The following is a 56,079-nucleotide window of genomic DNA, read 5'->3' on the forward strand; positions in this document are numbered from 1 at the left end:
CGTCGGGGCCGATCGTCACGCCGTGCGGCGCGGCGCCCTGGCCGAGGCTGACTGTCTTGAAACTGCCATCCCGGGGGTCGAGCCTGCCCAGCATGCCCTTGCCCTGCGCCGTGAACCAGACCGTGCCGTCGCGAGCGGGGGCGAGGTCGTGCAGGCCGATGCCGGCGTTGATGGGGAAATATTTTGTCTGGAACAGGCCATCCTGCGCAAAACTTGGGCGGACGGCGAGGAGGGCGGCGCTCGAGGCAAGAAACTGGCGGCGGTTCATGGCGTTACCCCGACTGTTTCAGATTGAGGCTGGACGCGCAGAGCAGGCGACTTCAAGGATAGTCCGAGCCCGCTCACGCGTCAGTCGAAGCGCGCCGTCCAAGCGTTCACATTTGCTTGCGGCCCGTGTAAGACCCCCGGCACCGATCAGCCCTAACGAACGGAAGTGCACATCATGACCGCCATCATCGACATCATCGGCCGCGAAATTCTCGACAGCCGTGGCAATCCCACCGTCGAGGTCGACGTCGTGCTGGAAGATGGTGCGCTCGGCCGTGCCGCGGTGCCGTCCGGCGCCTCCACCGGCGCCCATGAGGCGGTGGAACTGCGCGATGGCGACAAGGCCCGCTATCTCGGCAAAGGCGTCACCAAGGCCGTCGGCGCCGTCAATGGCGAGATCTTCGAGGCTCTGAGCGGCCTTGATGTCGAGCAGCAGGCCCAGATCGACCAGATCATGATCGACCTCGACGGTACGCCGAACAAGAGCCGGCTGGGCGCCAATGCCATCCTCGGCGTCTCGCTCGCCTGCGCCAAGGCAGCCGCGAACTCGCTCGACATGCCGCTCTATCGTTACGTCGGCGGCACCTCGGCGCGTCTCTTGCCGGTGCCGATGATGAACATCATCAATGGTGGCGTGCATGCCGACAATCCGATCGACTTCCAGGAGTTCATGATCCTCCCCGTGGGCGCGTCGTCCTTCGCCGAGGGCCTGCGCTACGGCGCGGAGGTCTTCCATACCCTGAAGTCGGAATTGAAGAAGGCCGGCCACAACACCAATGTCGGCGACGAGGGCGGTTTCGCGCCGAACCTGCCGTCGGCGGACGCCGCGCTCGAATTCGTCATGAACGCGATCGGCAAGGCCGGCTACAAGGCCGGCACCGACATCGTGATCGGCCTCGACTGCGCCTCGACCGAGTTCTTCAAGGACGGCAAGTACGTCTATGAAGGCGAGGGCAAGACCCGCTCGATCTCCGAGCAGGCCAAGTACCTCGCAGACCTGGTGTCGCGCTATCCGATCGTGACCATTGAGGACGGCATGTCGGAAGACGACATGGACGGCTGGAAGGAGCTCACCGACCTCATCGGCAAGAAGTGCCAGCTGGTCGGCGACGATCTCTTCGTCACCAACGTCAAGCGCCTTGCCGAAGGCATCAAGGCCGGCCGCGCCAATTCGATCCTGATCAAGGTCAACCAGATCGGTACGCTGACCGAGACGCTCGCTGCCGTCGAGATGGCGCACAAGGCCGGCTATACCTCGGTGATGTCGCACCGCTCCGGCGAGACCGAGGATTCCACCATCGCCGACCTCGCGGTCGCCACCAATTGCGGGCAGATCAAGACCGGCTCCCTTGCGCGTTCCGACCGCACCGCCAAATACAATCAGCTCCTGCGCATCGAGCAACAGCTCGGCAAGCAGGCACTCTACGGCGGCAAGGCGGCACTGAAGGCGCTGGCATAAGCCAGCGTTCTGGCAAGGACAGGGGAGGATCGACATGAGCGACGGCAAGACCGGACTGCAACTGCGTTCGCTGATCAAGGCCAGCGGAGAGCTCGAAATCTCGCTCGTCGACGTGCCGACCCCCGAGCCCGCCGCGGACGAGGTCGTCGTCCGCGTCGAGGCGGCGCCGATCAACCCGTCCGACCTCGGCCTCCTCGTCGGCGCGGCCGATATGAGCACGGCGAAGGCGTCCGGCACCAAGGACGCTCCCGTCATCACCGCGAAGGTGCCGGAGGGCGCGATGCGGGCGATGGCCGGCCGGCTCGACGAATCCATGCCGGTCGGTAACGAAGGCGCGGGCGTCGTCATCAAGACCGGCTCGTCCGATGCCGCGAAGGCATTGATGGGCAAGACCGTCGCCATGATCGGCGGCGCGATGTACGCGCAGTACCGCACGCTGAAAGTGCGCGAGTGCCTGCCGCTGCCGGCGGGCACCACGCCGGCCGAAGGCGCCTCCTGCTTCGTCAATCCGCTCACGGCGCTCGGCATGACCGAGACCATGCGGCGCGAGGGGCACAAGGCGCTGGTGCACACCGCAGCCGCCTCCAATCTCGGCCAGATGCTGAACAAGATCTGCATCAAGGACGGCATTCCGCTGGTCAATATCGTGCGCAGCAAGGAGCAGGCCGACATCCTGCACAAGATCGGCGCCAAATACGTCGTCGATTCCACCGCACCGAGCTTCCTCGGCGATCTCACCAATGCGCTGGTCGAGACCGGCGCCACCATCGCCTTCGATGCCATCGGCGGCGGCAAGCTGGCCGGCGACATCCTCAACTGCATGGAAGCCGCGATCAACAAGACCGCCAAGGAATACAGCCGCTACGGCTCCAACGTGCACAAGCAGGTCTACGTCTACGGCGCACTCGACATCCGCCCGATCGAGCTGCCGCGCGGCTTCGGCATGGCCTGGGGCGTCGGAGGCTGGCTGCTGTTTCCGTTCCTGATGAAGATCGGGCAGGCGGACGGAGCCAGGCTGCGCCAGCGCGTCGTCGACGAATTGAAGACGACCTTCGCCAGCCACTACACCAAGGTGGTGTCGCTTCAGGAGGCGCTCGATCCCGCCAACATCGCGGTCTACGCCAAACGGGCCACCGGCGAAAAATTCCTCATCAACCCAAATAAATCTTCGTGATGTGCCACGGCACACCATCCAAAGAAGGACTTGCCTTCTGAGCGAAGCGGGAGAACATTCGCGCCGCAATTGAAAGCGGGGCAACCGCAAGCATAGAAGGGGACACTTCCATGACTGATCTGACTCGCCGCGACCTGCTCGCGGGCGCGGCCGCTATTGGCGCGGCGGCCGTAACCGGACTTGGACCGACCACTGCCAGTGCCTCGGTGCCGCAAAGCGGGGCGCAGGCGCCCGGCTTCTATCGCTACAAGGTCGGCAGCTACGAGTGCACCTCGATCAACGACGGCGCGCGAACCTTCCCGATGCCGGACAAGTTCGTGGTCAACCTGCCGAAGGAGGAAGCGCTGGCCGCAGGTGAGGCGGCGTACATGCCGAAGGGCATGGTCACGGTGCCGTTCAATCCGCAGCTCATCAACACCGGCTCGAAGCTGGTCCTGATCGACACCGGCAACGGCGTTGCCAATCTGGAGCCGAGCAAGGGCGCGGTCGGCCGTACGCTGCAGAACCTCGCCGCTGCCGGCGTCGACCCGAAGAACATCGACATCGTGCTGCTGTCGCATCTCCACCCCGATCACACCAACGGCATTCGTCTCGCCGACGGCGCGCTCGCGTTCCCAAATGCGGAGATCATGGTGCCGGCGAAGGATTGGGAGTTCTGGGCGAGCGACGAGAACGCGGCCAAGGCTCCGAACGACATGACGAAGAACTACTTCGCCAACGTGAAGAAGACCTTTGCCGGCCTCGAATCCAAGGTCACGAAATACGAGTGGGGCAAGGAGGTCGCGCCGGGCATCACCTCGATCGCGACGCCCGGCCATACGCCGGGGCACACCTCGTTCGCGGTGGCCTCTGGCGACAAGAAGGTGCTGATCCAATCTGACGTCACTAACATTCCGGAGTTCTTCCTGCGCAATCCGGATTGGCACGTGGCGTTCGACAATGATGCCGCGCTGGCGCAGGCGACGCGCCACAAATTCTACGACATGGCGGCGGCCGAGAAGGCGACGGTGATCGGCTTCCACTTCACCTTCCCCTCGGTGGGGCATGTCGAGAAGGACGGCGCGAAATACCGCCTGATCCCGTCAGCCTGGAATCCGACGATCTGAACCGGGCCAGGGGTTTGCGAGAAACGTCAGGCCGCCTTCGGGCGGCCTGATTGTTTTTGGATCGTAGCAACCATCTGCTTTCGAGAAACTCAGCGTTTCCAAACGGGACCGGTTCATGCACTTGCATCCATCGACCGGGATCGCTTAAGTGCCGCCCCGGAACTTCCGCTCAAGCCCCCAAGGACAATCCATGGCCTACAACATCGTCGTGATCGCCGGCAGCCTGCGCAAGGACAGCTTTTCGCTGAAGATCGCCAATGCGCTCGCAAAGCTCGCGCCGGCCTCGCTCAAGCTCGAGGTCGTCACGCTGGCAGGCATCTCGTTCTTCAACCAGGACCTCGAGGGCGCGCCGCCTGCGGACTGGCTGGCCTTCCGCGAGAAGCTGCAGAAGTCGGACGGCGTCATTTTCGTCACCCCCGAATACAACCGCGCCATCCCGGGCGTGCTGAAGAACGCCATCGACGTCGCTTCGCGCCCCTATGGCAAGAGCTCGTTCAATGGCAAGCCGGTCGGCATCATCTCGAACTCGCCGGGCCCGCTCGGCGGCGTCAGCGCCGCCAAGACGCTGCAGAACATCCTGCCGGGCATTGCCGGCCCGATCCTGCAGCAGCCGGAGACCTATCTGAACGCGGTCGGCGATGCCTTCGATGCGGAGGGGAACCTGACCAAGGAATCTCTGAAGCCCGTCCTCCAGGCCTATATCGACGCGTTTGCCGCGCACGTGGCCAAGCACCACGGCTGAGGTTTTCTTCGTGATGGCCGAGCAAAAGCGCGAAGCGCGTCTTCGCGCTAGATGTCCCGGCCATCCACGTCTTAGCTCGTGGTGACGAAGAACGTGGATGCCCGGCACAATGCCGGGCATGACGGCTGGGGTCGGGATTGGAACGCGAAGGGGGAAGCGATTAGCACTCCCTTAACCAACCTGCCGCATCTTCCCAAGATGGTCTCCCGCGCGCGCCTGAAATCGATCCTGACCGGCCTTGCCCTCTACGTGATGGCGGCCGCTATCGTCGGCTATTTCGGCGTCAACGCCTACACCGGCAAATACGGTCTCAACGCCCGCCAGGAACTCGACCAGGAGATCATCGCGCTGACGAGCGAGCTCGCCCAGCTCAAGCGCGAGCGCGCGAAGAGCGAGCAGCGCGTGTCGCTGCTGCGGACATCGCGGATCGATCCTGACATGCTGGACGAGCGGGCGCGCTATCAGCTCGACTATGTCAATCCGCACGATCTCGTTCGGATGATCCCGGCGAAGTAGCGCTTTCCACAGCATTCGAAACCGGCATCGAAAGCCGCTGCCAAAATCCGACAACTGTGTAGCAATTCTACCGAAAGTCTTAGGCTGGGAACCGGGCTGCCGCCTTGACGGCAACGCAGCAACGGCGCCATGGCTTCTGCCGCCGTCGGCCCGAGTTGACGCAGATCAACCGGGCCATGGCGGCGCAGCCTAGACTGCCACCCGGAGGAAACAGTGATGAATGGGCCAATGTCCCGGCATCACGCGGCCCGCGTCGAGGCCGCCATTGCGTCAGGCCAGGCCGCGCGCTCCGCGCTGGTGGCCTCATGGCGCCGTTCGTCCCGATTGCATCATCTCGATCCCGCCGGCCGTAGCGCGCCGATGCGGCTGAGTGATGTCGAGTTGCGACAGGCGCGCGAGCGCGTCGCGCCGCTGCTCGCCGCCGCGCAAGGCGTGATGGACCGGCTCTATCAGGCGGTCGGCGCGAGCGGCTGCTGCGTGCTGCTCGCCGATGGAGCGGGCGTGCCGGTCGACCGCCGCGGCGCGGCGGTGGACGATGCGACGTTCCAATCCTGGGGCCTGTGGACCGGCGCGCTCTGGAGCGAGGAGCATGAAGGCACCAACGGCATCGGCACCTGCGTCGTCGAGCAGCGCCCGCTGACGATCGACCGCGACCAGCATTTCTTCACCCGCAACACGCTTCTGAGCTGCACCGCCGTTCCGATCTACGACCACGAGGCGGCGTTTGCGGGCGTTCTCGATGTCTCCTCCTGCCGCGCCGACCGGACCGATGCGTTTTCGAATCTGATCGCGCTCGCGGCAGGTGAGGCGGCGAGGCGCATCGAGGCTGATCTGTTTCGCCGCGCCTTCGCCCATGCCCGCATCGTGCTGACGCAAGGCGCCGACGGCCAGGCCGGCGGCCTCGTCGCGGTCGATGCGGATGATCTCGTGATCGGCGCGACCCGGTCCGCGCGCGTGGGACTCGGGATTGCGCCCGGCCGTCCCTTGCGGCCGGTGCCCGCGGCTGACCTCCTCGGCGGCGATACCGCGCATGACCATCTTGCGGACGGCCAGCGCGCGGTGCTGCAGCGGGCGCTGCTGCGGGCCGGCGGCAATGTGTCGGCCGCCGCAAAAGCGCTCGGCGTCAGTCGCGCCACGCTGCACCGGAAGCTGAAGCGGTTCGAGCTGAAGCACTGAGGGCGCTTGCCTCGCCCATGACTGTCGCAGAACTGCGACAGGTTACCCCGGCCATCGCTCCCGCCCGGGCTGACAGGAAAACGCTCCCGCGACATCGTCGGCGCAAGTCGTGAACACGCGACGAATTGCGCAAACAGCAAACATCGGGAGTGATCAATGAACAAGGTGGAATTCCTCGGCGTCACCCAGGTTCCCTTTGCCGAACGCTATGACAATTTCATCGGCGGCAAATTCATCGCGCCAATCTCCGGCAAGTACTTTGACAACGCCTCGCCGGTGAACGGCCAGATCGTCTGCAAGATCGCGCGTTCCGATGCGCAGGACGTCGAGGCCGCCCTCGATGCGGCGCACGCCGCCAAGGGCGCCTGGGGACGCACCAGCGTCGCCGAGCGCGCCGCGATCCTGAACCGGATCGCCGACCGGATGGAAGAGAATCTGGAGCGCCTTGCGATTGCCGAAACCTGGGACAACGGCAAGCCGATCCGCGAGACCCGCGCCGCCGACCTGCCACTCGCGATCGATCATTTCCGCTATTTCGCCGGCGTGGTGCGCGCACAGGAGGGCTCGATCGGCGAGATCGACCACGACACCATCGCCTATCATTTCCACGAACCGCTCGGCGTGGTCGGCCAGATCATCCCCTGGAACTTCCCGCTGCTGATGGCGTGCTGGAAGCTCGCGCCGGCGCTCGCCGCCGGCAATTGCGTCGTGCTCAAGCCCGCTGAGCAGACGCCGGCCTCGATCATGGTCTGGGCCGAGATCATCGGCGATCTCCTGCCGCCCGGCGTCCTCAACATCGTCAACGGCTTTGGCCTCGAAGCCGGCAAGCCGCTCGCGTCCAGCCCGCGGATCGCGAAAATCGCCTTCACCGGCGAGACCACGACGGGCCGGCTGATAATGCAATATGCCAGCCAGAACCTGATCCCGGTCACGCTCGAGCTCGGCGGCAAGTCGCCGAACATCTTCTTCAACGACGTCACCGCCGAGGACGACGACTTCTTCGACAAGGCGATCGAAGGTTTTGTGATGTTCGCGCTGAACCAGGGCGAGGTCTGCACCTGTCCGAGCCGGGCGCTGGTCCACGCCGACATCTATGACCGCTTCATGGAGCGTGCGCTGAAGCGCGTCGCCGCGATCAAGCAGGGCGACCCGCGCGCGGCCGACACCATGATCGGCGCGCAGGCATCCAGCGAGCAGCTCGCCAAGATCCTCTCCTATATCGACATCGGCAAGCAGGAGGGCGCCAAGGTGCTGGCCGGCGGCGGTCGTGCCGAGCTCGGCGGCGATCTGTCCGGCGGCTTCTATGTCCAGCCGACGGTGTTCGAGGGCCACAACAAGATGCGAATCTTCCAGGAGGAGATCTTTGGTCCGGTCGTCTCGGTCACGACCTTCAAGACCGATGACGAAGCGCTCGCGATCGCCAACGACACGCTCTACGGCCTGGGAGCCGGCGTCTGGAGTCGCGATGCCAACCGCTGCTACCGCTTCGGCCGGGCCATCCAGGCCGGCCGGGTCTGGACCAACTGCTATCATGCGTATCCTGCGCATGCCGCGTTCGGCGGTTACAAGCAGTCGGGCGTCGGTCGCGAGACCCACAAGATGATGCTCGATCATTACCAGCAGACCAAGAATCTCCTGGTCAGCTACAGCCCGAAGAAGCTTGGCTTCTTCTGATCGGGCAAGATCTGATCGGGCAAGATCTGATTGAGCAGGAGAGGGCGGAGCAACCTTGCGCCGCCCTCTCCGTCGTCATCCGTCTGTCAGAGTCTTGAGACAATACGACAGCGCCGACCGTATTCGGTTCGGCGCCTGCGGCATTCGAAGCGATGCCTGGCAACGACGGAGGCTTGATGATGCGGAACAGTCGTTCAGGACGGACAATGGGTGTCGCGGCGGTGCTGTTCGGCGCGGCGGTGCTGCCGCTGTCGATGGCCTTTGCGCAGTCCGGCCCGGCGCCAGCTGGCGCCAAGCCCTTCCTGACCGTCGATGGACAGGCGCCACTGGTCCTTGGCCATCGCGGCCTGCCGGGCCTGGTACCTGAAGAGACCGAGGCGTCGTACGACCTCGCCGCGGCGCTCGGGACCGATGCGCTCGAAGAGGATTTGCACCTGACCAAAGATTGCGTTCTGGTCGTGCGTCATAACCCCTGGCTGAGCGACAACACCAACATTGCCGAGGTGGCGAAGACCAATGCGGCCGTCGCCGCCCGCAAGCGGACCGTGCCTGGTGTGCGCGTCAAGGCCCCGTCGGCCACCGGCGTGCCTGCCGACTACCTGACGGATCTCAGCGACCCGGCCGATCCCAGATCGGTGCTGAAGTCGCTGATCGTGGACGGCGAGGATCATACCAACGATTGGTCGATCAGCGACTTCACCATGGCCGAGCTGAAGCAATGGATCGGCGGCACCACCTATGACGCGGCCAACGAGCGGCCGAAAGTCTTCAACGGCAAGCTCCCGATCATCAGCTTCCAGGACGTCATCGACATCGCCAAGGTCAAGAGCAAGGAGACCGGGCGGTCCATCCTCGTCTATCCCGAAACCAAGAACCCGACCTGGAACAATGCCCAGGCGATCGCCAATGGCTGCGGCGTGGCCGGCAGCCGGCCGCTCGAAGATGCCCTGATCAAGATCATTGGCGATAACGGCCTCAACACCAAGGACGCTCCCATCCTGGTCCAGAGCTTCGAACCCGGCAGCCTGAAATATATGCGCAGCCACGGCCTCCAGACGCGGCAGGTCCAGCTCGTCGACGGCAACGGAATCGACTTCAAAACCGGCAAGGTTCTCCTCAACAACATCACGAATTCGCGTCCGTTCGACTGGACGGTTGCGGGCGATGCGCGCTTGTACGATGCGATGCTCACGCCCGAGGGGCTTGCCGAGATCAAGACCTATGCCGAGGGCATCGGTCCGTGGAAGGCCTATATCGTTCCGCTCAAGATCGCGCCGTGGAAGGACAGCAACGCCGATGGCACGCCCTACAAGGGATCGACGCCGGAGGCTTCGACGCAGGACGCGACCAGCCTCGTCGCGGATGCGCACAAGCTCGGTCTTTTCGTCCATGTCTTCACGTTTCGGAACGAGAAGAAATATCTCGCCGCCGACTATCGCGGTGACCCGAGCCTTGAATATCTCAAATTCTACCGGCTCGGCGTCGATGGGGTCTTCAGCGACTTCACGCATACCGGCGTTGCCGCCCGCTCAGCGTATTTGCGCGAGTTGGGCTGGTAAGGCTGGCACGGCGAATCGGACGCGCTTGGGATTTCGGATACAAAACGCCGCGTCCGATTTCTCTGCGTTGGCGGCTCACGTTCCCTTCGCTGACCGGTGAGCTAAAGTTGCCCGATCGGCGCCAAAGGTTTTGCAAAGTTTCGGCCACGTTGCAGTGCGGCATAATGAAAGTCGAGCCATGCCGCCGCGGTCCTTTCCAAGGGCGTTTGACTTGGGTTAGAGAGGGCTGAAGTTTTCTCTGACCCGGAATTCCCATGGCCGCACCCAAGAAAGCCGCCGCAAGCACTCCACAAGACAAGACCGACGGCGGTTCGCCCCCGGAATTCACCAGAGAGCAGGAGCTCAAAGCGCTCCGCGACATGCTCCTGATCCGGCGGTTCGAGGAAAAGGCCGGCCAGCTCTACGGCATGGGCGCGATCGGCGGCTTCTGCCACCTCTATATCGGCCAGGAAGCCGTGGTGGTCGGCATGCAGATGGCCCTGAAGCAGGGCGATCAAGTGATCACTGGCTATCGCGATCACGGTCATATGCTTGCCACCGGCATGGAGGCCAACGGCGTCATGGCCGAGCTCACCGGCCGGCGCGGCGGCTATTCCAAGGGCAAGGGCGGCTCCATGCACATGTTCAGCAAGGAGAAGCACTTCTACGGCGGCCACGGCATCGTCGGAGCCCAGGTCTCGCTCGGCACGGGTCTGGCCTTCGCGAACCACTATCGTGGTAACGACAATGTCAGCGTCACCTATTTCGGCGACGGCGCGGCCAACCAGGGCCAGGTCTATGAGAGCTTCAACATGGCGGAGCTCTGGAAGCTGCCGGTGATCTACGTCATCGAGAACAACCGCTACGCCATGGGCACCGCGGTGTCGCGCGCTTCGGCGCAGCAGGATTTCTCCAAGCGCGGTGCGTCCTTCAACATCCCCGGCATGCAGGTCGACGGCATGGACGTCCGCGCCGTGAAGGCCGCGGGCGAGGAGGCGGCGGCCTGGTGCCGCGCCGGCAAGGGCCCCTTCATCCTGGAGATGCAGACCTACCGCTATCGCGGCCATTCGATGTCCGACCCCGCCAAGTACAGAACGCGCGAAGAGGTCGAAAAAGTCCGCCACGACCAGGACCCGATCGAGCAGGTGCGCAACCGCCTGCTCGCGGCCAAGGTGAGCGAGGCCGATCTCAAGGCGATCGACGCCGAGGTCCGCGACATCGTCAACGCGTCCGCCGACTTCGCCCAGCATGATCCCGAGCCGGATGCCGCCGAGCTCTGGACCGACATTTACCGCTGAACGCGCGCAAGCTTTCTTTTGGAGTCGATATGCCAATTCAAGTGCTGATGCCCGCGTTGTCGCCCACGATGGAGAAGGGCAACCTTGCCAAGTGGCTGAAGAAAGAGGGCGAGACGATCAAGTCCGGCGACGTGATCGCCGAGATCGAGACCGACAAGGCGACCATGGAAGTCGAGGCGACCGACGAGGGGACGCTCGGCAAGATCCTGATCCCCGAGGGCACCGCCGACGTTGCCGTGAACACGCCGATCGCGACCATCCTCGCCGATGGCGAGAGCGCCGCCGATCTCGCCAAGGCGCCCGCGCCGGCGAAGCCGGCAGCCGAGGCTGCTCCGCCCACGTCCGCGAAGGCCGAGGCACCCGCGCCCAAGGCTGCGCCCGCACCGCAGGCCGTTGCCGAACCCGATCCCGAAGTGCCCGCCGGCACCGAGATGGTGACGCAGACCATCCGCGAAGCGCTGCGCGACGCGATGGCCGAAGAGATGCGCCGCGACGCCGACGTCTTCGTGATGGGCGAAGAGGTCGCCGAATATCAGGGCGCCTACAAGGTGACCCAGGGCCTGCTCCAGGAATTCGGCGCCAGGCGCGTGATCGACACGCCGATCACCGAGCACGGCTTCGCCGGCATCGGCGTCGGTGCCGCCATGACCGGGCTGAAGCCGATCGTCGAGTTCATGACCTTCAACTTCGCCATGCAGGCGATCGACCAGATTATCAACTCGGCGGCCAAGACGCTCTACATGTCCGGCGGACAGATGGGCTGCTCGATCGTGTTCCGCGGCCCGAACGGCGCCGCCGCACGTGTCGCCGCCCAGCACAGCCAGGACTACTCGTCCTGGTATTCCAACGTCCCGGGTCTCAAGGTGGTCGCGCCGTTCTCCGCAGCGGACTACAAGGGCCTGCTCAAGGCTGCGATCCGCGATCCCAATCCGGTGATCTTCCTCGAGAACGAGGTGCTCTACGGCCATACCGGCGAAGTGCCGAAGCTTGATGACTTCGTGATCCCGATCGGTAAGGCGCGCATCGTGCGTTCGGGCAGCCACGTCACCATCATCTCCTGGTCGAACGGCATGACCTACGCGCTGAAAGCCGCCGACGAACTCGCCAAGGACGGTATCGAGGCCGAGGTGATCGACCTGCGCACGCTGCGGCCGATGGACACCGAGACCATCGTCAACTCGGTCAAGAAGACCGGTCGTGCGGTCACGGTGGAAGAGGGCTGGGCGCAGAGCGGCGTCGGCGCCGAGATCGCCGCGCGCATCATGGAGAACGCCTTCGACTATCTCGATGCGCCGGTCGCGCGCGTCTCCGGCAAGGACGTCCCGATGCCCTATGCCGCGAACCTGGAGAAACTCGCGCTGCCGTCGGCAGCCGAAGTGGTCGAGGCCGCCAAAGCCGTCTGCTACAGGTAGATCATGGCGGGTCCGAAGGAGCAGCCATTGCCACCCGACGTCCTCGCCCGCGACGATGCGGTCGAGATCCTGCGCGTGTTCGTGCTGGACGGCGGGCTGTCGATGGCGTTCCAGCGCGCCTTCGAGGAGCCCGACATGTGGGGCCTCCTGCTCGTCGATCTCGCCCGCCACGCGGCGCGCGCCTATGCGCGCGAGAGCGAATACACCGAGGAGGACGCGCTGAGCCGGATCCTCGAGATGTTCCAGGCGGAGATTGAACGGCCAACCGATACGGGCACGACGACGCCGCGCGGGAAGGGGCACTGATCGTGGCGATCGAAGCCCATCATTTCGATTTCATGCTGGAGGCGATCCGTGAGGCGGAGGCCTCGATCGCGCAGGGCGGCCTGCCGATCGGCGCCGTGCTGACGCGCGGCAATGAGATCATCGCCCGCGGCCACAACAATCGTGTGCAGGAAAAGAACGTCATCCTGCACGGCGAGATGAGCTGCCTGCGCGAGGCCGGCGTGATCTCGTTCCACGACACCGTCATGTACACCACGCTGTCGCCATGCTCGATGTGCGCCGGCGCACTCGCTCTGTTCAAGGTGAAGCTGGTGGTGATCGGGGAATCCGTCACCTTCCCGGGCTCCAAGGACATCCTCGACAAGTTCGGCATCCCCTGGATCGACCTTGCCGACGACCGCTCCATCACCATGATGAAGAATTGGCGTTCCATCCCTGCCAACGAGCGCCTGTGGCAGGGCGACATCGGCAACTAAACCTGGTCGTCTTCGCTGTCGGAGACGACGTATTGAAAAGTTCTTCTTGAGGTCAGCATGCCCATCAACATCCTGATGCCCGCTCTCTCGCCGACAATGGAGAAGGGCAACCTCGCCAAGTGGCTGAAGAAGGAAGGCGACAAGGTCAAATCCGGCGACGTCATCGCCGAGATCGAGACCGACAAGGCGACCATGGAGGTCGAGGCGATCGATGAAGGCACGATCGCCAAGATCCTCGTGCCCGAGGGCACGCAGGACGTCCCGGTCAACGACGTGATCGCGGTGCTGGCCGGCGAGGGCGAGGACGTGAAGGCGGCTGGTGCCGCCAAGCCCAGCGCCTCGGCCGCACCTCCGAAAGCTGCTGAAGCGCCCGCCGCCGCGCCGGCTCCCGCCGCCGCGCCGGCTCCCGCAGCTGCGCCTGCCGCGCCCAAGGCTGCGCCGCCGCCTGCCGCTGCACCGGCGCCGCAGGCCGCAGCTCCGGCCGCGCAGAGCAACGGCCATGGCGGCCGCGTGTTCTCATCGCCGCTCGCGCGCCGTCTTGCCAAGGACGCCGGCATCGACGTGTCGATGGTGACCGGTACCGGTCCGCACGGCCGCGTGGTCGCGCGCGACGTCGAGCAGGCCAAGTCCGGCAAGGGCCTGAAGGCGCCTGCCGCTGCGCCGTCCGGGGCGCCCTCGATCGCGCCGACCATGTCGGACAAGCAGATCCTGTCGCTGTTCGAGCCCGGCTCCTACGAGATCGTCCCGCATGACGGCATGCGCCGCACGATCGCGCAGCGCCTGACTGCGTCGATCCAGAACGTCCCGCACTTCTACCTCACCATCGACTGCGACATCGGCAAGCTGCTCGCCGCGCGCGAGGAGATCAACGCGGCTGCTCCCAAGGACAAGGAGAAGAAGCCGCTCTACAAGATCTCGGTCAACGACTTCGTCATCAAGGCGATGGCCGTTGCGCTCCAGAGAATCCCGAACTGCAATGTCAGCTGGACCGAAAGCGGCATGGTCAAGCACCACCATTCCGACGTCGGTGTCGCCGTGGCGATGCCCGGTGGCCTGATCACGCCGATCATCCGCAAGGCAGAGACCAAGACGCTCTCCACCATCTCCAACGAGATGAAGGATTTTGCCGCGCGCGCCCGCTCGCGCAAGCTGAAGCCCGAGGAATACCAGGGCGGCACCACCGCGGTCTCCAACCTCGGCATGTTCGGCATCAGCCACTTCACCGCCGTGATCAACCCGCCGCATGCGACGATCCTCGCGGTCGGCACCAGCGAAGAGCGGCCGGTCGTGCGTGGCGGCAAGATCGAGATCGCGCACATGATGAGCGTGACCTTGTCCTGCGATCACCGCGCCATCGACGGCGCGCTTGGCGCCGAGCTGATCGGCGCGTTCAAGCAGCTGATCGAAAATCCCGTCATGATGATGGTCTGAGATGGCGCATGACGACGCGCTGGCCCTGGATCTCGATGCTGGTCTCGCTGATCCTCACGCTCAGCCCGCTCGGCCGCGACATCGTTGACTCCGCCTTCTTCGCCGGCGAGGCGCTGTCGCGCAACATCTGGGCGCCGATCGCGCTCACCATCTTCGCCGTCATGGCCGCCGCCATTCTCTCGGAATGGCTGATCAGAACCTACATCCGCAATCGCCGCGCCCGCGGCGCAACGACCGCTTGAGTTGAACGGGAGCCGCCATGGCCGATACATCCTTCGACGTCATCATCATCGGCTCTGGCCCCGGCGGCTATGTCACCGCGATCCGCGCCGCCCAGCTCGGTTTCAAGGTCGCGATCGTCGAGAAGTCCTATCTCGGCGGCATCTGCCTGAACTGGGGCTGCATCCCGACCAAGGCGCTGCTGCGCTCCGCCGAGATCTACCACTACATGCAGCACGCCAAGGATTACGGCCTGTCGGCGGAAAAGGTCTCGTTCGACCCGAAGGCGGTGGTGCAGCGTTCGCGCGGCGTCTCGAAGCGGCTGAACGACGGCGTCGGCTTCCTGATGAAGAAGAACAAGGTCAGCGTGATCTGGGGCGCGGCCTCGATCGACGCGCCCGGCAAGGTCACCGTGAAGAAGTCCGACGTCGAGGGCCCGAAGGGTGCGCTGGGCGAGGGGAGCTACCAGGCCAAGCACATCATCATTGCAACCGGTGCGCGGCCGCGCGTGCTGCCCGGGCTCGAGCCCGACAAGAAGCTTATCTGGACCTATTTCGAAGCGATGGTCCCGGAGAAGATGCCGAAGTCGCTGCTGGTCGTCGGCTCAGGCGCGATCGGCATCGAGTTCGCCTCGTTCTTCCACACCATGGGCTCCGAGGTCACCGTGGTCGAGGTGCTGCCGCAAATCCTGCCCGTCGAGGACGCCGAGATTGCAGGCCTCGCCCGCAAGCGCCTCGAGAAGCAGGGCATCAAGATCATGTCCTCGACCAAGGTCACGAAGCTGGAGAAGAAGGCCGACAGCGTCGTCGCCACCATCGACGACGGCAAGGGCAAACCCGTCACCACCGAGTTCGAGCGCGTGATCTCGGCGGTCGGCGTCGTCGGCAATATCGAGAATCTCGGCCTCGAAAAGCTCGGTGTCAAAACGGATCGCGGCTGTATCGTCATCGACGGCTACGGCAAGACCAACGTCCCCGGCATCTACGCCATCGGCGACGTCGCCGGTCCCCCCATGCTGGCGCACAAGGCCGAGCATGAAGGCGTGATCTGCGTCGAGGCCATCAAGGGCCTGCATCCGCATCCCATGGACAAGAACCTGATCCCGGGCTGCACCTATTGCCAGCCGCAGGTCGCCTCCGTCGGCCTCACCGAAGCCAAGGCCAAGGAGAGTGGCCGAGAGATCCGCGTCGGCCGTTTCCCGTTCGTCGGCAACGGCAAGGCGATTGCGCTCGGCGAAGACCAGGGTCTCGTCAAGGTGATCTTCGACAAGAAGACCGGCCAGCTCCTCGGCGCCCACATGGTCGGTGCCGAAGTCACCGAGCTGATCCAGGGCTACGTCGTCGCGATGAACCTGGAGACGACCGAAGAAGAGCTGATGCACACGGTGTTCCCGCATCCGACCCTGTCGGAGATGATGAAGGAAGCCGTGCTCGATGCGTATGGAAGGGTGTTGAATATTTGAGGATTGGACGGTGGCGCCGTGCCCGATCCGTCATCCTGAGGTGCGAGCCTTGCGGCGCAATTGCGCCGCTGGGCGAGCCTCGAAGGGTGAACGGCCGAAATGCAGCCGGGCTCGTCGCCCTTCGAGGCCTCCGCTTCGCTCCGGCACCTCAGGGTGACGGGTTCAATAGCAACCAAGCAGAACAACAAGAGGGGTCAACCCATGCACGATAACGACAATCTCACCATCGAACGCCCGACCTTCGTTACGCACCTCGAATGCGCGATGGAGGGCGATCATTACGCCGCCGACCAGGTCCACAATCTTTCCAAGGCCGGCAAGCCGCTATTGGTGCGCTACGACCTCGCGGGCGTGAAGAAGGCGCTGACCAAGGATGCGCTTGCCCAGCGTCCCGGCGACATGTGGCGCTACCGCGAGCTCTTGCCCGTGCGCAAATGCAAGGACATCGTCTCGCTCGGCGAGGTCACGACGCCGCTGATCCGGCTACCGAAGCTCGGCGCCAAGCTTGGCGGCGGCGAGATCATCGTCAAGGACGAGGGACGCCTGCCGACCGGCTCGTTCAAGGCGCGGGGCCTCGTGATGGCGGTGTCGATGGGCAAGGCGCTCGGCATCAAGCACATGGCGATGCCGACCAACGGCAATGCCGGCGCGGCGCTCGCGGCCTACGCGACCTCCTGCGGCATCAAGACCACGATCTTCTGCCCGGCCGACACGCCGGAAGTGAACGTGAGCGAGATCGAGCTTCAGGGCGCGACCGTCTATCGCGTCAACGGCTATATCGACGATTGCGGCAAGATCGTCGGCGAAGGCAAGGCAAAAGTCGGCTGGTTCGACACGTCCACGCTCAAGGAGCCGTACCGTATCGAGGGCAAGAAGACGATGGGCCTGGAGCTCGCCGAGCAGCTCGGCTGGGACGTGCCCGACGTGATCTTCTATCCGACCGGCGGCGGCACTGGCCTGATCGGAATGTGGAAGGCTTTCGACGAGCTGGAGAAGATCGGGTTCATCGGCTCCAAGCGCCCGCGCATGGTCGCGGTGCAGGCGTCGGGCTGCGCGCCGATGGTGCGGGCCTATGACGCCGGCACCGAGCATGCGACGCGCTGGGAAGACGCCCACACGATTGCGTCGGGCATCCGCGTGCCGCAGGCGATCGGCGATTTCCTGATCCTGCGTGCCGTGCGTCAGAGCAAGGGTTTTGCCATCGCGGTCGACGACGACAAGATCTCGGCGGCGCTGAACGAGGTCGCACGCGAGGAGGGGCTGCTGCTCTGTCCCGAGGGCGCCGCGACCTACGCCGCCTACAAGGACAGCCTTGCCGACGGCCGCGTCAGCAAGACCGACCGCGTGATGCTGTTCAACTGCGCGACGGGCCTGAAGTACCCGCTGCCGCCGGTGACCCGCACGCTCGATCGCCACAAGCCGATCGACTACACGCAGTTCTAGGCACGACCAGACCGCCGGAGCGCGATGATCGCGCTCCGGCGCGTCATTTCGTCTCTTCACGACCGATCCCTCTTCCCGTACGCGGGAGGGCACAAAAAGCAACAAAGACATCGCTGGGGAGAAGACAATGAAGAAGGCCATCTTAGCCGGGCTGATCGGTGTTCTCGCTGTGGCCGGCGCCGCGCGCGCCGACGACTATCCCTCACATCCCATCACCGTCATCGTTCCCTTCGCCGCCGGCGGCCCGTCGGATGCGATGGCGCGCGTGCTCGCCGAGCGCATGCGGGTGACGCTCGGCCAGCCGCTGGTGATCGAGAATGTCACCGGCGCGGGCGGCTCGATCGGCGTCGGTCGCGCCGTGCAGTCGGCGCCGGACGGCTACACCGTCTCCTTCGGCCATCTCGGCACCCATGTTGCCAACGGCGCCGTCTACAAGCTCAAATACGACCTCGTCGCCGATCTCGAGCCGGTGGTGCTGCTGCCGAGCAATCCGATGATCGTGGTGAGCAAGAATGCAGTGCCCGCGACCTCGCTGAAGGAGCTCATCGAGTGGCTGAAGTCGCGGCCGTCGCCGCCGACCGCCGGCACCGCCGGCGCAGGCTCCGGCAGCCATATCGCCGGTGTCTATTTCGAGAGCGTCAGCGGCATCAAGCTGCAATATGTGCCGTATCGCGGCACGGCGCCCGCGCTGAACGATCTCATCGCCGGCCAGATCGACGTCATCATCGATCAGACCTCCAACTCCATCAACCAGGTCCGCGCCGGCACGATCCGCGCCTATGCCATCACCGACGACAAGCGGCTCTCGTCGGCGCCGGACATCCCGACGGCAGCCGAGGCGGGGCTGAAAGGCTTCAACATGACGTTGTGGTCGGGCCTGTGGGTGCCGAAAGGCACGCCGAAGGAGATCGTCACCAAGCTCAATGCGGCCGCCGTGGAAGCGCTGAACGATCCGGCCGTGAAGAAGCAGCTCGAGAGCCAGGGCCTCGAGATGACGCCCAAGGATCAGCTCACGCCCGAAGCGCTCGGCGCCCGCCAGAAGGCGGAAATCGCAAAATGGTGGCCGATTATCAAGGCCGCCAACATCAAGGTGGATTGATGCGGCTTGCCTCTTCGGATGCGGCCACAACGTCAAGTCGCCGCACCCTGTGGAGCAATCAGGTTCACGCGGCGCGGCGTTACGCCTTAGCTTCGCTCTGCTTCGACAGGGCCTTCTCCAGGCAATTGATCAGGGTCGGCGTTGAAAACGGCTTCGCGAGAAAGCAGATGGCGCCAGCTTTCAGCGCGCGGTCGCGCACGGCATCGTCGGGAAAGGCAGTCATGAAGATGAACGGTGTGCGGTGACCAAGGCCGCGCATATGCATCAAAAGATCAACCCCGCCCATGACCGACATCTGCACATCCGCGATCACGCAGGATGTCGTCTTCAGTTCGGCCGACTGGAGAAATTCGAGAGCGGAGCCAAAGATGTAGACCGTGTATCCCCGCGACGTCAGGAGATTGTTGGTCGCAAGGCGGACGGAGGGATCATCGTCAATGACGGAAATGACCGAAGGGTCTGACAAGATGATCGCTCCTGATCGGGGAGCCGCCGCCCGCGACGCAGCCGCCCATCGGAAAATGGGCCCCTGGAGCGACCTTGGAAAGCATACTTAGGTTTGCACTTTTCCCCCCGGGCGTGGGATTCCGAGCGTCTCGGTCATTCTGACGAGATCGGCCAATGACTTCGCGCCCATTTTCCGCATGATCTGCCCGCGATAGATCTTGACGGTAATCTCAGCCAATCCGAGCTCGGCAGCGACTTGCTTATTCATCAGGCCCGACGCAACCAGGACGAGAATGTCGCGCTGACGCGCCGTCAGGCCTTCGAAGCGAGCGCGCACGCTTGACACCGACTTCTCGGCATCGCGCCGCCTGCGATCCCGTTCGATCGCAGCCTGGACTGCATCCAGCATGTCCTGGTCGCGCACCGGCTTGGTCAGAAAATCGATGGCGCCACTCTTCATGGCCCTGACGGTCATCGGGATATCGCCATGACCGGTGATGAAGATGATGGGCGTGCGAATGTCGGCCTTCACGAGGTCCGCCTGGAGGTCGAAGCCGCTCGAGCCGGGCAGGCGGATGTCGAGCACGAGGCAGCTGGGGACCCCCGGCGGCTTGGCTTCCAAGACCTCCGCCGCCGAGCCGAAGGCCTCCACCCTGAGGCCGACCGATTGGAAGAGATTGGTGAGCGCACGCCGCATCGACGGATCGTCATCGACGATCAGGACGATCGGATCGTCGGCCCCCGCCTGTGCCTGCGCCTGTGTTGGCTTGGCCTGGTCGGTCACGACGCGGCCTCGTGCGGGACGGGCAGGGCAATCTGGAATGTTGCACCGCTCCCCTCGTTTGGAAATGCCGACAGCCGGCCCGCGTGAGCCTCGATGATCGATCGGCAGATCGATAGTCCCATCCCCAGGCCGCTCGACTTTGTGGTGAAGAACGGCATGAAGATGCGGTCCGTCACGTCGCTGTCAAGGCCGACACCGCGATCTGTCACGGTAAGGAGCAGGTGCCCGTCGCCGTCCCGACTGGAGCGGATCGCCAGCTCGCGCGGGAGCTCGACATTGGCTTGCATCGCCTCGATCCCGTTCATGACGAGGTTGATCAGCACCTGCTGGAGCTGGATCCGATCGCCACAAATGTTGGGCAGGCCGGACGCCAACTCCATTCGCACCGACACGGCATGGGTGGCGAGCTCGCGCCGCACGAGGGCCATCACCTCCCTCACGACCTGATTGATATCGAGTGGAACCATCTCGATCTCGGTCTTTTTCGCGAGCGCCCGGATTCGGCGGATCACCTCGCTGGCCCGATTGGCGTCCTCGACGATCCATTCGACGGACCGGCGCGCAGCATCGAGATCGGCCGGGGCGCGGCCGAGCCAGCCGATGCAGGCGTCCGCATTGGAAATGACGGCGGCGAGAGGCTGGTTGATTTCGTGGGCAATCGAGGTGGTGAGCTCGCCGAGCGTCGTGATGCGCGTCACGTGAGCGAGCTCGGCTTGCGCTTTGCGCAGGGCATCTTCGGCCTGCTCGGTGCGGATCGCCGCTGTCACATCGCTGCTGACGCCCCTATAGCCAAGGAAGCTACCATTCTCGTCATGGAAGGGCTTGCCGCTGGTGCGCACGTAAATCGGAGATCCGTTACGATCCCTGCCGCGGTAAACCAGGTCGCGGAACGGAAGGTGGGCATCGAGCGCCGCGCGATGCTGCTCCCATTTCTCGGGCTCGAACTCGGCATCGGGCGGAAGGTCCCAACGTGTCAGCCCGATCAAGCCGGTCGGCACCGGACTGGCCGTATCGGCGTGTTCCGATATCCGGGTGATGCGGTGATCCGGCCCGGTCTCCCAAAACCAGTCCGACGCGGTTTCGGCATAGTCGCGGAAGCGCTGCTCGGATTGCTTGAGCTCGTCAAAGGCCTTTTGCAGTGCTTCTTTTGCGGCGAACTGCTCGGTGACGTCCACGTGCGTGCCGATGATCTCCATCACATCGCCATCGCCGCCTTTGACAGGATGTCCCTCCGTATGGACACGTCGTATCGAACCGTCCGGGCGCGCAATCCGAAAGTCGATTTCGAAGGGCTCCCCCTGGTGGATTGCGCGACGTTCCGCGTCGGCAATTCGTTGAAAGTCATCGGCGAGGATCCGTTGCTGGAAAGCCCGCGCCGGGACATCGGTCTGGTCCGGCTCAAATCCGAACAGGCGGTAGAGTTCAGCCGATCGGTAGGCAAACTCCTGACGACGTACGTCCCAGGCCCAGCTGCTCGTATGGCTGAGGCGTTGGGCCTCGGCCAGATAGGCCTCACTGCGGCGCAGCCTCTGCTCTGTTTCCTTTGCAATCGTGACATCGGTGACAGCGCCGGCGAACTCGACGCAGCCGGATGCACGTCTCACCGCGCGTGCCACGGAATGGAGATATTTGATGGATCCATCCGGCATCAACAGGCGATATTCATGGTCGAAATCCTCCGCTTCGCGGAAGGCTCGATCGAGGGTCTTGCGGACCGCATCGCGGTCCTCCGGATGGATGCGCTGAAAAACGAAGCCCAGGTTCGGCTGCGTTGCCGGGTCACATTGGAAAATGCGAAAGGTTTCCCTCGACCAGAAGATCTCGCCGGTCGCGGGGCTCAAGCCGAAGCTGCCCGTGCGGCTCAGTTCCTGAGCCTGGGCGAGGTAGGCCTCGCTCTGCCGCAGCGCATCCTCCGCCTCCTTGCGCTGGGTGATGTTTTCACAGGCGACCAGCACGACCGGCGTGCCGTCGCCGCGCAGCATCGCCTTGGCGTTTTCACGGACCCAGAGAACCGAGCCGTCTTTGCGGATCTTGCGAATCTCCCAGGTGTGCGACTGGTCCACGGTTTCCAGGCACAGACCTACGCATTGACGGACGAAGTTGCGGTCTTCCTCGAAAAAGACGTTCAGCACGGATTGGCCGGTCAACTCGGCCGCCGTGTAGCCCAATTGTGCGGCGCCAAACGTGTTCACGTTGAGCACCGTCCCGGCCGGATCGACCATGAAGTACATGACCGGATTGTGCTCGAATACCTCGCGCCACTGCTTCACGGCGTCGCGTAGATCGCGGATGTCCTGTCGCGAGTCATCACCGACCGCGGGTCTGTCCTTCTCGCCGGTGCCGAAAGATCGAAGCGCCGCGAGGCCGCCGAGCAGCAATTGTGCGGCCGAATTCCCAAATTTCGCGATTTGGCCAGGCATCATCGCGGGCGTCCCGGCTCGCAGGGTCGAAGCAAGTAGAGCACTTTGCAACCAGGGGAGCAATTCCCTCCGACCGAGGTAGAGCTCCGCGCCGAAACTCGCGGCAGCCGTGCAGCCTGCCGGCCTTGCGCCGTCTCGTTGCGAAGGTGCGGCGAAGGCCCGAAAAACTACGGGACAAACCTACGTATAGCTCGCGCATCCCAAGTCATAGCGCACATTTACCTCCGTACAATTGAGTCGTCCGTTGCATGCGGATTAGTCTCACAACCATCGAGGGGACGCGATGTACGAGGCCACAAGCCGGCGATTAGCCCGATGTGCTGCCGATAGCTCTGCGTCCATTGCCCGACCTGCCGCACGATTGGCGGGTCGCGATTGAGAGGCCGCATTTCACTAACGAGCGTGGATGGCCGTACGTCAGCGTACGCGCGAAGCCGCGACCATGAGAGCCGGAAGGAGAGCATGATGTGCGATACGCCTGAACACTCCGAGCGCGGTCCTGCTGTAAAAGCCTGCGCTGTCTGTAGCGGCAAGTTTGGCCTGATCCGATATTATTCCTGGCGAACGCCGCTCTGCTCCAGAAAATGTCTCGATCGCTTCAGGGCGCGCCGCGAACGCGACCGCCGATGGTTGTTTCGATTCCATGCGGCATGAGGATTAGCCCTTCGATCGGCTCCATTCGGCAATTCTGAACCGGAGGCTGCGTGCTGAACCGTGCTTGCAAGCTCCTCTTGATGATCGCGCTGCCGCTTCCGTTGGTAACGGGAGTGAAGGCCGACGAGCTCGGACAGGATGGTGCACATCGTCATCATCCGCTCCAGGATCAGCTCCTGCACGAGAAGTTCTATTCCAGCTGGCACATGCCCGACAATCCCGTGCTCAGTTGCTGCAACAGCGCGGATTGCTACCCGACCGAGGTGCGATACGTCGACGGCCGGATTTACGCGCGGCGCCGGGAAGACGGGAAGTACATCCTCATTCCATCCCAGAAGGTCGAGCGAAACAGGGACAATCCCGACGGCCGCAACCATCTTTGCGCGCCGCCACCGTCCGCCTCTCTGGTCGACACGGTCTACTGCTTCGCGTTGGGAGGTGCCACGTGAGATTCATATTGGTGAACGGCAGGACCCCTTTCCGCAAGACATTCTGTCTATGGTGCTGCGAGGAGATCAGCGGCGGCTATCTGCGCGACGCGAAGACGCTGCTGCCCTATTGCGGCTACGAGTGTTACGCGCTCCATCACGAAGCGGCGCCGTTGATCGAGAGGCGAGCGCAAGCGGCGTCTTGAGCTGACGGGTGGGCGAGGCGCATGGGCCGATGAGGCTGCTGGCAGGGGAGGACAGGACGTTGAAATTCATGCTCGTCAACCAGGACCAACCGCGCCATGGCGTCACCTGCAGCGCGTGCGCCCGGCCGCTGGGCTCGAGCTACGTCCGGCATGTGTCCACGCAACGGCGGTACTGCAAGTATGATTGCTACCGCCGGTATCAGCAGACGAGCATGGAAGCGCTCTGGCCTTACCGCAGTTCGCTCGAGATGGTCACGGTCTTAGCGGCCATTTCGAGCTGGAGCTGGATGATGCAATTCGGCGCGCTCTCGGGCGCGCTGACGGAAGCATTTCTGCGTGCGCACGAACCTTCTGACCACGGAAGGAGGTGACGGGTAGCCTGACGATGCGGGCGGCGCAGAGTGGTCGGCCGCAGTCACTGCATCCAGCTTCGCGCCGCGTCCAGCCCCGGCGTTGCGAAGCTAGGGCGCGGCGGCTGCGGCCGCTGCCGTGGGTGCCGCGCTGACTTCGTGCGTCGTGACGCGTTGCTCGGACTTCGCCGTGGCTGTGCCGCTGCCCTCGAACCGGGCGCGGTAGACCAGCACGTTCTCAATCACGCGCTGGACGTAGTTGCGTGTCTCCGACAGCGGGATGCGCTCGACCCAGTCGACCGGATCGACCTTGGAGTCGCGCGGGTCGCCGCGCGCCTGTACCCATTCGCGCACCCGGCCGCGGCCGGCATTATAGCCGGCGAAGGTCATGATCTGGTCGCCGCGATATTCCGACAGCAGCGCGCTGAGCTCGGCCGCGCCCATCTGCGTGTTGTAGACGGGATCGGACACCATCCTGTCCCAGTCATAGGTCAGGCCAAAGCGTCTTGCGGTATCGCGGCCCGCCTCCGGGGTCACTTGCATCAGCCCGACCGCGTTGGCGGGTGACTTGTCGCGCTGGTCGAACGAGCTTTCGGTGCGTGCCACCGAATAGATCACGCTGGTCTCGATCGCGGGCGCGACCTGCTTGTGCTCGGGAATGCCGATGGTCGGGAAGGCGTAATGGTCGAGCGCAAGCCCGCGCGCCAGCGCCGACTTGCCGACCTCCAGCATCACGCGCGCATCGTTGCGCCGGCCGGCGAGTTCGCCGAGCGCTTCCAGCGCTGCGACGTCGGTGCTCTCCTTGGCGAAATCTTCGGCGTAATAGAACACCATGTCGCGCTCGCCGATGCCGTAGAGCATCTCGGCGGCGCGGACGCGCTCGTCCGCGGGCGGTGTGTCGGCCGCGGCCAGCACGGGCGAGGGCGGGCGCAGCTCGATCCCGTCGAGGCCGAGCCTGGCGCGTGCGAGCTGGCCGTAATAGGCGGTCGGATAGCGCGCAGCGGCCTGATAGCTCATGCGCGCATCCGCCGTCGCCCCCATCGCCTCGGCCGCGCGGCCGCGCCAGTAATGCGCCCGCGACAGCGCGATCGGATTGGCCGAGCCTTCGTCGATCGCGGCGAAGTGCACCATGGCCGCCTTGGGATCGTCGAGATAGCGCAGTGCGATCCAGCCGCACATGAAGTGGTAGTCGACGCGATAGACTTCCATCGCGGGCACCGCCGCCGCGCGCACCACGTCGTAGGCGGTCTTGAACTTGCCCTGGTCGAGCAGCTTTCGCGCGAGCAGGCGGCGCTCGCGCCACCAGGCATCGGTGTCCTGGGCCGCCATCGTGTCGGGCGCGGCTGCCAGGATCACCTCGGCGGCGTCGTCGATGCGGTCGTTCTGAAGATGCCACTGCGCGCGGCACAGGACATAGCCGAGATCGCGGCGGGCTTCGGTCGAGACGTCCTCGAGATAATCCTTGGCCTTGTTGGCCTTGCCGGTGACCGCCGCGCAGGCCTTGACGATCGCGAGCGCATCTTCGCCAAGCCGTTTTGCGGCGCGCCTTGCACCGGCGTAGTCCTTGGCGCCGAGGCGCTTGTCCATGCGGGCGCGATGATCGTCCGCGGTCAGGAGATCGCGGAACGCCTCGTAGGAATCCTCCTCGCTGCGCTCGGATAGTTCGTCCGTGCGCCAGGCCTCGCGCACCAGGCGCGTAGCCCTGTCATTGTCGCCTTCACCCAGGAGCACGCGGGCGAGCGCGAACTTGCCCTTGGCGCTGGTCGGCCGGTCCATCGTGAACTTGTGCACGGTTGCCGCGTCGCTCTTCTCCTGCCACAGCCGTGCTTCGGCGCGGCGGCGGAGCAGGGCGCTGCTCGGCCAGCCCGGGTTGGCGGCGAGGAAGGCGGCGTAGCGCTTGAAAGGTGCCGTGCTCTCGGAATGGCGCAGCATGAACCAGTCGGCGAGCTTCTGTCCGGCCGGATCGGCAATACGGTCGCGCGCCGCACTGGCGTCGTCGGTCTTGCCCTTGCGCGCGAGATCGATGGCGTCCTTCAGCGCGGCGAGGTCGCCGGTGAGCGGCGGCGGCGCCGGCTTGTCCGAGGGCTCGTCGTTCTTCTTCGACTTGCGTTTGGCCTCGGCGTGCTTGCCATGGCGCGACTTGACCGCAGCATGGCGCGGCTTGCCGGCTTTCGCCTCATGCGTCTTCTTCGACGCGGACGATTTGTGACTGCTCTTCGCTGCCAGCTCGGTTGGGATCAAGGCCAAAGCGGCCACGACAATGACACACGCGAGCGAGCGTAGGCACTGGTTCATTCGATGGTCCCCCTGCGAAACCACTACAAACCAAGGTCCGCGACGACATGCGGCTTGAGAATCAAAGACGACACCCAAAACGATGCCACGACATCGTTTCGCAATCCTCACGCTCCTTCAACAATGCGGCAAAATACCGATGGGAACTCGGGAACTTCCGAAATGGCGGAAAGGGTATCGTCTTTAGCCTTTGTTAACGAATGGGGTTCGCGCGACGGTTGCGCGCGGTCAGGGGCGACGCAAGGGCCAGATTGCGCGTGTTCCCGCCGCCAAAACCGGTGTATTGAGTTCCCAACCGGTCCTCTCAGCTCTTGACCCCACCGCTCATGCCACTTTTCAACCAGTCGATCAGGCGCAAGATCGTCGGGATCGCCCTCGGATTGATCGTCCTGATGCTCGTCACCTCGATTCTTTCGATGGTGATGTCGAGCCAGGTCGGGGTCCTCCTGGACGAGCTGACCAACCGCTACATCCCGGCCTATGGCGATCTGGCGCGCGCCAATATCCGCTCGCTGGAGCGGTCGGTGGCGCTGCGGCGCATGGTCATGATGAAGATGCAGGAAGCCCCGGACGAGGAGGCGTACGCTGCACGGCTGAAAGAGTTCGAGGAGGCCGACCGCAAGATCGAGGCGGAGACCTCGGACGCGCGCAGCCACATCAACGCGATCATCGACGATTCCAGGACGCCGTCGGACAATGCCGCGCTGGCGCGGATCGACACCCGCATCGAGACCGCCGTCACAGAGCTGCGCCAGGGCATGAACGAGGCGCACGCTAAGCTCCTCAAGCAGATCGATGCCAAGCAGATGCCGGAGGCGCGCGGCACGCTGGAGCATCTCGACGCGCTGCGCGACCAGTTCAACCAGAGGGTTGACGGCATTCGTGCCGACATGCTCAAGCAGGTCTATGCCTCGACGTCGACCGTGGTCGGCCAACAGCGGAAGGCTATCATCATCTCCGGCATCGTCACCATCCTCGCAGCGGTGGTCGGATTTGCCTTTGCGTTGCTGGTCTCGAGCGGCATCACGCGGCCGGTGCGCCTGCTGCTCGCCGGTACCCGCGAGGTCGAGGCCGGTCGCTTCGACAGGCCGATCACGGTCTCGACCCAGGACGAGATCGGCGAGCTCGCCGCCGCCTTCAATCGCATGGTCGAGCAACTCAGGCACAATGAGCGCATCCGCGAGACCTTTGGCCGCTACATCGATCCCAAGGTGGTGCAGGGGCTGATCGACCGACCGGAGGTCGCCATCGACGGCCAGCGCCGGGTGATGACCATCATGTTTTGCGACATGAGCGGCTTCACCTCGATGAGCGAGGGCATGACCCCGCGCGGCCTCGTCAAGGTGATGAACCACTATTTCACGGTGATGTCCGGTCCCATCAGGAACAATCGCGGTGTCATCGATAAATATATCGGCGATGCCATCATGGCCTATTGGGGGCCTCCGTTCATCGAGGAGGACGAGCCGGCGCTGCTCGCCTGCTTCGCCGCCATCGACATGGCCGACCAGGTGCCCGCGCTCCAGAAGCAGTTGCCGGACCTGCTCGGCATCCGCGCCATGCCGGCGCCGTGCGATCTGCGGATCGGCATCGCCACCGGCGAGGTCCTGACCGGCAGCATCGGCTCCGAACTGATGATGAGCTTCACCGTGATGGGCGACGCTGTGAACCTGGCTTCACGGTTGGAGGCCGTCAACAAGACCTACGGCACCCGCATCCTGATCTCGCAGGCCAGTGCGGACGTGATCGGCTCGAGCTGCGAGCTGCGCGAGATCGATCGTCTCGCGGTGGCCGGGCAGAGTGCGCCACAAGCCATTTTCGAGGTGATGAGCAAGGCGCACGGGCTCAGCGTCCCGCAGCAGAGCCTGCGCACGCATTATGCCGAAGGCCTCGCCGCCTATCGCGACCGGCGCTTCGACGAGGCTCGCGCCGCGTTCAACACGGCGCTCGAAGCCGTGCCCGGCGACGGTCCCTCGCGCACGCTGCTCGGCCGCATCGCGCAGTTCGAGGCCAATCCGCCGGACGCCAATTGGGACGGCGCTTGGCGGCTCGAGCAGAAATAGCCGTCCTTGCCGGGCCGGCACCGCCCTTGCCGGAAAAAACGCTTCTACTCGATAACGATGTTCGCAGTGACCTAATTCCCGGGCTTAGGTTAGTCGTCCCTTGAGGCGTTTGATGGGGACACGCCGATGACAGAACTTCAGGACAGGCTGGAACGGTTCGAGACGCTCACCGCCGAATGCGAGCTGATCGCCAAGCTCGCAACCGACAGCACCAAGCGCGAGTTCTATCTGAAACTCTCGGAGCAGTACCGTCAGCTGGCGGTTGATATGCGGAAGGTGATCGCGACCAAGGCCGCGGCCTGACGCCGACTGCAAGCCGTTCTTAATGTTTGGCGCGCATCCTCCGGGATGCGGGCGGCGCGATCCATGATTGCTCGCGGTGGGAATGCCGAGATCCGTTGCTGCGCAGCGTACCTCGCCGATGTCGCTTTGCCGCTCCCTACCAGGGCAATCCCATGCGCCTTGTTGCAGTCCTCATCTTCGCGCTCATGACGGCCGCCTGCAATCAGGAGCAGGACATCACCGGCTCGACCCCGGTCTGTGCGATGCGGAACTACAGCTCCTACAATCCCCGCGACATGAACCAGTGCGTTGCCGCCTGCAAGGCGTGCGACCACGGCAACACCGTCACCTGCACCACGTCATGCACCCTCAAGGGCGCCCACTGAGCGGCGTCGCTGCCTGGAGCTAGGGGTGACGGTGCTCGGGCACCGGAACGATTCACATGGGTCAGTCATTGAAGGAGCAGGCAGGACGCGGAGTCCTATGGAATGGGTATGCTCGATCCCGGTCGGTTTCTGGTGTCGTGCTCGCATTGCGATGCATGGCCGATGGCGGCCAACGTCAAACGTTCGAGCTGGTCGGCGTCGCCGCACGAGGTCCGCTTCGTATGCCCGCGCTGTCGCCGCGAGGAGACCGCCATCATCTCGGCCTCCGGTGAGCTGACCCCGATCCGGCGCAGCGACGCCCCGCTGCGCGACGTCACCGCGGCCTGGGCTCCGGCCCAGCGGCCAAGAGGGCGGGCGTAGCCCGCCTGTCACAGGACCGAGAGATCGGGCGCAGTCAGCTCTGCGCAACACCTTGCGCGGTCCGTTTTTGGAACCCGGCCTGCGCCGACGCGTTTCCGCTCCGACATCAACGCATCGAGGCCCTGCGAATGATCAGCGAGCATTTCGATACCCGCACCCGGATCAACATGAAGCTGGCGCTGGATCGGGTCTGCCGCAATCGCCCGGTCGGCGAGGACCATCGCTTTCGCAGGTCCGTTGCCGAGAACATCATCCGCTGCGCGCTCACGGGCCGCACCGGCATCGGCCAGCTCGTCGATGCCGGCGAGCGGGCGGTGATCAGGACGCGTTCGGAGCGGGAGCCGGCCTGATTGCGCCGGCTCAATCTCCGGTGCGGTGCTTTGACCGTGATGCAACCGGCCGATTGACTCTCCGCTTGCCCGCCCCCTAGATTGGCCGGTGACGGTTCTCCTCACGGAGATCAAAAGGGAACGTGGTGCGAGGTTTTCCCGATACCGGGATATTCTCAACGCCGCGGCTGCCCCCGCAACTGTAAGCGGTGAATCTTTCGTCATATGCCACTGGGAATCTCGGTCCTGGGAAGGCGACGCAAGGTAACGACCCGCGAGCCAGGAGACCTGCCGTCAACCGTGGTCACACGCGAAGATGTCGGTCGGGGAGTACAGACATTAGCTTCACCGGAGCAATCGAACGCTCCGCCGTGAAACCTCGTTCGCTGTGACGTGCCACTGACGTCATACCGAGGTTACAAGAGTGTCCCGTATTGTCTTTGCCGCCAGGCGCTTCCGCACCGGCTTGGTCTTGCTCGTTTCCCTGTCTTCACTTGATCTGTCCATTGCCCAGGCCCAGCAATCGGCATCGCCCGATCTGCTGCCGGCGGTCGAGGTCGCGGCGACCGAGCGTGCGGCCAAGCCGCAAGTCGTGCGGCGTGCGCCCGACCAGCCCGCGCAGCGGCGCGTCGCTCGCGTGCCGAAGCCCGAGTGGGTGCCGGCGTCGTCCCCGGTTGCCGGGGTATCCGCGGCCAACCTGTTTCCGACGGTCGTCGTCAGTCCGACGGATATTGTCACTCCGACCAATCTGGTTGCGAGCTCGGTGACGGTTCTGACCGCCAGAGACATCGAGCGCGATCAGCGCCGGACCGCATCCGATGCGCTGAGCGCGGTTCCTGGCCTGAACCTCGTGCAGACCGGCGGTCCGGGCGGACAGACGTCGATCTTCATGCGCGGAACGAATTCCAACCACACCAAGGTCCTGATCGACGGCATCGACGTCAGCGATCCCGGCAACCCGAACCGTTCGTTTGATTTCGGCCAGTTGCTCACCTCCGACATTCAGCAGATCGAAGTCCTGCGCGGTCCGCAGGGCGGTCTCTACGGCGCAGACGCGCTGGGGGCGTGATCTCCATCGTGACGAAGAAGGGCGACGGTCCCGCCCGCGCGACCGGCTCGGTCGAGGGAGGCTCGTTCGGAACGTTCAATCAAACCGCAGGCCTGAGCGGTTCACAGGACCACTTCAACTATGCCTTCAACGTTGCGCATTTCCACGCGAACGACGTGCCGGTGACGCCGGTCGAATTGCTGCCGCCGGGGCAGAAGGCGATCGGCAACAACTACGACAATATGACCTATTCGACGAAGCTTGGCGCCGAACTGAGCGAACACCTGACGCTCAACGGCGTCGCGCGGTACACTGACGCAACCCTGCGCTTTACCGGAGATACCTTCGATCCCGTCACATTCGCGAGCTTTCCCGCGGCTGCGCAAAGCACGCAGACGGTGCACCAGCTCTTCACGCGCGGGGAGGCGGTCTGGTCTGCTCTCGACGACCGGATGAAGAGCTATTTCGGCGTCAACTACACCAATCACTGGAACTACAACATCTCGCCCGGCAACGCGATGGCCACGATCACGACAGGCGACCGCGTCAAGTATGATTGGCACACCACGACCCAGCTCGCGCCCAACAACAATGTCATCATTGGCGCGGAGCATGAGACCGAAACACTGCAAACGGCGACAGTCTCGGCGCAAAACGTCAACACGGCCGGATATATGGAGCTGCAGTCCCAGTTGCGGGATCGCGTCTTCTTCACGGCCAACGTCCGGCAGGATGACAACGAGCGGTTTGGAGAGCATCCGACCTTTCGTCTGGCGTCTGCCGCGATCGTGCCGGTCACGGATACGAAGTTCAAGGGAAGCTACGGCACGGGGTTCAAGGCGCCGACGCTCAACCAGCTCTACGTGAGCTTTCCCGCGTTCTTCTTCTTTGCAAATCCCAACCTCAGGCCCGAGGAAAGCGTCGGATACGACGCCGGCTTCGAGCAACCCTTGTTTGGCGATCGCGTTCGCTTCGGGTCGACCTACTTCCGCAACAACATCACGGACCTGATCCAGAGCACGTTCGATCCCGTGACATTCACGAGCACCAACACCAATATCGGCAAGGCGATCACGGAGGGCACGGAGAGCTTCGTCGCGGCGGCGATCACTGACCGGCTTCGCGTTCGTGCCGACTACACTTTTACCCGCGCGGTCGATGTGACGGCGGGACTGGAGCTGTTGAGGCGTCCGAAGGAGAAGTGGAGCGCGAATGTCATCTGGAATCCGGTCGACCCGATCACATTGTCCGCAACAGTGCTGCACGTCGGGAGTTTCGTCGATGGCAGCCGCGACTTCAGCATTCCGCGTCTGCTGGCTCCGGCCTACACCGTCGTCAACGTCGCAGCCGAATATCTGGTCACCGACCAGGTGAAGGTGTTTGGCCGGGTCGATAATCTCGCCAATGTGCACTATCAAAATCCGACCGGCTTTCTGCAGCCGGCACTGGGCGTCTATGGCGGCATTCGCCTGGCGAATTACGACGTCAGATAGCGAGGGAGAGAAGCCTCATGACGACGGCCGATCCGCTCATGGACCTGATCGCAAGCCAGCTTGCCGACGCTGAGGCCGGCTGGAGCGTCGGCACGTTCGGTGCCATTGCCGAGTTCACACGCGAGCCCGGCGAGGCCTTCGATATCGAGCAGTCGCGCAACGGGATCAGCGTCGTGACGCAGAAGGGTGGGATACGCATTGTCTCCCACCCGGATCTGCGCCTGATCGCGTCGGAATCGCCGACCACGGAGAGCTGGAGCCACCGCATCGCGCTGTGTCTTCCGCATGAAGCCAGTGTCATGAGCGGTCGTACCGTGCTGACCGAACTCGGCCCGGATATCGAGGCGCTCCTGAGGAGGGATCGCAGCGGCATCCTGTTCGATCTTGGCCTCGGAACGTTGCAGATCGACGCCTGCATCCGCGTCAGCGATGCCGACGCCATTGCCGCACTCAGGAGCCGCACGGGCCAATCCGTGTTCGCGTCCGAAAGCGATGCCATGCGGATCATTCTGGCCGCCAATCCGCACCGCGTCTTCGTTAGCCGCATCGGGCGCGCCGAGGTATTCCAGCCGATCCCGCCGCCGGGCGAGCGAAGCCCTGACGGCCCGCACACCCACGTCCTGCCAAAGCTGCTCGCGCATGGCCGTTCCCATGCCGCCACCGAGCCGCTGCCCGAGGGATGGATCCCCTGCGCCCATCTCTATCCGGCCCATCCGCTGCGCGATCAGCTCGGCCGCAAGCGCGCTTTCCGGCCGGATCATCACGCAGCCTTCCAGACGCTGCTCGAACTCTATGGGCTGCCGGAGCTAACGGCGTGCAAGACGGCCGTGGTCGAGGCGGTCGCGGAGGGGCGGGGACCTGAGACGGTGACGCTTCCATCCGATCGCACGGCGCGCGCCACCGTTCGCGTGGCCTTGCGCCAGTTGGCGGCCACGGAGCCGCACACCGTGACACTCGCCGCCTGGCTTGCCGCCTACGACCGGCGCGATCCAGCCGAGACTGAAGATCCCATGGAGGCTCTTCACTGAGTCAGACGTGATGCCGCGTTCCAGCAAAAATGTGCTACAAATCCTATAAGGAGATCGTTCCATGACTGTCACCATCCTGCCGCCCCACGCCGACCGTTTCCGCCTTCATCCGGTCGCCTCGCGCCTTGCGCCGATGTTCTGCTTTGCGCTGCTGACTGTGTCATGCGCGCTCGCGAGCTTCGCGCTTGCATGCGCGACGCCGTTTGCGGCGTTCGCCGTCGTCGCCGCCGCGATGCTGCCGATGCGTCCGGCGCTGCTCGTCGTCACCGGCGCCTGGCTCGTGAACCAGACCATCGGCTTCGGCGTGCTGCATTATCCCATTGATGGCAGCACCATCGCCTGGGGCTTTGTCATCGGTGCTGCCGCGTTGCTGTCGACCGCGGCGGCATCGACCGTTCTCCGCTGGCTGCCGCAGGGCCGCACGCCGCTGATGCTGGCCATCGCGCTCGTCGCCGCCTACGCCGCCTACGAGCTCGCGCTGCTTGCCGCGACGCCGTTCCTTGGCGGAGAGGGCGCGTTCACTGCGGCCATCGTGACGCGCATCGGGGTGACCAGCGCCGTCTGGCTCGCTGGCCTCGTCGCCGCCTGCGAGATCGTCCGCCTGGTCGATCCGTTCGGGCGCAAGGGCGCAATGTCGGCCTGAGTGGCTGACTGGTCGCCCGGATGGAGCGAAGCGAAATCCGGGGCCGCCCGCCCGGCGCAGCTTTCCCGGATTGCGCTGCGCTTCATCCGGGCTGCGAGACGAGAGTCCGGCCATGTTTATGACCGGACCTTCGCCCACCGCCGCAAGGCGACCGCCGTCCACACCGTCTCGACAAACCCGAACGGCCAGGCCCCTGGAGAAAGCCGTAGGCGCTGCTGAGCGCGCACGCCGCCGCGAAGGCCAGCACATAGTGAGGCCCGCGCGCTGCAGTCGGGATGCGGACCTCGTAGCGCGCCAAGTTGAGGCGCGCTCCAGGATTAAATCGGACTCGCATCCGCTTTCGCCGAGGTGTCGAGAATCCATTTCCGTGGATGTCCCGAGGCAATGGATCTGAAGAAAGAGAAGAACTTCTTCGAGACCCGCGTCATCGAATACCAGAACGGCGGTGCGCTCGCTTGGGAAGAGCATCGATCATGGCTATGCCGCGGGCGTGCCACCTGTGCTTAAACGGTGGCACGCGTACGACTGCAGGGGGATGAGGTGGAGATCCGACGAGCGATCCGACGGCGCCCTATGTCGCCGACTTGTTGGCACATCATCTCGAGGAGCTGCGCAGCGTCATGGCCGAGCGTGCGTTCGCTCTCGATGCCGCCGGCCTTTCGGCTGCCAATGTGACCTTCTGGACGGCTTGGCAGGACGATGTCCTGCTCGGGTTCGGTGCGCTGAAGGAGCTGGATCATACGCATGGCGAAGTGAAGTCGATGCGTGCCGCGCCGGCTGCGCGGGGCACGGGGGTAGGGCGCGCACTGCTGAGCCATATCATCGCTGAAGCCCGCAGGCGGGGTTACGTGCACCTCAGCCTGGAGACCGGTACGGCAGCCCTGCACGCGCCCGCCATCGCGCTCTACCGCAGCGCCGGTTTCGTCTCCTGCGCGCCGTTCGCCGACTATGAGGCAAGCCCGCACAACCAGTTCATGCGGCTCGACCTGACGGATTGAGCTGCCTTCGCCCGCGGCGCATTTGCGGGTGGTCTATTGTGACGGGTCCGCTCGGCCCTTGGTTGCCCGACGCGCAAAATACCCGAGAGGGTAGGAGGGCGGCACCGACTCACCCAAGTGCGCCTCGTCATCGAGCTGAACGCGCCACGCCTGCGGAACGATCTTGAGTTGTGAATTGTCATCTTGACGAGGTATCTCAGTAGTCCAACCCGTGTCCTTCGAGCCACGATTGTGCCGTCTCTGCAACACTCATCTTGGATTAAGCCCTTATCTCCGTCCGTTCGCATCGGCGCCGCTTTTTAGCCACACCCGAACATGAATAAAATCGCTCTAAAGTTTGAAGGGCATCGGCGGTCTTCGAAGGTCGGGAAATCCCAAGGTCGATTCAAATCTTGGCTCTGATTTTTCGGGTCTGAAAGGGTTGGCCGGGGAAACTGGTTTGCGATGGACGCAAAGACCGACATCAAGCAGAGGCTGCCGAGCCGTCACGTGACGGAAGGCCCTGCGCGCGCGCCGCATCGGTCCTACTTCTACGCCATGGGTCTGACCACCGAGCAGATCCACCAGCCCTTCGTCGGCGTCGCCTCCTGCTGGAACGAGGCCGCTCCCTGCAACATCGCCCTGATGCGCCAGGCGCAGGCGGTGAAGAAGGGCGTCGCGTCGGCCGGCGGCACCCCCCGTGAATTCTGCACCATCACCGTTACCGACGGCATCGCCATGGGCCATGACGGCATGCGCTCGTCGCTGCCGTCGCGCGAGTGCATCGCCGATTCCGTCGAGCTGACCGTGCGTGGCCATGCCTATGATGCGCTCGTGGGCCTTGCCGGTTGCGACAAGTCGCTGCCGGGCATGATGATGGCGATGGTCCGCCTCAACGTGCCCTCGATCTTCATCTACGGCGGCTCGATCCTGCCCGGCAATTTCCGCGGACAGCAGGTCACCGTGCAGGACATGTTCGAGGCGGTCGGCAAACACTCGGTCGGCGCCATGTCGGACGAGGACCTCGACGAGATCGAGCGCGTGGCGTGCCCCTCGGCGGGCGCCTGCGGCGCGCAGTTCACCGCCAACACCATGGCGACCGTCTCCGAGGCGATCGGCTTGGCGCTGCCGTACTCGGCCGGCGCCCCGGCACCGTATGAAATCCGCGACGCTTTCTGCATGACCGCGGGCGAGAAGGTCATGGACCTGATCGCCTCCAATCTCCGGCCGCGCGACATCGTGACACGGAAGGCGCTTGAGAACGCCGCCGCCGTGGTCGCGGCGTCCGGCGGCTCGACCAATGCTGCACTGCACCTGCCGGCAATCGCGCATGAGTGCGGCATCAAGTTCGACCTGTTCGACGTCGCCGAAATCTTCAAAAAGACACCATATGTCGCGGATTTGAAGCCGGGCGGCCGTTATGTCGCCAAAGACATGTTTGAAGTAGGTGGCATACCGCTTCTGATGAAGACGCTGCTCGACAACGGATTTCTCCACGGCGACTGCATTACGGTCACCGGTCGAACGATCGCCGAAAACCTCAAAAGCGTGAAGTGGAATCCGCACCAGGATGTGGTGCACCCGGCAGACAAGCCGATCACCGTCACTGGTGGTGTGGTTGGTCTGAAGGGCAATTTGGCGCCAGAAGGTGCGATCGTGAAAGTCGCGGGAATGTCTAACCTGAGGTTCACCGGTCCGGCGCGATGCTTCGACCGGGAGGAGGACGCCTTTGAGGCCGTCCAGAACCGCACCTATAGGGAAGGCGAAGTCATCGTGATCCGCTACGAGGGCCCCAAGGGCGGTCCCGGCATGCGGGAAATGCTCCAGACCACCGCAGCGCTGACCGGCCAGGGCATGGGCGGCAAGATCGCGCTCATCACCGACGGCCGCTTCTCCGGCGCCACCCGTGGCTTCTGCATCGGCCATGTCGGGCCGGAAGCCGCCATCGGCGGCCCGATCGGGCTGCTTGAGGATGGCGACATCATCGAGATCGACGCGGTCGTAGGTACCCTTAACGTAAAATTGAGCGACCAAGAGCTCGCCCAGCGCAAGACCAAATGGAGCGCTCGCGCGACTAACCACACGTCGGGTGCGCTCTGGAAGTATGCTCAGCAGGTTGGACCAGCGGTCGGTGGGGCAGTAACCCATCCGGGCGGCGCGCACGAGAAACAGTGCTATGCGGACATCTAGGCGTGCCATAGTTGCGTTTGTGTTGGGGGCCGGAGCGCTGGCCGCGCCGGCGCTCGCCTTTGACGGTTCGGCCAGCAAGGACGCGGCCCTCCCGGTCGTGACCGCTTTGCCGGGCGCCGCGGGTGCCGTGCGCAGCAAGGTGACGGCACCGGCCACCACGCCCCAGGAAACCTCGCTCAGCGCCCTGCAATATGCCGCCGAAGGCGGTCATCCCGGCGCTCAGTTCAAGCTCGGCCGCATGTATGCCAATGGCGACGGCGTCGCCCAGGACGATGTGCGCGCCTTCGAATATTTCAGCCGCATCGCCAATGCGCATGCCGAGGACAGCCCGTCGGCGCCGCAGGCGCAGGTCGTGGCCAACGCCTTCGTCGCGCTCGGCCGCTACTATCTGAGCGGTATCCCGAACTCGAAGATCAAGTCGGATCCGGACCGCGCGCGCGAGATGTTCTCCTATGCGGCCTCCTATTTCGGCAATGCGGATGCGCAGTACGATCTCGCCCGGCTGTATCTGAAGACCCCGGACGCCTCGCGCGAGGATTTCCGCTATGGCGCGCGTTGGCTCGGTCTTGCCGCCCAGAAGGGCCAGCACGAGGCGCAGGCGCTGCTCGGCCAGATGCTGTTCAATGGCGACCGCCTGCCGCGGCAGGCCGCGCGCGGCCTGATGTGGCTGACGCTGGCGCGTGACAGCGCCGGTATCGAGGAAACCTGGATCAAGGAAAGCTACAACCGCGCTTTCGCCAAGGCCTCGGACGACGACCGCGCCATGTGCCTGCAAATGCTGGAACAGTGGGTGCAGGGCGTTCAGGGCCGCCGGTAGTCGGTACCCCCGCCGGGTAGGTTAGCCCGCGGCTGCGCTAGCGCAGTCCGCAAGTGCAGCCCAGCACCTCTAGGCATCGGCTCAAGCCGCCTCCAGATCCAGATCCGCCCATACCGGCACGTGGTCCGACGGCTTCTCCCAAGCCCGCACATAGCTGTCGATGCCGACATTGGCGAGCCGGTCGCTGGCCTGCGGCGACAGCAGCAGATGGTCGATCCTCAAGCCATGATTCTTCTGCCAGGCGCCGGCTTGGTAGTCCCAGAAGGTGTAGAGCCCGGGCTCGTCGGTGACCGCGCGCAGGGCGTCGGTGAGGCCGAGGCCGAGCAGGGACTGAAAGCTCTCCCGCGTCTCGGCCTTGAACAGGGCGTCCTCGGTCCAGGCGGCGGGATTATGGACGTCGCGGGCATGCGGGATGACGTTGAAGTCGCCTGCGAGGATCAGCGGCTCCTCGGCCTTGAGGCGCTCCCTCGAATACTCAAGAAGCCGCGACATCCATTTGAGCTTGTAGGGATATTTTTCAGTCCCGACCGGATTGCCATTGGGCAGATAGAGGCAGGCGATGCGCAGCACGCCGTGCTTGAGCGTGACCACACCCTCGAGGAAACGGGCATGGGCGTCCTCGTCGTCGCCGGCGAGGCCCGACTTGGTCTCGTCGAAGCGGAGCTTCGAAAGCAAGGCGACGCCGTTGAAGGTCTTCTGGCCATGGGTGACCACGTTGTAGCCCAGCGCCTCGATCTCCAGCCGCGGGAAGGCCTCGTCAACGCACTTGATCTCCTGCAGGCAGACGATGTCCGGCTGGCACTCCTTCAGCCAGGTCAACAGCAGGTCGATCCGCTGCCGGACCGAGTTCACGTTCCAGGTGGCAACTCTGATGGGCATTGGTGAGGCTCCGGGCAGGGGCCATGGTTAGAACAAACTGCAAACGCGCCCGTCAAGGACGCCGCAAAATCTCCCACAAAATTAACCCGGCTTAAGCCGGGCTCCGGCCATTGATACCGAAAAGGTTTTTCGAATGGGATGGCCGGACAAATCCATGAAGCAAGCGGAGCCGCGCGACGGCCTGATCGGCGCGTTTCTGTACTGGCTCGGCGGCTTCGAGATCGAGGACGGCCTGACCGCCGATCTCAGCGAGCGCGAGCTGCGCCGCATCCGAGCCAAGCAGATCGACGCGGTGATGCGCGCGATCCCGGTGACCATGGCCGTCACCATGCTCAACGTCGCCATCGTGCTGATCCTGTTCTGGGGCAGGGGCTGGAACGATTTCCTCGCGATCTGGGGCATGACCCTCGCCGTCACCGCCTCGCTTGCCGTGCGCGCGTGGCGGCGGTCGCATCAAAACCCGCCGCAGGAAGCGTCACCGCGCGCCGCGCGGCAGATGCTGCGGCAGGCGTTCTTCCTGGCGGCGATCTGGGGCGCGCTGCCGCTCGCGCTGTTCAGCCGGGTCGAGCCGACCACTCAGCTCATCCTGGCCTGCCTGATGGTCGGCATGATGTCCGGCGGCGCCTTCACGCTGTCGACCTTCCCGCGCGCGGGCCTCGTCTATCTCGCGACCGTGACGATGGCCTGTGCCGGCGCACTGTTCCTGTGTGGCACCGGGCCGTATCTGCTGACCGCGGTGTTCCTGTTGCTGTTCGCGTTCTTCATGGCGCGCAACATCGTCTCGCAGGGCAATCTGTTCCTCGGCAATCTCAAGGCCCGGCTCGAGCTCGAACGTCAGACCGAGATCATCTCGCTGCTGCTGAAGGACTTTCAGGAGAACGCCAGCGACTGGCTGTGGCAGACCGACGCCGAAGGGCATCTCGTCGACGTGCCCCAACGCTTCGCCGACGTGGCGCAGCTTCCGCTTCCGCTGCTGAAGGGCTCGCATTTCGTCGATGTGCTCGACATGCTCTGTCCCGATGACAAGAGCGCGGCCTACAATGTCGTCGGCCTGATGGAGCAGAGCGAGCCGCTGCACGAGATGAACCTCAAGGTCGTCGCCGGCGGCGAAGCGCGGCTGTGGTCGCTCACCGCGAAGCCGGCCTACGACCGCGACGGCCAGTTCCTCGGCTATCGCGGCTTCGGCCGCGACGTCACCGAGCGCTGGCGCGCGGAAAAGGCGGAGGCCGAGAGCCGCGCGAAGTCCGACTTCCTCGCGGTGATGAGCCACGAGATCCGCACGCCCATGAACGGCGTGCTCGGGCTTGCAAGCATGCTGCTGGAAACCAAGCTCGATCCGGAGCAGCACGAAGCCGTCACCTCGATCCGCGAGTCCGGCGACAATCTCCAGCGCATCCTCAATGATATCCTCGATCTGTCCAAGCTCGAGGCCGGACGCTTCGCGTTCGAGGCGATTGACTTCGCCCCGCAGGCGCTGGTCGAGACGGTTGCGACCGTCGTGCGCGCAGGCGCCAAGAGCAAGGGGCTCGCCGTCAAGGTCGAGCTCGATCCGAACCTGCCGCCGACGCTGCGCGGTGATGTCGCGCGGATCCGGCAGGTGCTGCTCAACCTCGCCTCCAACGCGGTAAAGTTCACCGACGAAGGCGAGGTGACGATCAAGACCACCTGCCAGGCGCGCCGCGATCTGCTTGCGACGGTCGAATGGACCGTGACCGACAGCGGCATCGGGATTGCGCCCGAGAAGCTCGGGGAGCTGTTCTCCGACTTCGCGCAGGCCGACGCCTCGATCAGCCGCCGCTTCGGCGGCACCGGGCTTGGGCTTGCGATCTCCCGGCGCATCATCGAGCAGATGGGCGGCACCATCGGCGTCACCTCGACGCCGGGCGAGGGCTCGACCTTCCGCTTCACGCTGGTGCTGCCCTGGAGCCAGGCGCAGGCCTCCGACCAGGCGGCGGGCAGCGATGAAGCCGACGAGCTCAAGGCGCGGATCGCGGGGCTTGACCGGCCGCTGAAGGTGCTGGTGGCCGAGGATGATGCCGTCAACCGCATGGTCGTGACCAAGATGTTGGGGGCGTTCGAGGTCGAGCTGCGCGTCGTCACTGACGGCGTCCAGGCGGTCGAGGCTGCCTCGCAGAGCGATTACGATGTCGTGCTGATGGACGTGCGCATGCCGGACATGGACGGCCTTGCCGCGACGCGGGCGATCCGCGCGCAAGGCGGGCGCTTCGAAGCCTTGCCGATCGTCGCGCTGACCGCCAACGCCTTCCCCGAGGACGTCAAGATCTGCCGCGAGGCGGGCATGTCGGACTTTTTGGCAAAGCCGCTGCGTAAGCCCGCGCTCGCCGCCGCCTTGCTGCGCGCGCTCGACGGCCACATGATGTCGGAGGGCGCGCCGCTTCAGCCGCAGCTGACGCCGCTTGATGTCGAGTGGACGGACGAGGAAAGGCAGGTGACCGGCGCGTAGGCGTTAACCCCGCGCACGAATATGCGTTTCCGCACCCGTTGGCCGGACGCTCGCAATTCGGATGCGCCGTGTTACGTTGCGCCGCCATGCGCCTCCTTGTCCTGCTTTTAATCTTGTTCACTGCCTCCGCCCGCGCCGGCGACGGGCCTCTCATGAGTGCGCATATGATGTTGCCCGTGGTGATATCTGGCAACAAAGTGTCGCTCGAAAGCTTCGTGGTTCGTCCTGATCGTCCCGGCAAATTTCCTCTCGTCGTGATCACTCACGGAATGCCTCACGGCTCCGGCGAAGAATTCTTCACCGCAATCCTCAACCGCTCTCCGGTCGACTACAACAAGGCGGCCGTCGCCTTCGCGCAGCGAGGATATGCCGTGGTCTCGATCATGCGTCGTGGCTATGGCCGATCCGGCGGAGGGTTCTCCGAGTCCTTGCGGCCGGCCTGCGACTATCTTCCGGCCGTGCGCGCTGCCAGCGACGATATCATTGCGGCGGTCGCTTCACTGCGCAATGAGCCCTGGGTCGACGCCGAGCATGTCGTCTTGCTCGGTCATTCCGTTGGGGGGCTCACGGCGATGGCCGTCGCCGGACAGAATGTACCGGGGGTCGTTGGCGCTGTGAATTTTGATGGTGGTCGGAATAGCTCCTCCGCACCCAACCAACCCTGCTCGCCTGATCATCTGGTCGATACAGTCGCCGCATTGGGGCGCACGGCCCGTATCCCCATGCTTTGGCTCTATGCCGAGAACGATCAATTCTACGGTCCAGATTTGGCACGGCGCATGTTCGCGGCCTACAGCGCCGGCGGTGCGCCTGCGCAGTTGCAAATGCTGCCTCCGTTCGAACCGAACGGCCACAATACCGTCGTGCTCGCGCTGGCAGACACCTGGTTTCCGTCCGTCGACCCCTTCCTCGAAAAGTTGGGTCTTCCAACCAGGACTGTCATTGGGGCGCCGTTGTTCGCTGAGCTGCCAATCCCGCCGGGGGCTGTCGCCGCTTGTCAGGCGGCGTTCGCGGACTACCTCGCCAATCCCGATGATGCCAAGGCCTTCGCGATGAGCGCGGGCGGCCACTGCGGGACTGGATTTGGCCGCACAGTTCTCGAGGCGCGCGAGCCCGCCTTGATGAAATGCAAGATCAATTCGCGCGGCGAAGATTGCAGGCTTTACGCGGTCGGACAGAAGCTTGCGGGGATTGAACCACAGTTCACTCGATACAGGGTCACGCGGCGCCGTTACAGTTTTCCATAGACGCGCCCGGCGACCGCCCTCAGGCGCTCGACCGAGCCGGACTCGGGATGCGGCTTGACCGGCGCGAACAGGATCGAAGCCTGCCTGCCGTTCTTCCAGACATAGATGTTGACGGCGTTGCCGTTGCCCTTGGTGCAGGAATGCTCGCCGAACGCTTCACTGCCGAGCTCGGGTATCGTCACATGTTTGCACGGGCCGGTGCGCTTCATCATGCCGATGACCGTGTCGCGCGACATCGCGATCACCGCGACGGTCATGGTGTTGGCCTCGCGATCGAACATCATGCAGCTGCCGGCGCCGGTCCGCTGAACCGTCAGCGTGCTGTTGTCGAGAAAGCCGTCGGCATCCGCGGCCGTGAGCCACTCGCAATTGCCGAACCGCTCGCTGCTCTTGCCCACGCTGGCGATGGCAACGCGCGCGGCTTCGGTGATCGGCCTCAGCAGCGCGTCGTCGGCACGCCGGCCAATCGGATAGACGCTGATCTGCAGAATGTAATCGCCGGACAAGGCGACGACCGAGGCCTCCTGGCGTTCCGCGCCGGAGGCGCTCGTTCCGCCCTGGCCTTCGTCGCCGATCTCCGCGACGGCGTTCAGCGGCATGCGCTCGCCAAGCGTCTTGACGAAGGTCGCGTACAATTCCCTGGCGCGGTCCTTGTCGGGATTGCGGAACACGGTCAGCATCATCGTGTCGCCGCGCCCGCCCTGGTAGATGCAGCCGCGGCCGTCCTGATTTGAAATCAGTGACCATTTGAACGCCGGCATTGCGCGGGCGAGTTCTTGGGCGCTGATGAACGGGCAGGTTTCGGCCGCGCGCACGGGAAGCACCGGGACGGCTGCAATTGCAAGGAATAGAGCGAGGCAAGAGAACAGACGATCGATAATACGCATTGGATAATTTAATACCGCTATTGGCGCCGCTGACGAGATCTAAGCTTTCTAGAATGATTGGACGGGGGTCGCTTCGGCGTCAGACTATAGCGGATCCGTGAGCCCCCCTTGGGGACCTCGCGATGATCACAAGTTACCCCTGATTTGCCCGACGCGTCAAATTGTTTTTGTAAAATCCGAAATGAATCGTGCCGGCTCCCGGCTACTTTGCATGGGGTTGTTTTTCAGATTTTAAGTCGGGCTAGATCGAGAAGCTGGTCCCGCACCCGCAGGACGCCGTCGCATTGGGATTGTTGACGCGGAACGAGGCGCCGATCAGATCGTCGACGAAATCGACCTGCGAGCCCGCCAGGAACGGCTGGGAGGCGGAATCGACCAGCACAACCGCATTCTCCTGCTCGATCACGAGATCGTCGTCGGTGCGGTCGCGGTCGATGTCGAACTTGTACTGGAAGCCCGAGCAGCCGCCACCCTCGACGGAGATGCGCAGCATCGCGCCAGAACCTTCGCCCTTGAGGATCTCCCCAATCCGGCGTGCGGCGCGGTCACTGATGGTCACGTCAGTCGTCATAGCTCGTCTCCGATAGTCCCGCGGTCATACCAGGTTCACTTGCCCAATTCATTTGGTATCCCGCGTCCGGCATAGTTAAGTGCAAGCATACGCAGAATCAAATGGATAGGGACTAAATTCGTCGTGTCCGTCGGAATGGCAGCCCCTCATGCGCCCTATGCCTGCGACCCCGACCGCAGCCGCGGCCGGCTGGTCGCGGAGCCGCCGAGCCGGACCCGCAGCCCGTTCCGGCGGGATTGCGACCGGGTGATCCACTCGACCGCGTTCCGCCGCCTGAAGTACAAGACCCAGGTCTTCGTGTTCCACGAGGGCGACCACTACCGCACCCGGCTGACCCATTCGCTGGAGGTGGCGCAGATCGCCCGCGCCCTGGCCCGGCAGCTCGGACTGGACGAGGACCTCACGGAAACGTTGGCGCTGGCTCATGATCTCGGCCATCCGCCGTTCGGGCACGCCGGCGAGCGGGCGCTGGATGCCTGCCTGAAGGATTTTGGTGGCTTCAACCACAACGCCCAGACCTTGCGGGTCGTCGCGTCGCTCGAGCACCGCTACCCGGAGTTCGACGGCCTCAACCTGACCTGGGAGTCGCTGGAGGGCATCGTCAAGCACAACGGCCCGCTGACGGATCGCAGCGGCGCGCCGGTCGGTCCCTATCGCGAGCATGGCATTCCGGTCGGCATCGCCGACTACATCAAGACCTACGATCTCGAATTGTGGAGCTTCGCTTCGCTGGAGGCGCAGGTTGCCGCGATCGCCGACGACATCGCCTATGACGCCCACGACATCGATGACGGTCTGCGCGCCGGCCTGTTCCATCTCGATGATCTCACGGTGATGCCGCTGACGGCGGAGATCATCGCCGAGACCTCAGCGCATTACCCTGACCTCGAAGACGTCAGGCGTGGCGCCGAGCTGGTGCGCGAGCTGATCTCGCACCTGATCGGTGCGGTGTATTCGGAGGCGCAGAAGAACCTCGCGGCGGTGAAACCGCAGTCGGCCCAGGATGTGCGCCAGCAGAGCCGGGCGCTGGTCACGTTCCCGGCGACGGTTGCCGAGGAGGAGGCCGCCATCAAGCGCTTCCTCTATCAGCACATGTACCGCCACAAGCGGGTGATGCGGGTGATGGGGGAGGCGGAACAGATCCTGTTCGACCTGTTCGCAAAATACCTGGCATCGCCCGGTGAGCTGCCTCCGGAATGGCTGCTGGGGGCGGAGGCGGACAATGAGGGCGACCGGGCCTGCCGGATCGGCAATTTCATTGCCGGAATGACCGACCGTTTCGCCCTGACCGAGCACCAGCGGCTCTTTGACTCGACCCCGGATTTGCGTTAGGCGGCGGCCATGCCCGACGCATCCTCATCCCTGCACTTGTTCGCCGACGTGCTCGCACGCGTGCACGCCGCCTGCCGCGCGCTCGCGGCGGACGCCAACTGGCCCGAGGGCATCGATTTCTCGCGCGTGGTGGTCGAGCCGCCGCGCGACGCCTCCCATGGCGACATGGCGACCAACGCCGCCATGGTGCTTGCGAAAGAGGCAAAGGCAAAGCCCCGCGACCTCGCCGAGCAGATCGCCGAGCGGCTCCGTGCCGACGCGCTGATTGCCAAGGTCGATGTCGCCGGTCCCGGCTTCATCAACCTGACGCTGAAGCCGGCCGCCTGGGCTGAGGCGCTGCGGACGGTGCTGCGCGAGGGCGCCGATTACGGCCGCGTCAGCGGTGGCACCAAGGTCAATGTCGAATACGTCTCGGCGAACCCGACCGGACCGATGCATGTTGGCCATTGCCGCGGAGCCGTGTTTGGCGACGCGCTCGCAAGCCTGCTCCAGTTCGGCGGCCACGACGTCACCCGCGAATACTATATCAACGACGCCGGTGCGCAGGTCGACGTGCTCGCGCGTTCTGCCTTCCTGCGGTACCGCGAGGCACTCGGCGAGAACATCGGCGCGATCCCGGAAGGGCTGTATCCCGGCGACTATCTGAAACCGGTGGGCGCGGCGCTGGCGAAAGAGCACGGCGACAAGCTCCTCGCGATGAGCGAGGCCGAGTGGCTGCCGACGGTTCGCGCCAAGGCGATAGCGATGATGATGGACGAGATCAAGGACGATCTCGCCGCCCTCAACATCCGTCACGACGTGTTTTTCTCCGAGCGCTCGCTGATCGAGACCGGCAACAACAAGGTTGCCGAGACCATCGATTTCCTGAAGGCGAAGGGCGACATCTACGAGGGCCGGCTGCCGCCACCGAAGGGCGCGCCGGTCGAGGACTGGGAAGACCGCGAGCAGCTGCTGTTCAAGGCGACCGCTTACGGCGACGATGTCGATCGTCCGCTGATCAAGTCGGACAATTCCTATACCTACTTCGCCTCCGATATCGCCTACCACAAGAACAAGTTCGACCGCGGCTTCGGCGAGATGATCGACGTCTGGGGCGCCGACCATGGCGGCTACATCAAGCGCATGCAGGCGGCGGTGAAGGCGACGACATCGGGCAAAGGCGCGCTCGACGTCAAGATCGTCCAGCTCGTGAAGTTGCTGCGCAACGGCGAGCCGGTGAAAATGTCGAAGCGGAGCGGGGACTTCGTCACCTTGCGTGAGGTGGTGGATGAGGTCGGCCAGGACGCCGTCCGCTTCATGATGCTCTACCGCAAGAACGACGCGGTGCTCGACTTCGACCTCGCCAAGGTCATGGAACAGTCGCGCGACAACCCGGTATTCTACGTCCAGTACGGCCACGCCCGCGGCCACTCGATCTTCCGCAACGCCCGGGCCGAGGTGTTCCCGGAGCTGCCGGAGGATACCGGCAAGCGCATCGCGTGGCTCGGCGAGTCGGCGGTGGAACGGCTGTCGGACCCGGTCGAGCTCGAGCTGCTCAAGCGCCTCGCAATTTTTCCGCGCATGCTGGAGGCCGCCGCCGCGGCCCATGAGCCGCACCGAATTGCCTTCTATCTCTATGACTTAGCGAGCGAATTTCACGCACTTTGGACGAAGGGGCGCGATTTGCCCTATTTACGCTTCATTATCAATAATGATGCAGATCTTACAAAGGCGCGACTGGCAATGGTCCAGGGCGTCGTCTCTGTCCTGGCATCGGGCCTCGCCATCCTCGGCGTCCATGCTCCGGACGAGATGCGGTAGTTTGGGGCGAACTACTTAAGGGGAATTTTGGGGGAACCGGCAGAAGCCGGACCGCTTAGACTTGGTTGAATGCCTTGTGGGTCGAAAGCCGCGCCTTGGTCGAGGGGCGCGCGGCTTTCCCGAAGGGACGCATCATCACGATGGCCGAACGATATCAGGACAGAACGTTTCCTTCCGATGGCTATGGTCGCGCTGGCGATCAGCATGGGAAGGCGGACAACGATCCCTTGGCCGAACTCGCCCGCCTGATCGGACAGACCGATCCATTCGCAGCGCAGGGGCGACCGAGCGCGCAGCCGTCGGCACCGCCAGCCCAGAGCTATCAGGACCATGACTATCCGCAGGACGACTATCGGCAGGACTATGCCGAGCAGGCGCCGCCGGCTCCGCCCGGGCCACCCTCATGGATGCGACGCGCCAACGTGCAGCCGCAGCCGGCGCCCGAGCCTGATTATCCCGTTTCTGTGAACCCGGTTCATCCATTGCACCGCTATTCAGCCCAGCCGACCGCGCCCGAGCCTGATTTCCATCAGCCGCAGGCCTATCAGGCCCACGCTTACCAGGATCAGGCCTATCAAGCGCAGGCCTATCAGGATCAGGCCCATCAGGGCCGCGCTCAGCAGCATGATCAGGCTTACCAGGAGCAAGCCTATCAGGAGCCGCATCAGCCGCCCGATCCGGCACGCTACGACGACGCGCTCTATGGACGGCTGGAGGGGGGCGAGCAGGATTATCAGCGTGATCCCGCCTATCCGGATGATCCTTACGCATTCCAGAGCGACTATCCCGAGGCCGATCTCGACGAGCCAAAGAAGTCGCGCGGCGGCATGATGACGGTCGCGGCGATCCTCGCGCTTGCCGTGGTCGGCACTGGCGCGGCCTTTGCCTACAAGACCTATGTCGGTTCGCCCCGCAGCGGTGAGCCGCCGATCATCAAGGCCGACAACACGCCGACCAAGATCGTGCCAGCGCCGACCGACTCCTCGGCCAAGGTGCCGGATCGCATGGCGAGCGGCGACGGCTCCGAGAAGATCGTGCCGCGTGAAGAGGCGCCTGTCGACGTCGCTGCCAAGGCGGGCGGCCCCCGCGTGGTGTTCCCGCCGCTGAATCAGAACGCGAACCCGCCGTCGGTGGCGAGCGTTGCACCGTCCACGATCCCGCCGCCAAGCGCGGGTCCAATCCCGAGCAACGGCACGCTGCCGGCCAACACGCCGCGTGCGATCAGGACCGTGGCCGTGAGGGGCGATCAGACCGATAGCACCGCGCCGCAATCCGCAGCCGCCAAGCCGGCGGCAGCCGTGCCGAAGCCCGTTGCCGTGCCCGCCGCACCGCCTGCGCCACGCAATCCGCCGACTTCGGCCAATGCCAGCGCCAACCAGCCGCTCTCGCTCGCGCCGCAATCGACGCCGGTTGCGGAGATTCCGCAGCGGATGGCTGCGACCAACCCGACGCAACTCACGCCCGCCAGCAATGGTGGTGGCGGCTACGTCGTGCAGGTCTCCTCGCAGCAGAGCGAGGACAGCGCGGCCGCGTCCTACCGGGTGCTTCAGAGCAAATATGGCAGCGTGCTTGGATCGCGCTCGCCGGTGATCAAGCGGGTTGATCTGACCGACAAGGGCAAGGGGATCGTCTACCGCGCTTTCGCCGGACCCTATGGTTCGGCCGAGGAAGCGACGCAGGCTTGCAACAGCCTGAAGTCCGCTGGCCTGTCCGCCTGCTTCGTCCAGAGGAATTAACGGCCGTTTCCTTGACCCCCTCGCGGGGCAGGGTTAATCGGCCGTTATGAGCACGCGGGCCTTCATTACCGGTGTATCCGGAACGGAACTAACCGCCGTCGAGCGGGAGTTTATCCGTGCCGAACGCCCATGGGGCTTCATCCTCTTCAGGCGCAATGTCGATACGCCGGCTCAAGTTGCTGCGCTGGTTGCGGAATTGCGGGCGGTTGCGGGTGCGGCTGACGCGCCTGTCCTGATCGACCAGGAGGGGGGGCGGGTGCAGCGGCTGGGCCCACCGCACTGGCCGGTCTATCCGCCGGGCGCCATTTTCTCGACCTTGTACGACACTGATTCGGTACTTGGACTGACGGCTGCGCGCCTCAGCGCCCGGCTGATTGCGTCTGATCTTGCCGATCTCGGCATTACCGTGGATTGCCTGCCGCTGGCTGACGTGCCGGTGCCGGGTGCCGATGCCGTCATTGGGAACAGGGCTTACGGCACTGAGCCGGGCAAGGTCGCCGCGATCGCGCGCGCGGTCACCGAGGGCCTGGAGCAGGGCGGCGTGCTGCCGGTTCTCAAGCACATTCCCGGCCATGGACGCGCCACCGCCGACACCCATTTCAAGCTGCCGACGGTCGATGCTCCGAGGGACGAACTCGACCGGACCGACTTTGCGGCATTCCAGCCGTTGGCCGACCTGCCGATGGCCATGACTGCACATGTTGTGTTTAGCGCGGTCGACCCCGCCCATCCGGCGACGACTTCTGCGACAATGATCACTCAGGTGATTCGCGGCGTGATCGGGTTCCAGGGTTTGTTAATGAGTGATGACGTGTCGATGAACGCGCTGTCGGGGAATATCGCCGAACGGACCCGCGCCATCTTCGCGGCCGGCTGCGACATGGCCTTGCATTGCAACGGCAACATCGAGGAGATGCGCGAGGTCGCCGGCCAGACACCTGAGCTGTCCGGCACGGCGCTGGCGCGGGCGAAGGCCGCACTAGCGTCGCGCAAGGCACCGCAGCCGTTCGACCGGGCGGCCGCACGCGCCGAACTGGACGCATTGATCGCACGGGCAAACACGGCATCCGCATGACCGCAGAAATCCTATCGTTTGAAACCGGGCGGCCCGCAGAGCTCGCCGAGGGTGAGCCGGCGTTGGTGGTGGACGTCGAAGGCTATGAGGGCCCGCTCGACCTGCTGCTCGCGCTGGCGCGGCAGCAGAAGGTCGATCTCGCCAAGATCTCGATCCTGGCGCTGGCCGACCAGTACCTCCACTTCATCGAAGCCGCGCGAAAGATCCGGCTCGAGCTTGCCGCCGATTATCTCGTGATGGCGGCCTGGCTCGCCTTCCTGAAGTCGCGCCTGCTGTTGCCGGAGCCGCCGAGTGCGGAAGGCCCGAGCGCCGAAGAGATGGCGACCGCGCTCGCCAACCGCCTGCGCCGGCTGGAAGCCATTCGCGAAGCCGCCAACCGGCTGATGAACAGGCCGCAATTGCAGCGCGACATCTTCCCGCGCGGCGAGCCCGAGCACATCGCCGAGATCAAGCACCCAAAATACACTGCGACGCTGTACGACCTGCTCACCGCCTATGCCGCGCAGCGCCAGTCGCGCGTGCTTGCGAGCGTGCATCTGGCCAAGCGCACGGTGTGGTCGCTCGCCGAGGCGCGCGCCACGCTGGAGCGGCTGGTCGGCAGCATCAGCGAACAGGACGACTGGGGCGTTCTCGACGACTTCCTGGTCCGCCACGTCGCCGATCCGACGCAGCGTGCGACGGTGTTCGCTTCGAGCTTTGCCGCCGCGCTCGAGCTCGTGCGCGAAGGTCAGCTCGAGCTGAACCAGAAAGAGGCGTTCGCGCCGATCTATTTCCGGAAGGGGCGCCCGAAACCGGTCGTGGACGCAGCTCCTGCGCCTGATGCGCCGGTCGGTTAAGTGCAAGAAGGAGAAGCTGCCATGGCAAGCCTGGCTGAAGTGCGGGTAGAAGAGGCCGAGCCGATGGAGAACGAGTCCCAGGCACGTCCTGAAGAGCTGCGGCTGCTGGAAGCGCTGCTGTTTGCTTCGAATGAACCGCTGGACACCGCGACGCTGGCCAAGCGCATGCCTGATGGCGTCGACGTCAAGGCTGCGCTCGAGCAGCTCCAGGCCGACTATGCCTTGCGCGGCGTCAATCTCGTGCGCGTCGCCAACAAATGGACCTTCCGTACCGCCGGCGATCTCGCCTGGCTGATGACGCGGGAGAGCACCGAGACCCGCCGCCTGTCGCGCGCCGCGATCGAGGTGCTGGCGATCATCGCCTATCACCAGCCGGTGACGCGCGCCGAGATCGAAGAGATCCGCGGCGTCGTCACCTCGAAGGGCACGCTCGATGTGCTGCTGGAGACCGGCTGGATCAAGCCGCGCGGACGTCGCAAGACGCCCGGCCGCCCCTTGACCTTCGGAACCACCGAGGACTTCCTGTCCCAGTTCACGCTGGAACAGCTTGGCGATCTGCCGGGCCTGGAGGAGCTGAAGGGCACGGGCCTGCTGGATTCGCGCCTGCCGACCGGATTCAGCGTGCCGACCCCATCGGATGACCCGCAGCTGCGCGAGGACGAGGATCCGTTGGAACCGGGCGAGGACCTGGATCTGGCGCTGGCGCCTGCGGTCGAGCCCGAGACGCCGGAAGGCGGCAATGCGGGCGGCGAGGGTGGCAGCGAAGACTGACGTCCCGGCCGTTCAGAGGCTCCCTGCGACCAGTTAACACTGGCAAGATTACGTAGCGCCAACAGCGAATTGGCGCTGCCTTGGTCCTTGTTTTTGAGGCCTGCCGAGCCTAGGTTTCGGGGAAGATCGGCCGGGTCCCCGGCCAAGTGTGTTTGGAGGGTTGCAGGATGGGTTCGCTTAGCATTTGGCACTGGATCCTCGTGATCGCAGTCGTCCTGCTGCTGTTCGGCCGCGGCAAGATTTCGGATCTGATGGGCGACGTGGCCCAGGGCATCAAGGCCTTCAAGAAGGGCATGCAGGACGACGACAAGGTCGCCGACAAGCCTGAGCCGGCCAAGTCGATCGAGCACGCCGCCGCGCCGCCGACCGCGACCCGGTCCGACGTCGGCAGCAAGGCCGTCTGAGTAAGCGTACGCGAGACGCGGGTGACGGCGCCGATCCTAAGCGCGAAGGATTGGGCCGGTCGCGGCTGGCGTGAACGGAAGACCTCATGTTCGACATCGGGTGGAGTGAACTGGTCCTGATCGGGGTCGTGGCCTTGGTCGCCATCGGCCCGAAAGAGCTGCCGGGCGTGCTGCGCATGGTTGGGCAGTGGATGGGCAAGGCCCGCAAGATGGCGGCCGAATTCCAGGGCCAATTCCAGGAAGCGATGCGCGAGGCCGAAATGGCCGACCTCAAGAAGAGCTTCGACGAGGTCAAGGAAGCCGCTTCCGGCTTTGCCGGCAACAACCTGATGACCTCGCTCCAGAAGGACGTCAGCGACGCGCTCCGCGTCGATGCGCTGGACAAGCCGGCCGAGACCGCCGCGACCACCGCCGTCGAAGCGACTTCAAGTGAAACGCCGGCGATTTCAAGCGAAACGCCGGCGACACCGACCACGCCGGAAGCGCCGACGCCCGAGACCTTCGTGGAAGCCGAGGCGCATGCGGCCGTGAACGAGCCGCTCGCGATCACCCGCGAGGTCGAGCAGGCCCAGGTCATTCAAGACACTGCGCCACCTGAGGCGGTCAAGGACGTCAAAGCGTCATGAGCGACGCCGATATCGAGGCCAGCAAAGCCCCTCTGATGGACCACCTGATCGAGCTGCGGTCGCGGCTGATCAAGGCACTGCTTGGCTTTGGCGTGGCCTTCATCTTCTGCTTCTTCTTCGCCAAGCAGATCTACAACGTGCTGGTCTGGCCGTTCGTGTGGGTCGCGGGTCCCGAGAATTCGAAGTTCATCTACACGGCGCTGCTGGAATATTTCATCACCCAGCTCAAGCTCGCGTTGTTCGGCGCCGGCTTCATCTCGTTCCCGATCGTCGCGACGCAGATCTACAAGTTCGTCGCGCCCGGGCTCTACAAGCACGAGAAGCAGGCCTTCCTGCCGTATCTGGTCGCGACCCCGTTCTTCTTCGTGCTCGGCGCGGCGCTGGTCTATTTCGTGGTGCTGCCGATGCTGGTCCGCTTCTCGCTCGGCATGCAGCAGGCCGGCAGCGACGAGACCGCGCAGATCCAGCTGCTGCCCAAGGTCGGCGAATATCTGTCGCTGATGATGTCGCTGATCTTCGCCTTCGGCATCGCCTTCCAGCTTCCGGTGATCCTGACGCTGCTCGGGCGCATTGGCATCGTCACCTCGAAAATGCTGCGTGAGAAGCGCCGCTATTTCATCGTCATCGCCTTCGTCATCGCAGCCGTGCTGACCCCGCCGGACGTGCTCAGCCAGTGCTCGCTCGCGATCCCCTTGCTCGCGCTCTACGAGGGCTCGATCATCGCGGTCGGGATGGTGGAGAAGAAGGCGGCGGCGTCGCAGGCCGCCACCGGGACCGACGTGTCGACGCCGCCCAATCCGGCGGAGTAGGGCCAGGATTCGCTGTCATTCCCCGCGAAAGCGGGGAATCCAGTACGCCGAAGCCCCTCGGAGAATCACTGCTGTCTCTGGAATACCGGATCGCCCGCTTTCGCGGGCGATGACGCCTGTGGTAGTGGGAAGCGCGATGCAAGCTCCCAACATACCGCGTTGGCTGTTGCGCGCTGATCCAGGACCACCGCCATGCACGACATCAAATCGATCCGCGACAATCCGCAAGCCTTCGACGCAGGCCTCGCCAGGCGCGGCCTGAAGCCGTTGTCGGCGTCGCTGCTCGCGATCGACGAGAAGCGGCGGGCGGCAATCCTGGCCTCGGAGCAGGCGCAGGCGCGGCGCAATGCGGCCTCCAAGGAGATCGGCGACGCCAAGAAGGCGAAGGATGACACGCGCGCTGCCAAGCTCATGGCGGAGGTCGCCGAGCTCAAGACCACGATGCCGCAGCTCGAAGCCGTTGCGAAAGCCGCCGACGAGGAGCTTGCCACGGCGCTGTCGGCGATCCCCAATCTGCCGCTCGGCGAAGTGCCCGACGGCGTCGACGAGCACGGCAACGTGCAACGCCATGTCTTCGGCAACCGGCGCAACTACGCGTTTGCGCCCAAACCCCATGATGATCTCGGCGGCGCGCTCGGTGACATGGATTTCGAGACGGCGGCAAAGCTCTCCGGCGCGCGCTTCGTCGTGCTGAAGAAGGGGCTGGCGCGGCTCGAACGCGCGCTCGGCCAGTTCATGCTGAATCTGCACGTCGACGAGCACGGCTATACCGAGATCAATCCGCCGCTGCTGGTCCGCAACGAGATCATGTTCGGTACGGGACAATTGCCGAAATTCGAGGACGACCAGTTCTGGGCGATCAAGGGCGAATTGCTCGCCGCACCCGATCTGGAGCGGCTGCGGACGGAGCGTCTCGGCATCATTCCGACGGCGGAGGTGGCGCTCACCAACCTCGTTCGAGAATCCATCCTCGATGAGAAGCAGCTGCCGATGCGTTTGACTGCGCTGACGCCGTGTTTTCGCGCGGAGGCGGGCGCCGCAGGGCGTGATACCCGAGGCATGATCCGCCAGCACCAGTTCACCAAGGTTGAGCTGGTGTCGATCACGACGCCGGAGACCAGCAAGGACGAGCATGAGCGGATGCTGGCATGCGCCGAGGAAGTGCTGCGCCGGCTCGATCTGCATTACCGCGTGATGACGCTGTGCACCGGAGACATGGGCTTTTCGTCGCAAAAAACCTATGACATCGAGGTCTGGATGCCCGGGCAGGGCGAGGGCGGCGCGTTCCGCGAGATCTCGAGCTGCTCGGTCTGCGGTGACTTCCAGGCCCGCCGCATGGACGCCCGCTCGCGCGGTCCGGACGGCAAGCCGCGATTCGTGCACACGCTGAACGGCTCCGGCACCGCGCTCGGCCGCGCGCTGATCGCCGTGATGGAGACTTATCAACAGGAGGACGGCTCGATCGCAGTCCCCGACGTGCTCCAGCCCTATATGGGCGGGCTGAAGGTGGTCGCGCGCGAGTAGCGCGTTTTCGAGCGAAGTCGATACCGGTTCGCGTCAAGAAAACGCGTCAAACAAGATAAAAATCTGGACTCCCGTTCCGATTCTATCGGAACGGGAGTCCAAGGCGTGTTGCCACGCTGTCACGCAGAAACGTTTGGTTGCGAAGATCGGGTGGCTGGTTATTCTGCCGGCCACCCGACAACACGAACTCACCGTCCATGGCCTTGCACCGCGACATCTTCTGGGTCGGTAGACAATGGGCGGTGACAGGTGCCGGTATCCAGGCTGTCGATCAGCGTCTGCGTGGTGTGCTCGACATCGCGATCGCGCGGCTCTGGGATGATGATCTCGTGTGCAGCCGGCGGGCCAAGCCCGGCGTGAATGCTGCGGATTTTGACAAGGCACTGACCGTAGCGCGCGAACGCTTTCCGCAGACGCCGGAGCCGGACCCGATCCTCGCGCACTTGGAGGCGCTCGGGGTGGTCGAGGCTCCCGTCGTGAGCCTGGTGGTGCCGGCGATGAAGCTGCGTGCGGAAGGCAGGCTTGCACGCTTCCTGCCGCAATGGCGCATCCGCAGGTAGCAGGACCAGGCTGGGAACCCGCCGCCGGACCCTGTCGGCCGGTTTGCCTGATCGGCCTCGGCCGGATAAGACGGCTCAGACCCGCTTCAGGAACGATTTTTAATATGCGCATTCTCTGCACCAATGACGACGGCATTCACGCCCCCGGCCTCAAGGTCGTGGAGGAGATCGCGCGCGCATTGTCCGACGACGTCTGGGTCGTGGCGCCCGAGCTCGACCAGTCCGGGGTGTCGCATTCGCTCTCGCTGAACGATCCGCTGCGCCTGCGCGAGGTCGGACCAAGGCACTTCGCCGTGCGCGGCACGCCGACCGACTGCGTCATCATGGGCGCGCGCCATATCCTCGGCACCAAGCCACCGGACCTCGTCCTGTCCGGCGTCAACAAGGGCCGCAACGTCGCCGAGGACGTGGTCTATTCCGGCACCATCGCCGGCGCGCTGGAGGGCACCATCCTGGGGCTGCCGTCTTTCGCCCTGTCGCAGGAGTTCAGCGTCGAGACGCGCGAGCGCCCGCTTTGGGATACCGCGCTCAAATTCGGACCCGACATCCTGCGCAAGGTGATCGCCGCCGGCATCCCGAAG

The 56,079-nt window shown here is 64.5% G+C and carries 54 protein-coding genes, 1 pseudogene and 1 riboswitch (2 of these 56 running past the window's edge); of the genes and pseudogenes, 47 read left to right on the forward strand and 8 right to left on the reverse strand.

Annotated features, from left to right (window positions below; translation table 11 throughout):
• Positions 1–268: the beginning of a Vgb family protein gene (locus BJ6T_RS23680; RefSeq protein WP_014495003.1), read on the reverse strand. It extends 710 nt beyond the left edge of the window; only the first 268 of its 978 coding nucleotides appear in the window; its start codon is at positions 266–268; its stop codon lies beyond the left edge, outside the window.
• Positions 269–442: 174 nt separating this feature from the next.
• Here BJ6T_RS23680 and eno point away from each other — a divergent pair, with 174 nt between their 5' ends.
• The 17 genes from eno (at position 443) to BJ6T_RS23765 (ending at position 18,777) form a co-directional block, all read left to right on the forward strand.
• Entirely contained in the window at positions 443–1,726 is a 1,284-nt protein-coding gene (eno, locus tag BJ6T_RS23685; RefSeq protein ID WP_028149603.1) for a phosphopyruvate hydratase, read from the forward strand.
• Between the two features lie 34 nt (positions 1,727–1,760).
• Positions 1,761–2,900: a zinc-binding dehydrogenase gene (locus BJ6T_RS23690; protein ID WP_014495005.1), complete on the forward strand. Its 1,140-nt coding sequence runs from the start codon at positions 1,761–1,763 to the stop codon at positions 2,898–2,900.
• A gap of 110 nt (positions 2,901–3,010) precedes the next feature.
• Positions 3,011–4,006 (forward strand): MBL fold metallo-hydrolase, encoded by a 996-nt coding sequence (locus tag BJ6T_RS23695; protein ID WP_014495006.1) that lies wholly within the window; start codon positions 3,011–3,013, stop codon positions 4,004–4,006.
• A gap of 190 nt (positions 4,007–4,196) precedes the next feature.
• A complete protein-coding gene (locus BJ6T_RS23700; RefSeq protein WP_014495007.1) occupies positions 4,197–4,748 on the forward strand; it encodes an NADPH-dependent FMN reductase in 552 nt (183 codons plus the stop codon).
• A gap of 198 nt (positions 4,749–4,946) precedes the next feature.
• Positions 4,947–5,264 carry an FtsB family cell division protein gene (locus tag BJ6T_RS23705; protein ID WP_028169474.1) on the forward strand — a complete coding sequence of 106 codons (318 nt, stop codon included), beginning with the start codon at positions 4,947–4,949 and terminating at the stop codon, positions 5,262–5,264.
• A gap of 216 nt (positions 5,265–5,480) precedes the next feature.
• Entirely contained in the window at positions 5,481–6,440 is a 960-nt protein-coding gene (locus tag BJ6T_RS23710; RefSeq protein WP_014495009.1) for a GAF domain-containing protein, read from the forward strand.
• Between the two features lie 156 nt (positions 6,441–6,596).
• Complete coding sequence (gene adh, locus BJ6T_RS23715) at positions 6,597–8,114, forward strand: aldehyde dehydrogenase (protein ID WP_014495010.1); 1,518 nt, start codon at positions 6,597–6,599, stop codon at positions 8,112–8,114.
• A gap of 206 nt (positions 8,115–8,320) precedes the next feature.
• Positions 8,321–9,673, forward strand: a complete 1,353-nt coding sequence (locus tag BJ6T_RS23720) for a glycerophosphodiester phosphodiesterase family protein (protein WP_014495011.1) — start codon at positions 8,321–8,323, stop codon at positions 9,671–9,673.
• Between the two features lie 254 nt (positions 9,674–9,927).
• Positions 9,928–10,950, forward strand: coding sequence for a pyruvate dehydrogenase (acetyl-transferring) E1 component subunit alpha (pdhA, locus tag BJ6T_RS23725; protein ID WP_014495012.1), 1,023 nt, complete (start codon positions 9,928–9,930; stop codon positions 10,948–10,950).
• Positions 10,951–10,979: 29 nt separating this feature from the next.
• Positions 10,980–12,362: a pyruvate dehydrogenase complex E1 component subunit beta gene (locus tag BJ6T_RS23730; protein ID WP_014495013.1), complete on the forward strand. Its 1,383-nt coding sequence runs from the start codon at positions 10,980–10,982 to the stop codon at positions 12,360–12,362.
• A gap of 3 nt (positions 12,363–12,365) precedes the next feature.
• Entirely contained in the window at positions 12,366–12,668 is a 303-nt protein-coding gene (locus BJ6T_RS23735) for a DUF5076 domain-containing protein (RefSeq protein ID WP_028149595.1), read from the forward strand.
• A gap of 2 nt (positions 12,669–12,670) precedes the next feature.
• Complete coding sequence (locus tag BJ6T_RS23740; RefSeq protein ID WP_014495015.1) at positions 12,671–13,123, forward strand: nucleoside deaminase; 453 nt, start codon at positions 12,671–12,673, stop codon at positions 13,121–13,123.
• A gap of 57 nt (positions 13,124–13,180) precedes the next feature.
• A complete protein-coding gene (locus BJ6T_RS23745) occupies positions 13,181–14,554 on the forward strand; it encodes a pyruvate dehydrogenase complex dihydrolipoamide acetyltransferase (RefSeq protein WP_014495016.1) in 1,374 nt (457 codons plus the stop codon).
• An 8-nt stretch (positions 14,555–14,562) separates the two neighbouring features.
• On the forward strand, positions 14,563–14,796 hold the full coding sequence (locus BJ6T_RS23750; protein WP_014495017.1) for a hypothetical protein: 234 nt from the start codon (positions 14,563–14,565) through the stop codon (positions 14,794–14,796).
• A gap of 17 nt (positions 14,797–14,813) precedes the next feature.
• Positions 14,814–16,235, forward strand: a complete 1,422-nt coding sequence (gene lpdA, locus BJ6T_RS23755) for a dihydrolipoyl dehydrogenase (protein WP_014495018.1) — start codon at positions 14,814–14,816, stop codon at positions 16,233–16,235.
• Positions 16,236–16,436: 201 nt separating this feature from the next.
• Positions 16,437–17,678, forward strand: a complete 1,242-nt coding sequence (locus BJ6T_RS23760) for a threonine synthase (RefSeq protein ID WP_014495019.1) — start codon at positions 16,437–16,439, stop codon at positions 17,676–17,678.
• A 127-nt stretch (positions 17,679–17,805) separates the two neighbouring features.
• Positions 17,806–18,777, forward strand: a complete 972-nt coding sequence (locus BJ6T_RS23765; RefSeq protein WP_014495020.1) for a tripartite tricarboxylate transporter substrate binding protein BugD — start codon at positions 17,806–17,808, stop codon at positions 18,775–18,777.
• A 79-nt stretch (positions 18,778–18,856) separates the two neighbouring features.
• On the opposite strand, the gene BJ6T_RS23770 is transcribed toward BJ6T_RS23765, so the two are convergent.
• From BJ6T_RS23770 to BJ6T_RS23780, 3 genes are all read right to left on the reverse strand, one after another.
• A complete protein-coding gene (locus tag BJ6T_RS23770) occupies positions 18,857–19,243 on the reverse strand; it encodes a response regulator transcription factor (RefSeq protein WP_014495021.1) in 387 nt (128 codons plus the stop codon).
• 87 nt (positions 19,244–19,330) lie between these two features.
• The gene (locus BJ6T_RS23775) at positions 19,331–20,008 is read right to left on the reverse strand and encodes a response regulator transcription factor (RefSeq protein ID WP_014495022.1); all 678 of its coding nucleotides are present in this window, start codon (positions 20,006–20,008) and stop codon (positions 19,331–19,333) included.
• A complete protein-coding gene (locus BJ6T_RS23780) occupies positions 20,005–22,431 on the reverse strand; it encodes a PAS domain-containing protein (protein WP_014495023.1) in 2,427 nt (808 codons plus the stop codon). The genes BJ6T_RS23775 and BJ6T_RS23780 overlap by 4 nt, the downstream gene beginning before the upstream one ends.
• A gap of 701 nt (positions 22,432–23,132) precedes the next feature.
• On the opposite strand from BJ6T_RS23780, the gene BJ6T_RS23785 reads away from it, so the two are divergent.
• The 3 genes from BJ6T_RS23785 (at position 23,133) to BJ6T_RS23790 (ending at position 24,087) form a co-directional block, all read left to right on the forward strand.
• On the forward strand, positions 23,133–23,531 hold the full coding sequence (locus tag BJ6T_RS23785; RefSeq protein WP_014495024.1) for a hypothetical protein: 399 nt from the start codon (positions 23,133–23,135) through the stop codon (positions 23,529–23,531).
• Positions 23,528–23,716 (forward strand): hypothetical protein, encoded by a 189-nt coding sequence (locus tag BJ6T_RS45860; protein WP_084795121.1) that lies wholly within the window; start codon positions 23,528–23,530, stop codon positions 23,714–23,716. The genes BJ6T_RS23785 and BJ6T_RS45860 overlap by 4 nt, the downstream gene beginning before the upstream one ends.
• A gap of 68 nt (positions 23,717–23,784) precedes the next feature.
• A complete protein-coding gene (locus BJ6T_RS23790) occupies positions 23,785–24,087 on the forward strand; it encodes a hypothetical protein (protein WP_014495025.1) in 303 nt (100 codons plus the stop codon).
• Between the two features lie 90 nt (positions 24,088–24,177).
• On the opposite strand, the gene BJ6T_RS23795 is transcribed toward BJ6T_RS23790, so the two are convergent.
• Positions 24,178–26,361 carry a lytic transglycosylase domain-containing protein gene (locus BJ6T_RS23795; RefSeq protein WP_014495026.1) on the reverse strand — a complete coding sequence of 728 codons (2,184 nt, stop codon included), beginning with the start codon at positions 26,359–26,361 and terminating at the stop codon, positions 24,178–24,180.
• 326 nt (positions 26,362–26,687) lie between these two features.
• Between BJ6T_RS23795 and BJ6T_RS23800 the strand changes: the two genes are divergently transcribed.
• From BJ6T_RS23800 to BJ6T_RS23845, 13 genes and pseudogenes are all read left to right on the forward strand, one after another.
• Positions 26,688–28,424 carry an adenylate/guanylate cyclase domain-containing protein gene (locus BJ6T_RS23800; RefSeq protein ID WP_014495027.1) on the forward strand — a complete coding sequence of 579 codons (1,737 nt, stop codon included), beginning with the start codon at positions 26,688–26,690 and terminating at the stop codon, positions 28,422–28,424.
• Between the two features lie 126 nt (positions 28,425–28,550).
• On the forward strand, positions 28,551–28,727 hold the full coding sequence (locus tag BJ6T_RS47365) for a hypothetical protein (RefSeq protein ID WP_014495028.1): 177 nt from the start codon (positions 28,551–28,553) through the stop codon (positions 28,725–28,727).
• A gap of 152 nt (positions 28,728–28,879) precedes the next feature.
• Positions 28,880–29,092, forward strand: a complete 213-nt coding sequence (locus BJ6T_RS47370) for a hypothetical protein (RefSeq protein WP_014495029.1) — start codon at positions 28,880–28,882, stop codon at positions 29,090–29,092.
• 102 nt (positions 29,093–29,194) lie between these two features.
• Positions 29,195–29,452, forward strand: a complete 258-nt coding sequence (locus BJ6T_RS47375) for a hypothetical protein (protein WP_014495030.1) — start codon at positions 29,195–29,197, stop codon at positions 29,450–29,452.
• Between the two features lie 128 nt (positions 29,453–29,580).
• Positions 29,581–29,802, forward strand: coding sequence for a hypothetical protein (locus BJ6T_RS23815; RefSeq protein WP_014495032.1), 222 nt, complete (start codon positions 29,581–29,583; stop codon positions 29,800–29,802).
• Between the two features lie 75 nt (positions 29,803–29,877).
• Positions 29,878–30,091: riboswitch (cobalamin riboswitch) on the forward strand.
• Positions 30,092–30,205: 114 nt separating this feature from the next.
• Positions 30,206–30,850 carry a TonB-dependent receptor gene (locus BJ6T_RS48525; RefSeq protein WP_014495033.1) on the forward strand — a complete coding sequence of 215 codons (645 nt, stop codon included), beginning with the start codon at positions 30,206–30,208 and terminating at the stop codon, positions 30,848–30,850.
• 8 nt (positions 30,851–30,858) lie between these two features.
• Positions 30,859–32,322 carry a TonB-dependent receptor plug domain-containing protein gene (locus BJ6T_RS23820; RefSeq protein WP_240537910.1) on the forward strand — a complete coding sequence of 488 codons (1,464 nt, stop codon included), beginning with the start codon at positions 30,859–30,861 and terminating at the stop codon, positions 32,320–32,322.
• A gap of 17 nt (positions 32,323–32,339) precedes the next feature.
• A complete protein-coding gene (locus tag BJ6T_RS23825; protein WP_014495035.1) occupies positions 32,340–33,350 on the forward strand; it encodes a DUF6925 family protein in 1,011 nt (336 codons plus the stop codon).
• Positions 33,351–33,411: 61 nt separating this feature from the next.
• Positions 33,412–33,993 (forward strand): hypothetical protein, encoded by a 582-nt coding sequence (locus BJ6T_RS23830; RefSeq protein WP_014495036.1) that lies wholly within the window; start codon positions 33,412–33,414, stop codon positions 33,991–33,993.
• A 321-nt stretch (positions 33,994–34,314) separates the two neighbouring features.
• Positions 34,315–34,500, forward strand: a pseudogene (locus tag BJ6T_RS49180) (hypothetical protein); the annotation flags it as partial.
• A gap of 113 nt (positions 34,501–34,613) precedes the next feature.
• The gene (locus tag BJ6T_RS23835; protein ID WP_014495037.1) at positions 34,614–34,991 is read left to right on the forward strand and encodes a GNAT family N-acetyltransferase; all 378 of its coding nucleotides are present in this window, start codon (positions 34,614–34,616) and stop codon (positions 34,989–34,991) included.
• A 444-nt stretch (positions 34,992–35,435) separates the two neighbouring features.
• On the forward strand, positions 35,436–37,160 hold the full coding sequence (gene ilvD, locus BJ6T_RS23840; RefSeq protein WP_014495038.1) for a dihydroxy-acid dehydratase: 1,725 nt from the start codon (positions 35,436–35,438) through the stop codon (positions 37,158–37,160).
• Positions 37,147–37,977, forward strand: coding sequence for a tetratricopeptide repeat protein (locus BJ6T_RS23845; RefSeq protein ID WP_014495039.1), 831 nt, complete (start codon positions 37,147–37,149; stop codon positions 37,975–37,977). Before ilvD ends, BJ6T_RS23845 begins: the two co-directional genes overlap by 14 nt.
• Before the next feature lie 81 nt (positions 37,978–38,058).
• Here BJ6T_RS23845 and xth read toward each other — a convergent pair whose 3' ends face one another.
• Complete coding sequence (gene xth, locus BJ6T_RS23850) at positions 38,059–38,856, reverse strand: exodeoxyribonuclease III (RefSeq protein WP_014495040.1); 798 nt, start codon at positions 38,854–38,856, stop codon at positions 38,059–38,061.
• A gap of 133 nt (positions 38,857–38,989) precedes the next feature.
• Between xth and BJ6T_RS23855 the strand changes: the two genes are divergently transcribed.
• The gene (locus tag BJ6T_RS23855; protein ID WP_014495041.1) at positions 38,990–41,320 is read left to right on the forward strand and encodes a hybrid sensor histidine kinase/response regulator; all 2,331 of its coding nucleotides are present in this window, start codon (positions 38,990–38,992) and stop codon (positions 41,318–41,320) included.
• Between the two features lie 164 nt (positions 41,321–41,484).
• On the forward strand, positions 41,485–42,567 hold the full coding sequence (locus BJ6T_RS23860) for a dienelactone hydrolase family protein (protein ID WP_014495042.1): 1,083 nt from the start codon (positions 41,485–41,487) through the stop codon (positions 42,565–42,567).
• Here the strand turns inward: BJ6T_RS23860 and BJ6T_RS23865 are convergent.
• Together BJ6T_RS23865 and erpA are read right to left on the reverse strand one after the other, a co-directional pair.
• Complete coding sequence (locus tag BJ6T_RS23865) at positions 42,552–43,454, reverse strand: hypothetical protein (protein ID WP_028169479.1); 903 nt, start codon at positions 43,452–43,454, stop codon at positions 42,552–42,554. The genes BJ6T_RS23860 and BJ6T_RS23865 overlap by 16 nt on opposite strands.
• Positions 43,455–43,695: 241 nt before the next feature.
• Positions 43,696–44,025 (reverse strand): iron-sulfur cluster insertion protein ErpA, encoded by a 330-nt coding sequence (erpA, locus tag BJ6T_RS23870; protein WP_014495044.1) that lies wholly within the window; start codon positions 44,023–44,025, stop codon positions 43,696–43,698.
• Positions 44,026–44,148: 123 nt separating this feature from the next.
• Between erpA and BJ6T_RS23875 the strand changes: the two genes are divergently transcribed.
• From BJ6T_RS23875 to surE, 12 genes are all read left to right on the forward strand, one after another.
• The gene (locus BJ6T_RS23875) at positions 44,149–45,357 is read left to right on the forward strand and encodes a deoxyguanosinetriphosphate triphosphohydrolase (RefSeq protein ID WP_014495045.1); all 1,209 of its coding nucleotides are present in this window, start codon (positions 44,149–44,151) and stop codon (positions 45,355–45,357) included.
• Positions 45,358–45,366: 9 nt separating this feature from the next.
• Complete coding sequence (gene argS / locus BJ6T_RS23880; RefSeq protein WP_014495046.1) at positions 45,367–47,157, forward strand: arginine--tRNA ligase; 1,791 nt, start codon at positions 45,367–45,369, stop codon at positions 47,155–47,157.
• A gap of 140 nt (positions 47,158–47,297) precedes the next feature.
• Positions 47,298–48,893, forward strand: a complete 1,596-nt coding sequence (locus BJ6T_RS23885) for an SPOR domain-containing protein (RefSeq protein WP_028169480.1) — start codon at positions 47,298–47,300, stop codon at positions 48,891–48,893.
• Positions 48,894–48,939: 46 nt separating this feature from the next.
• Positions 48,940–49,968 (forward strand): beta-N-acetylhexosaminidase, encoded by a 1,029-nt coding sequence (gene nagZ / locus BJ6T_RS23890; protein WP_014495048.1) that lies wholly within the window; start codon positions 48,940–48,942, stop codon positions 49,966–49,968.
• The gene (locus tag BJ6T_RS23895; protein ID WP_014495049.1) at positions 49,965–50,804 is read left to right on the forward strand and encodes a segregation and condensation protein A; all 840 of its coding nucleotides are present in this window, start codon (positions 49,965–49,967) and stop codon (positions 50,802–50,804) included. Before nagZ ends, BJ6T_RS23895 begins: the two co-directional genes overlap by 4 nt.
• 21 nt (positions 50,805–50,825) lie before the next feature.
• The gene (gene scpB, locus BJ6T_RS23900) at positions 50,826–51,575 is read left to right on the forward strand and encodes an SMC-Scp complex subunit ScpB (protein WP_014495050.1); all 750 of its coding nucleotides are present in this window, start codon (positions 50,826–50,828) and stop codon (positions 51,573–51,575) included.
• Between the two features lie 167 nt (positions 51,576–51,742).
• Positions 51,743–51,979, forward strand: a complete 237-nt coding sequence (locus BJ6T_RS23905) for a twin-arginine translocase TatA/TatE family subunit (RefSeq protein ID WP_014495051.1) — start codon at positions 51,743–51,745, stop codon at positions 51,977–51,979.
• A gap of 86 nt (positions 51,980–52,065) precedes the next feature.
• Positions 52,066–52,605, forward strand: a complete 540-nt coding sequence (gene tatB, locus BJ6T_RS23910) for a Sec-independent protein translocase protein TatB (RefSeq protein WP_014495052.1) — start codon at positions 52,066–52,068, stop codon at positions 52,603–52,605.
• Complete coding sequence (gene tatC / locus BJ6T_RS23915) at positions 52,602–53,414, forward strand: twin-arginine translocase subunit TatC (protein WP_014495053.1); 813 nt, start codon at positions 52,602–52,604, stop codon at positions 53,412–53,414. The genes tatB and tatC overlap by 4 nt, the downstream gene beginning before the upstream one ends.
• A 192-nt stretch (positions 53,415–53,606) precedes the next feature.
• Entirely contained in the window at positions 53,607–54,938 is a 1,332-nt protein-coding gene (gene serS / locus BJ6T_RS23920; RefSeq protein WP_014495054.1) for a serine--tRNA ligase, read from the forward strand.
• Between the two features lie 197 nt (positions 54,939–55,135).
• The gene (locus BJ6T_RS23925; protein WP_014495055.1) at positions 55,136–55,498 is read left to right on the forward strand and encodes a hypothetical protein; all 363 of its coding nucleotides are present in this window, start codon (positions 55,136–55,138) and stop codon (positions 55,496–55,498) included.
• Between the two features lie 104 nt (positions 55,499–55,602).
• Positions 55,603–56,079, forward strand: the 5' portion of a protein-coding gene (gene surE / locus BJ6T_RS23930) for a 5'/3'-nucleotidase SurE (RefSeq protein ID WP_014495056.1). Its footprint extends 291 nt past the window's final position; the window shows 477 of its 768 coding nt (coding positions 1–477); the start codon lies at positions 55,603–55,605; its stop codon lies beyond the right edge, outside the window.

The organism is Bradyrhizobium japonicum USDA 6 (assembly GCF_000284375.1).
Taxonomy (GTDB): Bacteria; Pseudomonadota; Alphaproteobacteria; order Rhizobiales; family Xanthobacteraceae; genus Bradyrhizobium; species Bradyrhizobium japonicum.

What these genes read in the sequence shown, in the direction of transcription:
- eno (WP_028149603.1), top strand. Translation starts at nt 443, where the DNA reads ATGACCGCCATCATCGACATCATCGGCCGCGAAATTCTCGACAGCCGT.
- BJ6T_RS23690 (WP_014495005.1), top strand. Translation starts at nt 1,761, where the DNA reads ATGAGCGACGGCAAGACCGGACTGCAACTGCGTTCGCTGATCAAGGCC.
- BJ6T_RS23695 (WP_014495006.1), top strand. Translation starts at nt 3,011, where the DNA reads ATGACTGATCTGACTCGCCGCGACCTGCTCGCGGGCGCGGCCGCTATT.
- BJ6T_RS23700 (WP_014495007.1), top strand. Translation starts at nt 4,197, where the DNA reads ATGGCCTACAACATCGTCGTGATCGCCGGCAGCCTGCGCAAGGACAGC.
- BJ6T_RS23705 (WP_028169474.1), top strand. Translation starts at nt 4,947, where the DNA reads ATGGTCTCCCGCGCGCGCCTGAAATCGATCCTGACCGGCCTTGCCCTC.
- BJ6T_RS23710 (WP_014495009.1), top strand. Translation starts at nt 5,481, where the DNA reads ATGAATGGGCCAATGTCCCGGCATCACGCGGCCCGCGTCGAGGCCGCC.
- adh (WP_014495010.1), top strand. Translation starts at nt 6,597, where the DNA reads ATGAACAAGGTGGAATTCCTCGGCGTCACCCAGGTTCCCTTTGCCGAA.
- BJ6T_RS23720 (WP_014495011.1), top strand. Translation starts at nt 8,321, where the DNA reads ATGGGTGTCGCGGCGGTGCTGTTCGGCGCGGCGGTGCTGCCGCTGTCG.
- pdhA (WP_014495012.1), top strand. Translation starts at nt 9,928, where the DNA reads ATGGCCGCACCCAAGAAAGCCGCCGCAAGCACTCCACAAGACAAGACC.
- BJ6T_RS23730 (WP_014495013.1), top strand. Translation starts at nt 10,980, where the DNA reads ATGCCAATTCAAGTGCTGATGCCCGCGTTGTCGCCCACGATGGAGAAG.
- BJ6T_RS23735 (WP_028149595.1), top strand. Translation starts at nt 12,366, where the DNA reads ATGGCGGGTCCGAAGGAGCAGCCATTGCCACCCGACGTCCTCGCCCGC.
- BJ6T_RS23745 (WP_014495016.1), top strand. Translation starts at nt 13,181, where the DNA reads ATGCCCATCAACATCCTGATGCCCGCTCTCTCGCCGACAATGGAGAAG.
- BJ6T_RS23750 (WP_014495017.1), top strand. Translation starts at nt 14,563, where the DNA reads ATGACGACGCGCTGGCCCTGGATCTCGATGCTGGTCTCGCTGATCCTC.
- lpdA (WP_014495018.1), top strand. Translation starts at nt 14,814, where the DNA reads ATGGCCGATACATCCTTCGACGTCATCATCATCGGCTCTGGCCCCGGC.
- BJ6T_RS23760 (WP_014495019.1), top strand. Translation starts at nt 16,437, where the DNA reads ATGCACGATAACGACAATCTCACCATCGAACGCCCGACCTTCGTTACG.
- BJ6T_RS23765 (WP_014495020.1), top strand. Translation starts at nt 17,806, where the DNA reads ATGAAGAAGGCCATCTTAGCCGGGCTGATCGGTGTTCTCGCTGTGGCC.
- BJ6T_RS23780 (WP_014495023.1), bottom strand. Translation starts at nt 22,431, where the DNA reads ATGATGCCTGGCCAAATCGCGAAATTTGGGAATTCGGCCGCACAATTG.
- BJ6T_RS23790 (WP_014495025.1), top strand. Translation starts at nt 23,785, where the DNA reads ATGCTCGTCAACCAGGACCAACCGCGCCATGGCGTCACCTGCAGCGCG.
- BJ6T_RS23795 (WP_014495026.1), bottom strand. Translation starts at nt 26,361, where the DNA reads ATGAACCAGTGCCTACGCTCGCTCGCGTGTGTCATTGTCGTGGCCGCT.
- BJ6T_RS23800 (WP_014495027.1), top strand. Translation starts at nt 26,688, where the DNA reads ATGCCACTTTTCAACCAGTCGATCAGGCGCAAGATCGTCGGGATCGCC.
- BJ6T_RS47365 (WP_014495028.1), top strand. Translation starts at nt 28,551, where the DNA reads ATGACAGAACTTCAGGACAGGCTGGAACGGTTCGAGACGCTCACCGCC.
- BJ6T_RS47370 (WP_014495029.1), top strand. Translation starts at nt 28,880, where the DNA reads ATGCGCCTTGTTGCAGTCCTCATCTTCGCGCTCATGACGGCCGCCTGC.
- BJ6T_RS47375 (WP_014495030.1), top strand. Translation starts at nt 29,195, where the DNA reads ATGGGTATGCTCGATCCCGGTCGGTTTCTGGTGTCGTGCTCGCATTGC.
- BJ6T_RS23815 (WP_014495032.1), top strand. Translation starts at nt 29,581, where the DNA reads ATGATCAGCGAGCATTTCGATACCCGCACCCGGATCAACATGAAGCTG.
- BJ6T_RS23825 (WP_014495035.1), top strand. Translation starts at nt 32,340, where the DNA reads ATGACGACGGCCGATCCGCTCATGGACCTGATCGCAAGCCAGCTTGCC.
- BJ6T_RS23830 (WP_014495036.1), top strand. Translation starts at nt 33,412, where the DNA reads ATGACTGTCACCATCCTGCCGCCCCACGCCGACCGTTTCCGCCTTCAT.
- BJ6T_RS23835 (WP_014495037.1), top strand. Translation starts at nt 34,614, where the DNA reads ATGGCCGAGCGTGCGTTCGCTCTCGATGCCGCCGGCCTTTCGGCTGCC.
- ilvD (WP_014495038.1), top strand. Translation starts at nt 35,436, where the DNA reads ATGGACGCAAAGACCGACATCAAGCAGAGGCTGCCGAGCCGTCACGTG.
- BJ6T_RS23845 (WP_014495039.1), top strand. Translation starts at nt 37,147, where the DNA reads ATGCGGACATCTAGGCGTGCCATAGTTGCGTTTGTGTTGGGGGCCGGA.
- xth (WP_014495040.1), bottom strand. Translation starts at nt 38,856, where the DNA reads ATGCCCATCAGAGTTGCCACCTGGAACGTGAACTCGGTCCGGCAGCGG.
- BJ6T_RS23855 (WP_014495041.1), top strand. Translation starts at nt 38,990, where the DNA reads ATGGGATGGCCGGACAAATCCATGAAGCAAGCGGAGCCGCGCGACGGC.
- BJ6T_RS23860 (WP_014495042.1), top strand. Translation starts at nt 41,485, where the DNA reads ATGATGTTGCCCGTGGTGATATCTGGCAACAAAGTGTCGCTCGAAAGC.
- BJ6T_RS23865 (WP_028169479.1), bottom strand. Translation starts at nt 43,454, where the DNA reads ATGCGTATTATCGATCGTCTGTTCTCTTGCCTCGCTCTATTCCTTGCA.
- erpA (WP_014495044.1), bottom strand. Translation starts at nt 44,025, where the DNA reads ATGACGACTGACGTGACCATCAGTGACCGCGCCGCACGCCGGATTGGG.
- argS (WP_014495046.1), top strand. Translation starts at nt 45,367, where the DNA reads ATGCCCGACGCATCCTCATCCCTGCACTTGTTCGCCGACGTGCTCGCA.
- BJ6T_RS23885 (WP_028169480.1), top strand. Translation starts at nt 47,298, where the DNA reads ATGGCCGAACGATATCAGGACAGAACGTTTCCTTCCGATGGCTATGGT.
- nagZ (WP_014495048.1), top strand. Translation starts at nt 48,940, where the DNA reads ATGAGCACGCGGGCCTTCATTACCGGTGTATCCGGAACGGAACTAACC.
- BJ6T_RS23895 (WP_014495049.1), top strand. Translation starts at nt 49,965, where the DNA reads ATGACCGCAGAAATCCTATCGTTTGAAACCGGGCGGCCCGCAGAGCTC.
- scpB (WP_014495050.1), top strand. Translation starts at nt 50,826, where the DNA reads ATGGCAAGCCTGGCTGAAGTGCGGGTAGAAGAGGCCGAGCCGATGGAG.
- BJ6T_RS23905 (WP_014495051.1), top strand. Translation starts at nt 51,743, where the DNA reads ATGGGTTCGCTTAGCATTTGGCACTGGATCCTCGTGATCGCAGTCGTC.
- tatB (WP_014495052.1), top strand. Translation starts at nt 52,066, where the DNA reads ATGTTCGACATCGGGTGGAGTGAACTGGTCCTGATCGGGGTCGTGGCC.
- tatC (WP_014495053.1), top strand. Translation starts at nt 52,602, where the DNA reads ATGAGCGACGCCGATATCGAGGCCAGCAAAGCCCCTCTGATGGACCAC.
- serS (WP_014495054.1), top strand. Translation starts at nt 53,607, where the DNA reads ATGCACGACATCAAATCGATCCGCGACAATCCGCAAGCCTTCGACGCA.
- BJ6T_RS23925 (WP_014495055.1), top strand. Translation starts at nt 55,136, where the DNA reads ATGGCCTTGCACCGCGACATCTTCTGGGTCGGTAGACAATGGGCGGTG.